This is a genomic window from Desulfosporosinus nitroreducens (assembly GCF_023897015.1).
Taxonomy (GTDB): domain Bacteria; phylum Bacillota; class Desulfitobacteriia; order Desulfitobacteriales; family Desulfitobacteriaceae; genus Desulfosporosinus; species Desulfosporosinus nitroreducens.
Genome location: NZ_JAMHFY010000011.1, coordinates 1 through 57,671, shown reverse-complemented (window position 1 = coordinate 57,671; position 57,671 = coordinate 1). Strand labels below are relative to the sequence as shown.

The following is a 57,671-nucleotide window of genomic DNA, read 5'->3' as shown; positions in this document are numbered from 1 at the left end:
CTGGCTGAAATAAACAAGGCTGTTTCTGGACTGCCGATAGAGAGACTGCCTGTACGCATATCACTGAGAGCGGAAGTCGAGCCATATACAACCGGTGTTCCAGGATTAATACTTTGGGCTAAAGCTATCCCTGCCAAGACTTCAGCATTTTGCAGTGCTAAAGTACCGACCAAGGCTGCCGGTCCAGTAGAACCAGCCATAACCAGAGAAGCTACAACAACAGCCTGTCCCGCTTCTGCATAGGCCATCAGGGCTCCTAGCATTCTCTCGTCAAATTTCAAGGGCGTCAGGGAGTTAATTAGAGAAATTAGCACTGGTTTTTCTTTAATGACATCTTTGCCTCCAAAAAGTAAGGCAGCCATTTCGATAGAGTCCTGTGCACGTTCCCGTCCCTCAGCACTTCCCATGAAACACTTATCCGAGTTTTTGATGGAGCTGTAAATCATTTTTAGGTGTCTAATTTCATCTGGAATATCTTGAGGCTCAGCCACCGTCCCGCCTGTCATATGCAAATTTTTGCTTGCTCCGGCTAGCTTAACAATATTTTCGTAGTCCTGCATCGTGCTTTTACGACGGGTCCCATCAGCTAATTGGATAAAGGGAGCTCCGTAACCAGGCATATAGATTATATTTTCACCGCCACAGACCAAGTTGTGCTCTGGATTGCGGGCATGCAGAGTAAATTCAGCAGGTGCCAGCTTTACTTTTCCTTCGATAAATTCTCTCGTGAAATGCACTCGGTTTCCTTCTACCTTTAGTCCTTGGTCCCTAAAGACTTTCAAAGCCGGTTCATATTCAAAATCCATACCGATTTCTTCAAGAATCTTAATTGATTCATTATGGATTATCAGCACCTGCTCTTCAGTCAACACATTATACTTTGGCAACATAGTTAAACACCCCTTTATAGTTTGAATAGTATCTTCTTTAAAAAACCTTAAGACCTTCTAAAAAATCTTCAATAGAGGATGCTCCTGGGTTCCTAACTTGACACCCGTAAGTTTATTATTATAGGCCATCATTGCATCAGTGGTTGCCATTGCCCTATATACCCAAGGCGCGTTAACCATAGGACCATAGAGAATAAAACTGGCACCTTGAGTTACAGGATAGGTAAAGACGGCAGCCCCAGCCACTTCGAAAAAGGGAGTTCCTTTCGATCGCATCTTCTTCCACAAATACACAGCGTTAGAAGGAGCACACCCTCCCGGATAACCAAATTCTTGATTGACTACATGGATGGCCTCACTTGTCCAACTGGCGCTAGGTACATCCAAGACACCAGGGTCAACAAGAAACTGCTCGATTCCCGCTCTTTTGGCGGCGTCAATCAGACCTTCTTTCTCCCCATCTCCCGTCAAGAGTTTGATTCTAGCTTTGGGCTTTAATGCTTTATTGCTAAACGCTAAAATGACGGCCGTTTTAATTCCACTTTCTTTAATAGCAGCTAACTCTTCCTCGGAATAATGCTCGTCGATGGAATTATAAATTAGTCTTTTGCGTATTTCAGGATCATATCCGAGTTCTTTCAAAGCACCCATTCGTACAGCTGGACTGATGCTGTCCAACAAAAAAGGAGCCTTAGAATTCTTCATCACAAATTCTACATATCGAGTTAAAGCCTCTACCGATTCACCTAAGACATCAAGAATAAAAGGATTACCTGTTTCTGCACTCAACTCGGCTTCTTGATCCAGGAGCGCTTTCGCAGCTTCTTCATCGAAAATTCCCTTCATTCCATCTTTGACAATTTTGTGGCCCCTATAAAAGATGCTGCCAATCAGCACAGTAGGGTATTGTCCTGGCTGCCCGCCCACCTTTACTCCGTTAATATCGTAGACATGTTGTTCTGATGTATAATTTAACATTATAACTCCCCCATATTTATATTGTTTGACACCTTCATCAACGCGAATGCGGCTTTTTCTTTACATTGGGAACTTTCCTCTTTTACTAGTGCGGTTCCGCAATCCTGAGAAATCACCCCCTATATGCTATATGACATGTTACATTTCTTGATTGATCTTCCCTGCATTCATCATAACACCATAGTTCTTCGATATTAACACTACAATTATGCTCGTTTTACTACATTTGAGGCTGAAAATGAAAATTCCGATTATTCATGTTTTTTGATATTATTTTCACATTTTCAATCAATATTGTTACACTAACACATATTATTAAAGTTAAAAAGCAAAAACCCCACACTGATTAGCATGGAGTCTTAAGCGATGGCCAGATACTTCTTGTTTAAATTTCACTTTTGAACGCCTTTACAATCGAAACAACCATAGCAAAAATAACAAACATAAAAGGAAATGCTGAAACGATGGAGGCCGTCTGCAATGCACCAAGTCCCCCGGCTATCATTAAAGCAATTGCTGCCGCACCTACAACTAAACCCCAGAAGATCTTCAGTCCAGCTTTGGGGTTTAATTCCCCTCCTGAAGTGAACATAGCCATGACATAGGTAGCAGAGTCCGCTGATGTAATAAAGAAGATCGCTATGATTAAGGTCGTTAGGTTTGTTAGAACACCCGCCAGCGGGTAATACTGAAACATGGCAAAAATGGCTGTACTCATGTCTTTTGCTACTTGTGTTGCAATACCGCCATGTTGAAAAATATCAATATAAAGCGCGCTGTTCCCCATGACTCCCATCCAGATAAAACTCATCAAAGCAGGGGCAATGACCACACCCAATATAAATTCTCTAACCGTCCGCCCCCTTGAAATTCGGGCAATAAATGCACCAACGAACGGACCCCAGGCAACCCACCATGCCCAGTAGAAAACAGTCCAGCCCTTTACCCAACCAGGATTAGTATTATAGGCATCAGCCCAAAGACTCATTTGAATAATGTTTTGAACGTAAGAGCCAATAGTTTCGACAAAGCCATTAAGAATAAATCGAGTCGGTCCGATGATTAGCATGAAAGTTAAAATAATAGAAAGCAACAGCATATTGATATTGCTAAGAAATTTAATTCCCCGTTCAATTCCAGTTACTGCAGATGTTATAAATAATGCTGTAACTACTGCGATGATAACGACAGTTGTCGTGGTACCCGTGGGAAGGCCATAGGCGTAATTTAACCCGGTACCGATCTGCATAGCACCTAAGCCTAAAGATGTAGCCATCCCAAATATTGTTGCAAATACGGCCAAGATATCAACTAACTTGCCAATCCATCCCTTAATTCCCTTTTCTCCAAGCAATGGATAAAGGGTGGAGCTCACTAAAGCTGGTAAGCCTTTGCGGAACTGGAAATAGGCCATTGACAAGCCTACAACAGCAAAAACGCTCCAAGGATGCAGACCCCAATGAAAAAAAGTATAACGCATTGCAATCTGAGCTGATTCAATAGTAGAAGGTTGACCAAAGGGAGGAGAAGCATAGTGCGTCATCGGTTCAGCTACACCCCAGAAGATAAGTCCAATTCCCATACCAGCCGCAAAGAGCATGGAAAACCAGCTCAAAGTACTGTATTCAGGCTTCTCACTATCTTTGCCCAAGATAATATTCCCATATTTACTTAAGGCAATAAACAGAGCAAAAAACAGAAAGAAAGTCACGCCAATTAAGTAACTCCAGCCAAAATTCTCCGTAATGAATTGCTGTACTGCGTTGAATGTGTCACCAGCCTCTTTAGGCTGACATAGGGTCCAGAAAACAAACAGAACCATAATGACCGCAGAAAATGAGAAGATGGCACGATCAGTTTTGCCAATAAAACTCTTTTTATTACTCATTCTTCCTCCTCCCAAAATGGGAAATATAAACCCCCTTACTTCTCATCTTAACATCTTTTTAATATTCTAGGTTGCCACAATAATGCTCGTTTTGCTACATTTATGCCATTTTTGAAAATTCTAACTACTCTAATTAATAGTTATTTAATGGTGTCATTTCAACCTTAATAATTAGACGAATATAACCCATTATTTAAATATGGTTAAAAAGTATTAAGTTCCAATTACAATTAACGGAATTCACTGGCAATTATCAATGAAAAGTCTATAATCATAAAAGGAACTTATTTCTAAGCTGTATATATTAGTTAATTGGGCGCCGATAATGGCACTTAACTCTGGAAAGAGAGTATCAACATAGTAAGGTGAGGAGAGGATTTTATGGACCATCCACCAAAGAGCCTATTTCAACTGATCGAAGAAGATAAGCTGGTTCGAATCATCGAAACTTTCACTAAGGCCACAGACATCACTATTGATATTAATGATGCTCTTGGTTTTCCTGTGGTAAAGCATGATTACTTTTATGGCTTTTGCCGCAGTATCCGCTCCAAAGATGCTGGTCTAAAGCGATGCATTAATTCCAATGCTACCCTGGGGTTCAATACCGTTGAGCAGGGCAATTCATGTATGGGCAAATGCCATGCTGGTGTCATGCTAATGTCGGTGCCGATCATCGTCGAGGATCAGTTCTACGGGTCCATTACATGCGGTCAGATGCACCTCGAAAAACCACAAGCTCCAGAGATTGAGGATATGCTTCATGTTACTGCGGACTTAGGCCTGGACCCTGAATCCTTGACCCAAACTTTTCAGGAAATCCAGGTTATAAGCATGGAAAAATGCCAAGCTGCAGGTGGACTTATACAATTTGTGGTAAGTTATATAGTCGAACTAATCTATCGAGCTAAGATGCAAGAAGGGTTAAGTAAAGAGAAATTAAAGGCAGCCGAAGATGCCCGAATTATTGTAGAGCTTGAACACACATTGCATAAAGCAGAATTAAAAAACCTGCAGGCCCAAATCAAACCTCACTTCTTATTCAACACTCTAAATACTATCATCAGTTTGGTAACTCTCGGTGAAAACACCAAAGGATTAAATACTCTTTTCGCCCTGTCCAATTTACTAAGACATAATATAGATCAACCTGAAGAACTGGTTTCCTTGCTGGAAGAACTTCATTATGTCGAAAGCTATCTTCTTATTCAAAAAAACAGGTTTGGAGAGCGGCTAGAAGTAACCATAGATATTCCAATCGACCTCCAAGATATCCAAATCCCTTTCTTAAGTTTGCAACCGTTGGTGGAGAATGCCTGCATCCACGGATTGGAACCTAAAGAGGGTATTGGTCACCTCTGGATTGTGGGTAAAAAGGTGAGTGACCATGTGGAAATCTCTGTGATAGATGATGGAGTGGGCATGCCTGAACATTATGCTCCTATCGACTTAAACCAAGATCATCAGTGTGTCGCAGGGATTGGTCTGCGCAATGTTCATAGGCGCTTGCAACTTCAATTTGGCAAAGAATTCGGTGTCAGGCTGTTTCCTAAACAAGCGCTTACTACCGTAATTCTCTTAATCCCAAATCATAAAGTGTAAACTCCGAAATGGGTTTCATCCCATCATCACAACACCTTGCCATCGATTACGATTATGTGTTCCTGACTCGAACATCCTCTTTCGAATCAGGCGGTTCCTCTAACCTCAAACGTCCTTTTAAGTCCTGGCCAACTTAAAGAGAGCATAAAAAGGACAGGCTTTGCCGCCTGTCCTTTACTGTCTGAAGAAAAGTTTGTTTGTTAAAAACTTGCAGGTACTTCAGTTACTTCCCCTAACGGTGTGTACTCCTGATTGAGAGCCTCTGCAACGGCTTTATAGGTGAGTTTACCATGGATAACGTTGACACCGCGGGCCAGTGCCAGATCGGTTCTGATTGCTTCAGCATAGCCCAATCCAGCTAGCTTCAGCGCGTATGGCAAAGTAGCATTGGTCAAGGCGAAGGTAGAAGTTCGAGCTACTGCTCCAGGCATGTTTGCTACACTATAGTGTATGACACCAAACTTTTCATAGGTTGGCTCTGCATGAGTGGTCACATGATCGATTGTTTCTACGCTGCCGCCTTGGTCAATTGCCACGTCCACAATCACTGAACCTGGTTTCATAGCTTTAACCATTTCCTCAGTAACAAGCTTAGGAGCTTTTGCACCTGGGATCAGAACTGCTCCAACCAATAAATCAGCCTTCTCGGTAGCCTGCATAATATTAAAACTGTTAGACATTAATGTTTTGATTCGTGAGCCAAAGATATCATCCAGATAGCGAAGACGAGCAGTACTTACATCCAGAATAGTAACCTCTGCTCCCATACCGATTGCCATTTTTGCCGCGTTAATACCAACAATGCCACCACCGACAATCGTAACTTTCGCAGGAGAAACTCCGGGAACCCCTCCTAAGAGAATCCCCTTTCCGCCATGTTGCTTTTCCAAGAACTGAGCACCAATCTGAACCGACATACGTCCGGCGACTTCACTCATGGGTATGAGCAAAGGCAGGCTGCCGTCAGCAGGCTGAACAGTTTCATAAGCAATACCTACAACATTTTTCTTGAGTAACGCTGCAGTCAATGCAGGTTCGGGAGCCAGGTGAAGGTAGGTAAATAAAAGTTGACCGTCTTTAAACAGATTATATTCTGATGGCAGAGGCTCTTTAACTTTAATAATCATCTCTGCGCTCGTATAAACATCCTCCGGAGCAGCCAAAATTTCGGCTCCTGCGGCAATGTATTCCTGATTACTGATTCCACTGCCTACACCAGCGTTATTTTCAATAACGACTTGGTGACCGGCTTTACAAAATGCCACAACGCCTGCGGGGGTAAGCGCAACTCGGTTTTCGTTATTCTTAATTTCTTTCGGTACTCCGATTATCATCTAAATTACTCTCCTCTCAGTTGGGGATTTTTAATAGCATTATTATCTCACACATACAAGTCTTTAAACCATACAAAATCTTGTGTAATAGACTCAATATATTGTCAGATAACTCGCTTTAGAATTATGTCTTTGAAATTAATATTTAGTTCATTTCTTTTCTTGTTCCTTAAGGGCGGCCAATTCTTGTGAAGATGATCTTAGCCAAACGGCCGATTTATTACACAAAACCAGCATAAACTAAAACATAAATTCAGATTGGCTTTTGCAATTTCATTTCATTCCTAGCTGGGTTACGTTATAATAAATAAAACACGCTCTAATTGACTTAATTATCTCATAATTCAGAAATTTTGCCATTCAAATCTATGCTCAGTCATCTGATAATATTGTCCTATAATCTAGTAAGCCTTATCAGAATATTGCACTTGGGTATAAATATTTTATACTAAACTCCATAAGTAAATGGGCATGAGTATCCTTCAACTCATATCGTTATTAACTGATTTTGAGGATGGTAATAGCATGTATAAAGTATTACTGGTTGATGATGAGGAATTAGAGCGCAAGATTTTATGGTTAACCTTACAAAACTCCGACCTTCCTATCACAATATTAGGAGAAGCTGGCAACGGACGAGAAGCCTTAGAAAAAGTCCATCTCACACGCCCTGATCTGATTATCATGGATATTAAAATGCCTGGAATTGATGGTATAGAAGCAACCCGACAAATTAAGGCACTTTACCCTGCCACAGAAGTCATTATTTTAACAGCCTATGGTAAATTCTCTTATTCTCAGCAGGCTATAAAAGCTCAAGCCACAGATTATTTACTCAAACCAATTCAACCACCCCAACTAATTGAGGCTGTAAAACTTGCTTTAGGGAGGCTTTCCCACAAAAAGTTCCAATCCTGCCCTGCCATGGATTTCACAATCCTAGAAGAGCAACTAAAGACAAGAAATCTTAAGGAGAGCAAACGTCAATTGACGTTACTTCTTGAACTTCTTGCAACTTCAAACCCTATTCCACTAGCCCCTCTTCTAAATTCGTTCGCCTTACGAATCATGGTCATCGTAACACAAGCAGTCCTTTCTGTGGGTGCTGATCCCGCCAAAGTAACTTCATTTGAAGATGACCTTGCTCAAGATTTGTGCCATGTCTCGTCCCTTGAAGACCTGAAATCTTGGGGAGAAACAATGTTGGAAAAATGTATCGGTTTATTAGGCTTAAATCAACAGTTTGATCAAGGCCAGCTCTTAGTGCGCAAAGCTATGGCCTATGTAGAATTAAACTATGCTAATAATATTTCACTAAATATGGTGGCAGCATATGTCCACGTCAGCCCAGCATATCTAAGTCGGATCTTCAATAAAAAAACAGGCGGAAGTTTAACAGACTATCTGGCCCAAGTACGGCTCAAAAAAGCCAAACAACAATTGCGCCTTTCAACTGCAACCATTGACCAAATTGCCGCCGCTAACGGTTTTAATTCCAGCAGTTATTTTTCTACTATTTTCAAGAAAAATGAAGGTATTACCCCATCCGAGTATCGAGCGAATCATACGATTTAACAATAGGGATCAGCTTAGCATAAATAAATAGGGACTTAACGTTAATTAAAGCGTTAAGTCCCTATTACTTTCATCAACTGCTTAAATATTTAGTCTGGCAACTTAGAAAGGGCTTTTTTGTTGCAGACAATTACCAAAATATCTCCTTCATCAACGACTGCATTCGCTCCCGGGGCAATAACAATCTGATCTGCACCTTTCTTAATAGCCATCACATTAATCTTATAAACTGCCCTTAAATTTAATTTTCCCAGTGTTTTATTGACAAATTGAGATGGAGCAATTATTTCGAAGATGCTGTAATCCAAGGACAATTCTATAAAATCCATGACATTGGTTCTAATTAGGTTGTTGGCCAGGCGAATCCCCATATCTTGTTCTGGATAAACAATTTTATCTGCGCCAATTTTCTCCAACACCTTTCCGTGCTGAATCGATTGAGCCTTAGCGACAACATAGGGTATTCCCATTTCTTTGAGCATCAGGGTGATTAGTATATTTGCTTCAAGATCATCCCCGATTGCGACAATCGCTACATCTAAATTCCGCACCCCTAATGTCCGGAGCGTCTCCTCTTCACGCGCATCGGCCTGCACCGCTTGAGTCACATCATTCATTATGAGCTGAACCGCATGTTCGTTCTTATCTAACGCAAGGACTTCGTGACCTAATGCGGTGAGGGTCTTAGCGACACTCGTTCCGAATCGCCCTAAGCCAATAACCACAAATTGTTTGCGCACTAATTTCTCCTCCTATCCAATCATGATTCGTTCATCCGGATATTTAATGTGGGCTGCTTGTTTATTTTTTTTCTGTGAAAGTACAAATGCCAAGGTTAACGGCCCCAACCGCCCTATAAACATCGTTAAAATAATCGCCATTTTACCAACCTCGGAAAGCGTGGGCGTGATTCCTAGAGAAAGGCCTACCGTCCCAAAGGCAGACGTTACTTCGAAAAATACGGTCATTAAATCTGAGTTTTCCGTGTGTGAGAGAATCGATAATATTATGAAGACCAAAAATAGGGCTGAAGTCGTAACTGCCCAAGCTTTCTGAATCACATCCCTGGGTAAAGTCCGCCCCTTGAAGACTACCTGAGGATCACTGCGATAGGTACTCAACACAGATAAAGCGATCGCTATAAACGTTGTTGTTTTAATTCCTCCGCCCGTTCCCCCGGGAGAAGCTCCAATAAACATGAGCACAATCATGGAGAGTAAGGTTGTGTCATACATACCCGCTATATTGATGGTATTAAATCCTGCAGTCCGAGTAGTAGCCGATTGGAATAACGCCGCCATAACCTTTGTCCCTAAGGGGAGTGGCCCTAAGGTATCTGGATTTGCAAATTCCATGATCAAAACAATCACTGTCCCTAATAGGATCAGGACTCCGGAAACCAGTAGGACTATTTTCGTATGAAGTCTAAACTTTTTCCGGTGTGCCAGTAGATCCGCCATAACAATAAAGCCCAATCCTCCGCAAATAAATAAAATCATGATGGTCATATTAACGACGGGATCTCCAACGAAAGCAGTAAGACTAGTAAAATTACCCATGATATCGAACCCCGCGTTATTAAACGCTGAAATAGAATGAAAGAAACCATAATAAAGCGCTTTACTAAAGCCAAAATCGGAATACCAGTGTATGGTTAGAATAAGGGTACCCATCGCTTCAAAAGCAAAGGAAATCAGCAGGACAGACTTAGTTAATCGAACGATCCCTTCGACTGAAACCTGATTTAGCGCCTCTTGCAACAACAATCGTTCTTTAAGGGTAATTTTTTTTCCTAAAATCATGGCGAACAAGGTGGCAAAGGTCATAAAACCAAGTCCACCCACTTGAATCAAGAAAAGAATGACCCATTGCCCAAAGAGCGTAAAGGTCGTCGCTGTATCCACAACTACTAACCCTGTAACACAAACTGCCGAGGTTGCTGTAAAGGCGGCATTCAATATAGATAAGCCCAATCCATCCTGAGTTGCTTGAGGTAAGGTCAGTAATATCGCCCCAAACAGAATAAGAAGAGCAAATCCCAAAACTAAAACTCGAGATGGTGACATGATTTTACCTAATGCGTTCAATCCCTTTTCCCTCCAACTAAGTCAGCATTACAACAAACGATATCCTACCCCTGGTTCGGTAATAATATGCCGTGGGCGGGATGGGTCACGTTCCAGTTTTCGCCTTATCTGACCAATATATACGCGTAAGTACTGTACTTCTTTCTCATAAGACGGTCCCCATACAGTACGAAGTAAATAACTATGGGTCATAACTTTTCCTGCGTTAATCGCCAGATTTTTTACGATCTCATATTCCGTTAAGGTAAGCTTAATCTCGTGATCATCCCTTGTGACCCGGCGATGTAATAAATCAAGGGTCAAGTCTTCAAAATGCAAAACCGGCTGTTCCTCTACCCTGACAGTGTGACGCATGGCCGCTCGAATTCGAGCTAACAATTCCCCCATACCAAAGGGTTTCGTCACATAGTCATCCGCACCCAAGTCTAAGGCCGTAATTTTATCACCCTCCTGTTCTTTGACCGAAAGAATGATAATTGGCACTTTAGTCCATTCTCGCAACTGACGCACAACGTCTAGTCCATCGATATCCGGCAGCCCTATATCAAGGACTACTAAGTCCGGGCTGAACATCGCGACTGTCTCAATACCTTCTCTCCCCGTCTTAGCGTCTTTTACAACGTATCCGTGACTGGTTAAGGCCACCCGTAAAAAACGCCGGATCTGTGTATCATCATCAACAATCAAAATTCGTTGACCTTTATTTTCCATCTTGCTCTCCTTTATTCATCTCAGGAACAACACCGAGAAATTGGTCGGTTATAGGTAAGGTGAATGTAATTGTCACACCACCCAGTTTATTGTTTTCGGCCCAAATCTCACCGCCATGAGCTTCAATAAGTCCTTTACAAATTGCCAAACCGAGCCCCGTTCCACTCACTTGCAGAGGGGAACTAAGTCGATAAAACTTATCAAAGACCTTGCTTAAATCCGCTTCAGGAATGCTATGGCCCCGATTAGCGACCACAATCTCTAACTGCTTTCCTTGTTGCCGAATCGCTATCATTATTTTGCTAGCGGCTTCGGAGTACTTAAGTGCATTATCCAGTAGGTTGATCAACACTTGCTCTATCAAAATCCCATCTGCTTGCACCAAAGGTAAGCCTTCCTGGATATCAATGTCTAAAGGCCGTCGAGTTAAGGCGTCTCCAAGCCTATTAATCGCCACTCCAATGATATCTTGAAGATCGCACCATTCTTTATTTAATCGAAGCATACCACTCTCCAGCCGTGCCATATCTAATAAGTTACTAATAAATCGATTCATTCGCTCTGCCCCATGCAGAATCGTTTTCAGCAACTCCTTGCGGACCTCAGGGCTATAGACGACATTTCGATCTTCTAGAAGTCCGGTGACGGCCCCAATAATGGAGGCGAGAGGTGTCCGTAAATCATGAGAAAGTGAATTAAATAGCGCTGTGCGTAAACGTTCAGACTCTACTAAGGAAAGGGACTCTCTGGCTTGTTCCGCTAATTTAACTCGATTGATGGCCATGGCAGCTAATCCCGTAAAGGCTTCTAATAAGCGGATTCGGTCAGGGTCAAAATGTTCTTTACGTTCATTGCTATAAATCCCAAGAACTCCTTGGGTTCCCTGTTCTGTACTCAGTGGCAAATACAGGGCCTTAGCAGTGCCTAAGGTCTCCGTTCCTATGCCCGCTTTTTGTCCCCTTTCATAGACCCAGGTGGCAACTGAAAGTTCACTGTTATCTAAGAAACTCTTAAGTCCAGAGTCTTTTCTCAGCACCAATTGAGCCTTTTCATTAGGTAAAAGCAACATAACTTGCCCCTCCAACGTTTTGGAGATATTACTAACAATACAATCTAACACAGCATCCAGGTTATCGACTGCTGCGATATCTCGACTTAGAGAATAAAGTGCTGAAATGCTGCTCTCGCGCTGCCGTGAATAATTCACTTGTTTTTTCAACCGATCTGATAGAGTTCCGGTAATAAAACCCACTAACATAAAAATAGCAAAGCTGATTAAATACCGGAGATCAGCAACCGTAAATTTAAAAATGGGAGGAACAAAAAAAAGATCAAAGGCAATCGTCCCCATTAACCCAGTTGCGATAGCGGGAAGAGTTCCCCAGCGGGCCGCACTAATTAGAATAGGGAGAATATAGGCCAAAGAAATATTAACCAATCCTAAAAACGGACTTACTAAGTTAAAGACTAACGTCATTACCATCACCATCAAGCTAGAGACCAGATAAGGAAAGATTTTTGGAGAAGCCCACCGTTGGGTATTAGTTCCTGCTTCTTCCCCATTTTTCACTGCCTGAACTTGAGCTGGTCCTGTTGTCTCTTGTTGGCGCCCAGGGATAACATGAATACTAATGCCCTGACTTTGCCGAATCACTTTGTCCACGACCGACCCATTAATTATCTCCCAAAAACGCGTATGTTCAGGTTTCCCAATAATTATCTGGGAAACATTGCGTTTTCTAGCTGCCTCTAAGATTGATTCTGCGACACTGTCTCCAGTCAGTCCAATAATCTCTGCTCCCAGTTCCTCTGCCAAGCGAAGATTTTTAGCCATTGAATCTTTCTCAGCCTCACTGCCTGGAAACCGTCGCAGAGTTTCGACATGCACGGCAAATAATTCTCCTTGTACCTTCTCTGTCATTCTTTTTGCAATCCGAATCACCTGAGCTGAGAAGGGGCTGGCACTTATACAAACCAAAATCTTTTCTCCCGTTGGCCATGGTCCATTGATTCCATGGACTCGTCTATAGGATTCTAGCTGGCGATCCACTCGTTGAGCTGTATAGCGAAGGGCTAACTCCCTCAGAGCGTTGATATTGCCGGGACGAAAGAAGTTTTTGAAACCCTCTGTTTCTCGGTCGGGAACATGCACCTTACCATCTTTTAATCTTTGAATTAACTCCTCGGGCGGGATGTCAATCAGCTGAATCTGGGACGCCGTTTCTAAAACTTGGTCGGGAACTGTCTCCCGTACGGTAACCCCTGTAATTTGGATTACTATATCATTGAGCGTCTCTAAGTCCTGAATATTCAAGGTAGTGTAAACGTTGATTCCCGCTGACAATAATTCTTTGACATCCATGTAACGTTTTTTGTGCCGAGATCCTTCTGCGTTAGAGTGGGCAAGTTCGTCAATCAAGACAAGTTGAGGACGTCGTTTCAAGACTGCATCCAAATCCATTTCTCGAAGAATCTTACCCCTATGGTCTTGAGATCTCCAGGGAATGACCGTTAAACCTTTGAGCATCCCCTCGGTATCCGCTCTGCCATGAGTTTCTACAAGACCCACAACCACATCTATACCTTCCGACAATCTGCCTAAGGCCGCTTCTAACATCGCATAAGTTTTCCCAACCCCTGACGCTGCCCCTAAAAAGATTGTAAGTTTTCCCTTTGCCATTAACATCACCCTCGTAAATTCCACCTACATCTCTATTGTCTAACAAACCCAACTTTTAATACAATTTAGCCTTATTATAAATCTATTCTCCATATAAAAGTATAAAGAATTAGGAAAAGGCTATAAAGAAAATATAAATATTTTATTTATAAGCTTAAGGCAAAAAATAGATTTCGCCGCCATTGAGACTTCCGCTTCGAATGCCAATCGGAGAAGGGAAGGGGGCAACCTTTACCAAGAGCCCACCCTACTTCAAAGAAGTAAAAAGCAACGGGGCTGTAACAAACTTAAAACAAGTTCTGTTATAGCCCCATTGCTTTTGTTAGTATCAGCTAATCTTAATACTCAATTCCCTCCCGCGCTATTATGCCCTTGGCCATGGGATGTTTGCGGGCAGTGATTTCCGAGACATAATCAGCTAACTCGATCAGCTTTACTGGGGCATCTCGCCCGGGCAACACCAGTTCGAGTTTTAGTGGTTTGTTCTTTACAATCTCGACTACTTCTTCAAGTGGTAGGTATCCATAATTCACAGCAGCCATAATCTCATCCATGATGATCATGTCCCATTCCTCGCTCATGATTGCTTCCACAATATAGTTCAGACCAATCCGCATTTCTCTTTCCAGCCCGCTTTTTTCTTCATCAGTCATATTCCAAACGAATTTGTCATTTTCCTTGTATCGAAAGAGTTGAAAGCACGGTTCTAAGGTGGCGATGACCTTCATTTCCCCGGTATCCCATCCTTTTAAAAATTGAACCATCAGGACCTTAAGTCCCTGTCCATAGGCCCTAATTCCCAACCCCACTGCGGCAGTTGTCTTTCCTTTCCCTGCACCAGTATAAATATGGATAAGTCCTTGTTGCATGCTTACATCTCCTTCCTCTTAACTTCAAACCGTATCTTTATCTATTTCATTCTTAGGATTCTCTATGGAACACAGGTATCCAATACAACAAAGGCTTTGATCTCCTCACCCTTATAGGGCACTGGCAAAATCTTTGCACTAATTCCGAAATACTCTTCAATTCTTTTTTCCGTAATAATTTCTCTAGTCCTTCCGAACAAATAAGATTTTTTACCCAAGAGCAGCGTAGTATCAGACAGACGCAGAGCATGTTCCGGGTAATGAGTATTGATAATACAAGCTAGGCAGCGTTCTTTGACCAATCTCCTAATAAGATTTAAGATCATAAATTGATTCCTAAAGTCCAAGTGTGATTCTGGTTCATCTAGAACCAGCACCTTAGGTTCACTGGCTAAAGCTCTGGCAATGAAGACAAGTTGCAATTGTCCGCCGCTTAAATGATTACACAACTTGTCTCGAATGGAACTGATGCCTACTTCATCAATTGCCTCATCTGCTATTTTTTTATCCTTTCCCGAGGGCACAGAGAAAAGCCCAATATGCCTAGCCCGACCCATGGTTACAAGTTCTCTGACCGTATAGGGAAAACATAACTAAAACAGAGAGCAGTAAAAATGAAAAAACAACCGATGCAATACAAGTTTTCTTATGGAAAAATGAATATATGATCAGACCACTCCTTCAACATATTTTGTAACCTCTTTAGATTTCAAAATGATCTCAATGCTGGAACGGCGCACAATATTACGATGAGTTGGCCCATTTCTGATTCATTATCAATTTGATACATCTCGCAAAAATAAGCCACTCCATGCAAAAAGCCTCTCAACCGATTGGTCAAGAGGCTTAAAATACTGATAAACATTTGCTCATCACTAATAATACCTCCTCTATCGCTCGTAGAGTTTCGGCTTGCATCATTTAGGCAGGTCTTCTGACTCTGGATCATCAATGGTTCATACCTTCCCGGACTCGTCCAGTGGCATCTAATGAGCCATTTCCCCATCACAGCGGCGGGACCATGCAGGAATTACACCTGTTTCCCTTTTAAACCGAGGTTCTCGAACTTCGGTACCTAAATTCCCTAAGTATTTAGTTTTATGATATCTAGTGATCATCGACACCTATAAAAAAATAAAGAGACAACCTCACATCACTAATCCTGAAGACAGCAATGTATCGGTTGTCTCGGACGGCGCGTTCTCCTCCGCTTTCAAGTTGCATTCGCATTTTTGTAAGCAGATCCCACTTGAACAAGACATTGACCCTGCAGGTCAGTTTCCCTCTGGAAACCTTTTATGTACATTTAATAATAGATAAAGCCCTTCAAAATGAAGGGCCAAATTAACAAGTCCCTCCACCCATCCATCGTGAGTAAAGCATCCAAGCAATCAGGTCTCCTGGCTCAGGATCCTCATTTACTGCCTCCTTCCCAAGTTTCCTCAGTGGATGTGTGGCAGAAACTCCCCGTTACAGTGGCGGGACCGCGCCGGATTTACACCGGCTTCCCTGTTATGATTTCTCTGCTATAGAAAATCACTTGCTCATTTATTTAATAAATTAAACTTAACACAAAACCACAACTCGGTCAAGCATACCCTTTCGGGTTATCAGGGTTTCTCGCATCTTGCCAAGACTCGCTAACAAACCAAGGTTTGTTCTACCGCGCCCATGACAACCCCCTTAGGCACTACCACTTGCATTCCCCGGGAAGTAAGATCAGTCTGAATGTTATTTCCGTATATTGCACTAAGGTTGATATCTGTCAAAACTTCAATCGTTGGCCCTTGGCAAACAAGACGCCCCTGTCGCATTAGAACAATTTCATCGCAGTAATAAAAAGCTAGATTAGGGTCATGTAAAGTGATAAGCATAGTGATGCCATGCTGTTTAGCTAATTGTCGCATTAAAGTCATCATATGATGTTGATTAGAAAAATCCAGATGTGAGTTGGGTTCATCTAAAAGCATATAAGGCGCATCCTGAAAAAGTGCTCTTGCCAATAGCACCAATTGCTGTTCGCCACCAGAAATCCCATTATAATCGTGATCCAGCAGATGCTCTATCCCAATTAGTTTAAAAACCCCTTTAGCCCGCTGCCTTGCGACTTCCCCAGGCGCAGACCAAGGATTCAAACGCGCCGCCTCTCCCATCAATACCACCTCTAGACAAGGATAATTAAAAGGAGCACTAGTGCTCTGAGGCACGACACTAACCATACGGGCAATCTCCACCCTTGACAAACTCGCAATATCCTGTCCCCGAAGATACACCTGCCCTTGAATAGGTTTGATTAACGCATTTAGGCAGCGCAGCAAAGTGGTTTTTCCCGATCCATTTCTACCCAATAGGGCGCAGATCTTGCCTTCCTCTACACGCATGCTGACATCTCGCAAAATAGGCTTCAAGCCATAACCAGCTTCTAAATTTCGGACTTCAATACTCATTTTCCAACCCATTCCTTTCTTTGGTGCAATACCAGATATCCCAAGAATGGTGCTCCCAAAAGTGATGTCACAATGCTGATGGGTATCTCCGAACTAAAAAGAGAGCGGGCTAGTGTATCCATCAAAAGCATCAGCGAAGCTCCTAGTAAAGCCGAAGTAAAGATCAGACGCCGATGTTCCGAACCGACCAAAGATCGGGCGATGTGAGGCACGACCAAACCGATCCACCCAACGACTCCACAGGCAGAGACGGAAATGCCTACCATTAAGGTGGTAATGGCCACGTAAATAATCCGCCATTTAACCACGTCCACACCTAAGGAAAGTGCCTGTTCATCGTCCTGGGACATGATATTCAAACGCCAACTAAATGCAACAATCAAAGCAGTGCCAATCATGGTGACTAGGAAAACGCTCCATACTGAGTCCCAGGTTGCTGTCTGAAAACTTCCCATGAGCCAAAAGACGATTTGCGCTAGCATATCGTAAGTATTTGTTAAATATTTCAAAACAGAAACCCCCGCTTGGAAAACTGCCGAGACGATGATACCGCCTAAGATCAACACTGCAGTAGACTGATCACGGCTTTTAACCGCTAGTACGTGTACGCATAATACCGCTGCCACCCCAAAAAGAAAGGACGAAAATTTTATGGCGAGGCTTAAAGGAGGAAAAAACATCAAAGCCAACACCGCCCCGAAACTTGCTCCAGCTGTAACTCCCAGAAGATCTGGCGAGGCCAAGGGATTGCGGAAAAGCGCCTGAAACACTGCCCCAGAAACTGCTAGGGCGCTTCCCACCGTGAAAGCTAGGACGATCCTTGGCAAGCGGATTTGCCAAAACACACTTTGCGCTTCGGGGGAGGGGGGAACCATCCCCCCTCCTAACCCTATCTTAGTCAATAGTATCTGCACCATCTCCAATGGAGAAATAGCATAACGCCCTGCACAAATTGCAATTAAGATGCATATTACCGGAAAAGTCAGTGTTAGGAGTAAAGCTTTTTTCTTCATAAATATTTGCTCCTTGTCAAGCGTTCCGGCACTACTCAGTATACCTGCCAAATCACAACTAGAGTTTCCCTCCCAAGTCCGTATAGGTATTGCCCATATAATTCTTATAATAGTCATCAGTGAACTTCTTAATATCAATGTCCGTAAATTTATCCCCATGCATTGTGTTAGCCAACCACTGGATTCCCAAGACGCTTTGAGGAGCGGGGAAATCCCACCAACCAAGGTTAGATGGAAATATAAAGACTTTTTTGTTTTTGATGGCGTTCAAGGAAGCCAAAGCAGGATTATTCAACACCTCGTTCACACCGTAAATTCCTTTGGATGATCCCAGAAAAATATAATCGGGATTCCATTTCACCAATTGTTCGGGAGATATTTCCGCCCAAAGCCCCACAGCATCTTTGGCTACATTAACGCCTCCCGCAATCTCCATCATGCTGTTGGCCGTCATATCTTTAGTAGCAGCCGTATAAATGCTCTTGGGTCCAGCCATCAACACCTTGGGTTTCTGGTCGGCTGGTAAATCTTTTAAACAATCCTTGATATTACTAACAGTATTTTGGCAATAGCTTACATACGCTTCAGCCTGTTGATCAGCACCCAGGACTTTACCCATTAGCTTAACCGCTTGATAGCTTTCATCCAGGGTTTCTCCTTTTAATGCTATTACTTTGATACCCACATCGTTAAACTGCTTGATTAAAGCTTGATCAAAATCAGCATAGACAAAAAGCAGTTGAGTCTTTAAAGCAAGTACTTCCTCCACCGAACCATTATTTCTAAACGCCGGCATCGCTGCATATTTGGGGTCAAGCTTAGATTTTCCTTTGCCAGCCTCACCCATCAGCCCCTGATGTACCATCTTATCTTGCTGCCCTAGGGCATACACCAAATGCCCCATGTACTTTGATGTAGCGATGCGCTGCAGATTTTCAGGTATTTCCACCTGACGCCCCAGCATATCGGTGATGACCAATTTTTCTTTCTGGGGCACCTGCGAATTTTCCACTACAGGCTTGGACCCTTGACTACATCCCGTTAACACTAACGACAATATTAGAATCGATAGCAAAACATATCTTTTCATCCAAATTCCTCCTTTTGTTATTCTATTTCTTCCATAGCTACCTCGAAAATCTGGTAGTCTGGCAACCCCCAAAACGCTTTTAGATCTAACTCTCGAACGCCTGAAATAGATAACCGCCGATTCCCTTTAATCCAGATACTATGTTTAATAAAAGATGAACAAAACTCGAATCTTGCAGGATTCGCAAGTCTTGCCCTACAAAGCCCTTGAATAGCATCGGCCAAGCAGGTAGAACCGTAGACTTGAACCTGCACATCTGGAGATTTTATATATCCCAGCAGTTTATCCGCAATTAGCGCCATCCGAACGGCAAGCAATAGATCCGGGCATGTTTCGCCGTGATGGGTTAGTGCTTGTTTGAGCAAAGTCTTCTGAAGAGCGTTTACACTAAGAGGGGATATTTGTGGTGTTCGCGGTGAAAATACTGTATCATGCTCGAAGTAAGGTTTAATATCAATAACAAGCGTCCCATCAATCGCATCCATATCAGCCACATATAGCGTATACTCCTGAATCCGATCCAACTTAACCAAGGTTAGAGCTACCGGATTAGGGCGAGACGGTGAGCGTAAAGCGAACACTCCGAATCTATGAGACAAAGGATTGACTTTAGATGGTACTGCGGTAGTGACGTCGCGAGGCGCTTGATGAAACCAAGTCAAAATCCATAAGTGAGAGTATTCTTCGATTCTCTCCAGTGCTCCGACATATGGTGGAAATACCCTTATCCCTGCCTGGATTCCATTTGTGGGCATGTCATCACGATTTGTTATCGATGATTCTACTATCCCGATGGGATTAAGTGTAATAGACTTTTCCACTAAGTACACTCTCCTCTTCAAGCCTTATTATTTAGTGGGCTTAATTTGAGCTAGTAAAGGTTTAGCTTCCTTCGTCTGAAAGAATGATCAGACCGTGACAGCAGTCCTTGAATTTGTAGTATCCTTCTCTTCCGAGCTTGATATTTTGACCATACTACAGCCATGCTGAAATATCGCCATTCCACCTCCACCCTGCCGAACAAAATTCCACACCTTGGAATCAGTAATCACAGAACCGGCTAAAGTGGAAATACCAAATGAGAAAAGCCGAGGAGTTAAAGGCGTGCTTGGCCCCACTAGAATCACAGTGCTATTTTTGGAAAGTTCCAAGAGGCGTGGAAGGGTCTTGTTAATCAGCGTAGTCCCAGTGATTAGGACATAATCTTGAAGTGGCAGTAGGTATTCGCAGGCTGGATCTGGAAAGTCTTTATGACCTGGTCGCCGTTCCAAGATAGACAATTCACATATCTCACTCAAGGACTCCAGATCGGGAAAGTGTCCGATCACTGCGACCTTCTTACTAAGGAATAGATGGCGGTAATATTCAAAGGCGTTGGATCGTGGATGGCTACTCACAGAACGACCTGTCAGCTGTTTGACCCTTTCTTCAGTATTCAGTGCAGAATTTATTGCGGCAAGAGCTAAGGCCGCCTCGAAGTTGTTCCACGATTTAATATACTGCGCCAGTTCTTGAACACCCATACCTACAATATTGCCTGCCATATTGATTGAGCCATGCCCTTCCAAAGGAGTCATAGCAATACCTGTGGCCTTTGATTTTACCAAAATCCAATTAAGCCCAATACAACAATCGCTCACTTTTCAAGTCTTTGGGAACTGCATCAATAAGTTCGTCATAAATCTCCCACATAAGTATTTATCTCCTTTCAGATATCTTGGTAATAAGGTTTATTTACACATGCTTTGCAAAACGTCTTGCTATCTACAGCTACTTCCCGACGATCTAAAACTATCTCACCACATTTTTCACATACCACATTATGTAAGGGCTTTCCGGGCAAATCTTCCGGGGGGATACTGATAAACACTTTCTTCCACAGAAATAATTCTTCATCCTTAAAACTCTGCATAAAAACTACAGGGTCCTCACCTGGTTGGGGATAAGCTACAATCTTTGGCGATACCCTTATAGCTTCATTAGTTGCCAAGTTAACGAAGGTTGCTGCCATTTTCCCATAGTCGACGACCTTTAATCTCCTTCGACCAAGAGTACATCCCGTTACAACACTCACGGCATCCGTCGCGCACCGATCCATTTCTACATACACAATTGAGTCACGAAAACTTAAGGGGTCATCTATACCCAAGATTTGCATGCCGTGGCGAGCCATCCTCACCCCCAGTACCATACCCATACAGAGGTGACCATGATAAGCAACAGCTGCTTGGAGATCCTCATCCAAAGAACGCATTCTTTTTCCTCCTTTCAGAATGTCCTTTTTTACGTATAATGAATCTCTTCATTAATATGTCGATGCCTATCCACATTTGAAATATTTCGCGCCCCTCTTAATTGGCATAAAAAACAGCTCCACCTATAGAAAGTGGAGCCATGCCAAACAAAAGCCTAGCTGGCTTGGCCACCTCCTTTTCAATAGTGAAGGCATATCCGTTTCCGGGTACACCCTGAGGGCTTAAAGCCCTAGCCGGTTACCATAGATTACTCATTAGGTTTATTCCGGCTCGGAGATAAGGTAATAAAGTTTTTTGTGAATCATGGTTCACGTTCCAAGGCTTAATATTTTTCCATCGTCACGCCAATGTCGGAAGGTTTTCCAAAATACATCGAAGTGGTCACAATTGCATCGATGCCTGTCCGAGCGTATTCTTCGATATTGTCTCCATTGATTCCACCCGCTCCAAGAAGGGTAATATTCGGGTTAAGTCGTCTTATTTGATCAACCATGATTCTTAAATCATTGGCAGGAATCTTATCAAATTGTAATCCGTCTACACCTGATTCGATTAAAAGCCGTGCATCTTCAAGCGTTTCCACCTCTACGATAACCTTCTTTTCACAAGCATTTCCTTTGATTTCTTTCATTACCAGGGCCAGCTTATGGATATCGCCAAGGAAATTAACATGTTGTTTGAAGATTAAGATAGTTTCAGATAAGCCTAATCGGTGAGGAAAAGCCCCTCCCGCAATAATAGACTTAATGGCAAGCTCCTTGGTTCCCGGAAAGGATTTCCTTGTAGCAACAACAGTAATCTGTGGATTAAGAAATTTAGCCTTATCCACCATCCTTTTTGTTCTTGTTGCAATACCTGAGCTGTATTCAATTATATTCATCGCCATTTTCCAAGCCATATGAAGACTTGATGCTAACCCTTCCGCTTCAATAAATATATCTCCTTTGTTAACAACCGAACCCGACGGCAACGATCGAATCGGCGTAATTCCAAACTTTGCAAAGATCCTTAAAACTTCCTCTACCCCTGATAAAACCGTATATTCTCTCGCAGCAAAACTTATCTTCCCTTTGAATCCACCTATGCCAAGGGTCAGGGTTGTTAAATCAATATACGGAACATCCTCTTTAATCCATCGATCAATTGTTTCATCACTGATATAAAACATAGTCTCAACCTCCATCTTTTTCATTAACTATTTTACCTTGATAAATCCATTCTTTCCGAATACTTTCATAGCCTCATCACTCTGTAAATACTCCAAGAACTTCGAAGCTTCATCACTATTTTTGGAGGCTGCTACTACTGCCGCTGGCAATACAACCGGTTTATGAGAATCAGCTGGTGCCGCAGCTACGATTTTAACTTTATTCGAAGTAATCGCAATAGTATCCCAAACAAAACCTGCTTCGGTATTGTCGGTCTCCACATAAGTCATCACTTGCATTAGATCCTTACCCATTACCATCTTGGGTTGTAAAGCATCCCATAATTTAAGGGTCTCTAGGGTTTCTTTCGTAGTCTTAGCTGCCGGAACTGATTCGGCTTCACCAATTCCAATTTTCTTAACCTCCGGCTTGGTTAGATCTTCAAAGCTATTGATAGAAGTGTTGCTTTTATTAACGATTAAGACAAGTTCATCACCCAGCAAATTTACCCTAGAGTCCTTCTTAATAAGCCCCTTTTGCTCTAGCGCATCCATTTGCGGCTTACCTTGAGAAATAAAAATATCAGTGGCAGCACCTTGCTCGATTTGATTTTGGAGCGAACCTGACGGCCCATAGTTAAATACCAAGTTCACTTGAGCATTCTTTGCTGTATACAGTCCTTTAATTTCTTCAAAGGAGCCTTTTAAACTAGGAGCAGTGGAAATCAAAAGTTCAATAGGTTTATTATAGGCAACTCCGTTGTCTTCCGGTTTTGAGGCTTGATTGACAACGCTGGAACATCCTGAGATAAACAGAACAAGAAACAAGATCGAACACGCAACAAATCTCAAGGCAACTTTAGCTTTACTTAACTTCCAGATTTTATAAAGTGGTTTCATGGATTTCCCCTCTTCCTCATTAGATTTAGCAGTGATTTAAAATTAGACAATTATTAGATCATCAGGATTAAATCGGAGGTTCCAAGGCTGTGGTTTATCCTTCAATTCAAACCACATTTGTTTGGTGATCTCCCATTGTATGTGATAACCGTCCTTTCCTAAAGCCGGGACTTGTATGGATAGATAGGTTGTTATCCTTGATGGAGTCTGACTTGTGAAATTAAGCCAACACCTAAACACATTGTCTTGTTTTTCATCTAAGGCCAGTTCGATCGCATGGGCACGAATACCCACAAATTCGATGTGTTTAACAATTTCGTTCTTGGTTTTTAAAGTTATTCCCCAATCCAATGCCTCTACCTCAAACGGTGATATGTATTTTGCCAAAGAAAAGTTCTTGCACCCTGTTAATTGCGCTGATACAAGTGTAGGCGGAGACCTGAATACTTCCTCTGTCCCTCCTTTTGCTTCAATTTTCCCCATTGAAAGAACTACCAATTTATTGCAAACGCTATAGACCTCATCCATATTATGGGTTACGAACAGGGTTACTCCAAGATAATCTGCTAAAGTCTCAGTCAGCTGTTTGACCATATGGCTTCTTAGATAGTTGTCAAGTGCGGAAAATGGTTCATCCAAGAGTAACGCCTCTGGCTCAATAGCCAAAGCTCTGGCCAGAGCAACCCGTTGCTGTTGTCCCCCGGAAAGTTGGTTGGGATACCTTTTTTCCAAGCCTTCCAGCTTAATCATCTTCACCTTTTCCTTGATGATTGCCATTCTTTCCTCTCTCTTTTTATCTCCAATTCCGAAACCAATGTTCTCTTCGACAGTCATATTAGGAAAAAGGGCGTAGTTTTGAAATAAATAGCCCAGCTTCCTTTTGCGGCAGGGGAGATTAATGCCTTTCTGAGAGTCGAACAAAGTCCGGCCGTTGAGAACAATTCTGCCCCTATCCGGGGTATCAATTCCTGCGATACAGCGCAAGGTCATACTCTTTCCAGAACCTGAAGCTCCTAGAAGTCCAAGAATGTCCATGCCTGCCTCAAAATTAACATCAAGTTCAAACCCTGGAAGTTTTTTTTGGATATCAACCAATATTTCCATACTATTTTCTGCCAGCGGTAGCGATCATCTTGCGCTGGTAATCCGTCCAATAATTCATTAACGTCATAACGATCAAGGAAACAATAAAAATAAGTATCACCCATATCAAAGCCTTTCTCATTTCTCCGCTTTCGGCTGCAAAGAAAATAGCAGCAGGGATTGTCAGCGTTTTCCCAGGTATATTACCACCAATCATGAGCGTTGCGCCAAAATCGCCCAAGGCCCTGGCAAAAGCTAATACCGTACCTGCAGCTACTCCCGGCCAAGCAAGCGGAATCGTTATCCTCCAAAATATTTTCCACTCTGAGACACCCAGCGTACGAGCAGCATTAATAATATTTTGATCAATTTGTTCAAAAGCACTTCTGACCGTTCGATACATTAAGGGGAAAGCGACAACTGAAGCCGCTATCACGGTTGCTGGCCAAGAAAATATCACGGTCTTTCCAATAGACATTAAGAGTTTCCCAAGAGGTCCGTTCTTGCCAAAAAGTATAAGAAGCAAGAATCCTATAACTGTCGGTGGCAAAACCAGAGGCAAGGTAAGCACGCCGTCAATCAATCCCTTGAATTTTCCCCTATATCCCGAAACAAAGCATGCAGCTGCAATACCCAAGAAAAAGGTCACAATAGTTGCTATTATTGCTGCTCTTAGTGAAATCAATAACGGGGTATAGTCCATTCCCAATAAATCACGATAAACACAATAACCCCCTCTCTATCGTCATGTACAATGGCATAATAAATAGGACTCCCAAAAAGAGAGCCCTAAATAAACTGGCGTCCAGTCTAATACTTGCTACTCCTTTTCAAAATGGAAGGCCTACCCGTTTCCGGGAACACCCTGAGGACCTAAGGCCCTGTCCAGTGACCATGGATTTGCTCTTTAGGTCATTCTGGCTCGGAGATTAACTATTCAATTTTCCTTGGTTTTAAATGCAGAGGGTCTGCTTCATTGAGCTACATCGAACTTTCTAATCTCCTCTTGCTTACCATGATCCAGCTTAATAATCTGATTTCCCAGCATTTCTGCTTCCTGAAGATCATGCGTTACTAAGATGAAAGGAATCTGCCATTGGACTTGAAGCTTAAGCAACTCTTGTTGAAGTGTACTCCGTGTATCCTGATCAAGGGCGGAGAGCGGTTCATCGAGCAACAAAAGTTCGGGCTCGGTCATTAAGGCACGGGCGAGAGCGACTCTTTGTTTTTCTCCACCCGAAATCTGATTGGGATAGCGATTTCGCAGATGTTCAATCTTTAGCATTTCTAATACATTGGAAACGGTAAGCGCCTTGTTGGGGATACTCCCTTTCTGGGGCTTTCCATACATCACATTTTTCTCCACAGTCATGTGCGGAAAAAGAGCATAGTCTTGGAAAACGTAGCCTATGCGTCGCTTTCTAATTGGAATGTTTACACCCTGCTCAGAAGAGAAGACGATCTTGTCATTGATATTAATCTCCCCCGACGAAGGGGTCTGGAGGCCTGCTACACATTGCAAGATCGTCGTCTTACCTGCACCAGAGGGACCAACAAGGGCAAGAATTCCATTGCTCAAGGAGAAATTGATTTCAAGCTCGAAGGTTGGTAACTTTTTCTGAAAAAACGCCTTTAGCATTATGCCCCACCTCCTCGCGAGTCTCGTCGTGATCCTTTTCCCCATCGGTTCAGTCCATAAATAACCAGAAAACTAAAAATAGTCATGATGATAACCAATATGCTCGCTTGCCCTGTGTCGCCCGCTTCATTAGCAAAGTAGATGGCAATCGGCATTGTTTGCGTCTTGCCCGGAATATTTCCTGCAATCATCAAGGTAGCTCCAAATTCCCCCAGAGACCGAGCGAAGGCTAAGACTAAGCCTGCGACAATACCATTCAAAGCTAACGGAAGGGTTATGGTGAAGAACACCCTAAGTTCTCCAGCCCCTAATGTACGCGCTGCCTTCTCAAGATTTTGATCAACATTCTCAATGGCCACCTTTACAGATTGGTACATCAAAGGAAAGGCTACGACAGCGGCTGCGATTACTGCTCCCGCTAGGGTAAAGACGATTCGAGTATGAAACCATTGTTCGAACAACTTCCCTAAGGGACCGTTTTTCCCAAAAACATAAAGCAACATGAAGCCGATAACCGAGGGGGGAAGCACCAACGGCAACGTAATGATTGACTCTACAACATCTTTACCGAAGAACTCACGCTTGGCCATAAGGGCTGCTATTGGTATAGAAGAACAAGTGACAATAATAACAGCGGCAAAGGCAACTTTCAGAGACAAAACTATCGGAACATAACTAAATTCCATCGGACTCCCCCGGAAATTTATTTTTTATTTTGCTAATGTCTTAAAACCGTATTTTACAAATATTTGCTGGGCTTCAGAACTCTCTAAGTATTTTAGAAAATCCTCAGTAACTTGCTTGTTTTTAGTAGCCGAAATAACCGCTACAGGATAGACAATGGCTTTATGACTGCTCTCCGGGACCACTGATACAACCTTAACCTTTGCTGACCCTTGAGCATCGGATTTGTACACAAGCCCTGCCTCTACATTACCTGTTTCTACGTAATTCAGGACCTGGGTCACATCCTTAGCCAAAACAAACTTCGGCTTTAAGGCATCCCAAAGTTTGAGATTCGTCAATGATTCTTGTGCGTACTTTCCAGCGGGCACGGACTCAGGTGTACCAATGCTGATCTTATCAATATCTGGTTTAGTCAAATCTTCGAGGGACGTAACCTTGTTGTTATCCTTCCCCGTGACAAGCACTAATTCATTTCCTACTAAATCGACTTTACTCTCTTTAAGTAACAAATTCTTTTGTTCGAGGGCATCCATCTGGGTTTTTCCAGCAGAAATGAAAAGGTCAACCGGAGCACCTTGTTCGATTTGTTGTTGGAGTGTACCTGAAGCTCCAAAGACGAAGGTAAGCTTTACTCCGGTTGTTTTCTCAGCATACGCTTTCTGGATTTCCGTCAACGAATCTTTCATACTCGCTGCGGCAGATACCATGATTTCTGCAGGTTCAACTTTTGGGACGTTTGTTGCTGAGGGATTATTACTTCCTGTATTACAACCGACAGAAGATAGAATTAGCAGAAATCCAAAACTTAATACTAATAACCATGAGACTTTCTTCACTTATACTCCTCCTCAATCTTTCTTAGTGATCTCTAATCATGTTAGTTTATATTTGTTAGTGTTAGGAAAATAAGTATCTTTCATCGAACACGAGCAAACGTAAACTAACAACACTGAACTACACTGCCATTATACGATATGTTATAATACAATAGCAAGACATAAGTGAGAAATTACTAATTGCATTCATTATGGAAAATACTCATGAGAGACAGGTGCGTTAGATATGTCCACTGATATTTCGTATACGCCCGAAGAAGTTGCCAAAATCCTTAGGATTTCCAAGTTCACGGTTTATGAGCTGATCAAGCGGGGCGAGCTGGCAGCTTACCATATTGGCCGCAAGGTCCGCGTTGAAGGCGCTGATATCGAGAGCTATAAGCAAAAATCTAAAGGGATGAGTTCCCTTCCCTCCCTATTAGACCCCCCAGCATCGAGCGAACGTTTAAATCAAAGTATCTCTCGTGACGAAGACCTAGTCATCTGCGGTCAAGATATTGTCTTGGACATCTTAACCCGCTATTTAGAAAAACAGTTTCCCCAGATTCACTTCTTACGTCGCTATATCGGAAGCATTGACGGACTCATGGCCTTGTACCGTGGCCTTGCCAACGTTGTTACTGCCCACTTATGGGATAGCGATACCAACGAATATAATATTCCCTACGTTCGCAGATTGTTACCAGGTCACCAGACTTGCATCATAAACTTGGTTTATCGAATGGAAGGTTTTTATGTTGCCAAAGGAAACCCCAAGAATATTACCACTTGGAGTGACTTAACTAAACCCGATATTCGTTTTATAAACCGTGAAAGAGGGTCCGGTGCTAGAGTGTTGTTAGATGAACAACTGAGAATTTCAGGAATTAATCGCAAAGATATTCTTGGCTATACAGATGAAGAAATGACTCACCTGGCCATAGCCAGTAAAGTTGCACGTGGGGAAGCGGACGTTGGGTTAGGGATTGAAAAAGTGGCCATGCAATTCATTAATCTTGATTTCATCCCACTGCATAAAGAACGCTATGATTTAGTAATACGCCTAGAAGATCTGGAACGCCCTCATTTTCAAGCCTTAATTAGCATCTTAAAATCCCCCTCCTTTCGCAATGAAGTGATGGGAATTGGCGGGTATGATATATCCCTTATGGGAGAGATCATCGCAAAAACCTAGTTATTATCTCTCGATTGTCTACCATTAAGAACTGTTTTACGGTTCCAGCGACTCAAACTTAACATCAACGAGAAGTCCATTCTTATGTCCCGTATCTCTATGGCAATTGTTGCATCCTACTCCATTTTTAATAAGTTTGGCATGCCCTTTAGGCATAGTCGGAGCCTCTAACTCTGGTTTGAAATCACCAACATGACAATTAATACAATTAGAATCGTAGACGACAGACTTCATTGGGAAAGAGTAAGTTCCCTTAAAGTGGATCCCAATGTCTCTTATACCGCGAACCGTGAAGTCAAGTCTATGAAAAGGCCCTCTACCTTCATGACATGCCCGACAGTCTACAGTGCTATGAGGAGATTCATCCCAGGATACAACATACGGTTCTACTTCATGGCATTTCACACATGAGGACGGATTACAAAACCAAGCGTAGGAAAATCTATAAACAATATATATTACAAGAAAAACTAAACCCATTAAAATTATACTCTTTTTAAAAGACTGCATACTTTAAATCACCTTTTTTCTAAACACACCTTTAAATATAGGATTCTCAGTTCTCAATTTAATAATTCCTCATTATTGTATTCTTAGTAAAATAACTTTTGTAAAAATTAGAGCAGTACCAGTGTTGTTTAATTACAACTCTAGTACTGCTCCCTCTTATTTCCGAAAATCATAGGATTTATGGAACCGGAATAAAACCTTTATTCTTATATCCTAATTACTTCTAGACTCTGAATCTTGATACCATTTCAATAAGATTATCTGAGCTTGCCTTTGATAAATCAGCCTGTTTCATTACCTCATCTGACTTTTCGACTACTGTTATGCTTTTCTGCGCAATATTCGTTGTCCCTTCAGCCCCTTGATTTGCGGCTACAGCAATTTCTTCGATTACTTTCGCCATCTCCTGTATTGAAGCGGTAAGTTCCTCCGAGGTTGCACTGAAGTCAGTTACAAGATTATCAACAAACTCCGCATCCTTGTTATATTGCTCACTAATTTTAAGCATATTTTCATAGTCTCTAAGAACCTGCTTGTCTATGAACTCTAAAACACTCGAAGAGCTTTCTGACAGGTTTCCAACTGATGAAACGACTATCTTTGTCACGTTCTGTATCTCATTAACAGTATTCTTAGAGTTCTCTGCCAATTTCCTTATCTCATCTGCAACGACTGCAAAACCTTTACCTGCTTCCCCAGCCCTTGCAGCCTCAATGGCCGCATTTAAGGCAAGAAGATTGGTTTGGGATGTAATTTGCAATATCGCATCCGATAAGATATTGATCTGATCTACCGCTTTAGATTCTTCAATCGCTTTAATCATTTTTTCTTGCGTATTTAGATAGATTATCTGTGCATTGTTTTGGGAGGAGACTGCACCTTGGTTTAGTGTGCTTGCTCTTTTGCTTATTTCGCCCGCAGAGATAGCCCCCTGCTGGGCTTTAAGTGAGATTGAGCTCACTGCCCTCTCGATTTCAGTAACTGATGCACTCATTTCCTCACCTGATGCTGCAGTTTCCTCCATTCCAGCGGACAGTTCCTCTGTTGTTGCTGACACTTCATTGATCTGCGAGGTCAACTCAGTCATAGCTTGACCCGTCGCTATTACAGCGTTTTCAACATTTCGAGATTCGTTGATAACTCCTTTAACCACTTCTTTAACAGATTGTTGCATTGTCTCAATAGCTTTGCTGAGTACCCCTATCTCATCCTTTCTGTCCATAAGTTCCTTGGGAGCAGAGTGAGTGAAATCCCCTGTAGCTATGACCTTTATATGCTCAGTAGCCGACATAATAGGATTAGCAATTAACCTGGCTACAAAGTACCCCACTCCTAAGCTAATCAATAAAAATATCGTTGAGGCAATGAAAATCGACCTGCCCATAGTATGTATCCCGGACATAACTTCATCTTTAGGGGCCGCCACAGCTAATGACCAGCTTGTTCCTTCAACAGGTGCATATCCAAGATATTTTACTATCCCAGTATACTCATACTCACCAACGCCAGTTTTGCCCTCGGTCATTAGTTTTTCCAGCTTTACTAAAGACTCAAGTGAGGAATCCTGTTTAACATTTTCAAAGTCATTGTCCATGTTCATAACTAGTTCTACGTTACTATGAGCAATCTTAGTACCCTTTTCATTGATCATGAAAGCTTTTCCTGATTGGCCGAACGTAATATCATTAGTAATTTTGCTCAGATTAGCTCCATCCCTCAATGCAGCCAAAACACCGACTATAACACCTTCTTGCTTTATCGGCACTGCATAAACAATAATTATGGAGCCGTCATCTTTGCTGACTAATGGTTCTGATATAGCTCTGTTACCTGCTATTGCCTTCTGAAAATAGTCCCTGTCTTTGACATTAACCTCTTTCCCGGTTGTCAATTCTGCCGATCCATCCAGTCCAGCAATAAGCATAGATATGTGTCCGCTTCTTTTAGTCTCATCTTGAAGAATTTTGCTTTTGTCCTCCCAAGCATTGTTCAAATCCTTTATCCGATCTTGGTTGGCCACAGCTTCAAGTGTTCCTAACACAGCCTTCATTCTTTCGGATACAACCCTTGCCCCTTCACCTGCTAACTCAGGCAGGGTTTGTTCAATCTGAGCCGTCATCGCTTTAGCACCATCGATGTAGGATATCAGACCCAGGCCTCCACAAACGAAAAGTAAGAGACCCCCTATATATACAACCATCTTAATCTTTATACTTTTCATAGTACATTACTCCCATCAACTTCATTGGATTTTATAGTGATTTGTTCAAGACTTATTAGGTACAAGATTGTTATCACCTTCATTCATTTTGTCGTACTAACACCACATCAGTTGACTCTCGAACAAAACCCTTTCATAGAGAAATACTTAGTTCTTGTTGGGTATATTTTAGTTGTATTTTAGGCACTAACCGAGTGACTTAGGTCATTATATTGAATGCCAAAGGCATTACTACGTTGATCTTTATATTAAAGCCAAAGGGACAGACCCTTAATCCACTGTGAATTAAGGGTCTGTCTCTTTGGCTTTTCCTACTTCTTAAGTTAACGACAATTTAAAGGTGCAAAATCACACAGCCCTCTGGTTAGCCTTAATAGTAATAACCTCCTTCAAAGAGCAATATCCTAGTTAACAGGATTAGAAGTCTAAGAAGGAGGTTATTACATGACCGCTGAATTCAATACCTGTGCTTTATATGAGCACCGTTTCTGGTTGCAGATTCTTGGTGATCATTCTCGCTTTTTCTTCAAATCTCTAAGTCCCTCCGAAAAAGACGAAATAGGTCGCGCTCACTACTTCATTAAAGAGTTTGATAATTTACTTGCGCGAACTCGCCATGATTTAAGCAGGGAGGAGTTAAATAGCATCCATAAACTCATTTGGCAACGGGTTCAACAATTAAAGGAGTTCAAATTTCGCCTGATCCGTCGACATCTCGAAGGTCAAATTGGTTTAAATTTACCCCCTTCATTGGTAAGCCATATGGTTAACGAGTTAGAGGAGTATCAGTTGATCCTGGAATATTTGATAAAAGGGGAAGAAGTCCCTCTGCTTCATCCTACCCATTACCATCTGATTTGGTTACTTGATGCAGTGGGACATGCGGATTCAATCGCAATCTCACTGGACGCTGTAGAAAAGGCATTACGAGCGCAAGGTCAGCGTTTTAATAGGGACTTTGAACTTTCTTATCAAAAGGCTATTGAAATGGCTGGCTTCTCTAGGGCAGTTCAACATTTCCCTGAGTTAGCACAGTTTAATCACCAGGCATCCGGGCTAATTCTACAATTCAACCAATTTCTAATGCAACTGCAAGAAATGCTCCTCAACAAAACTGCCTTAGGAATTATTGATCCCTTAATACCCGATCATATGTTGCGGGAAGAGTGCTATTATTTGACAAAACTCTCCTCGGTTTCCGACGTCCAAAGCCCCTCCTGTGACCCAGGAAAACCAAGGATTATGGAGAAACTATAGCTTCTCAAGCTCTTTCATCGCCGGTCCTTCTACGATCTTCCCATCTACTGTAAAGCGTGACCCATGGCAGGGGCAATCCCAGGAGTTTTCTGCATCATTCCACTGCACTTCACACCCCATATGTGTACATGTAGTATCTACAATATGAAATTCATTATGATAATCCTTATAAACTCCCGCTCTATGCCCTTTGACATCTGTAACTTTGGCCTCACCACGTTCGACAGAGGGGGTATCCTCAATTGACTTAAGTTTTCCAGATATAAAATTAATCCCAACATCCGCATTCTGAACAATAAAATTAACGGCTGAAGAGGATGTAAAACGTGACGGGTGATAAACTTCTTGCCAAGGAGATTCCCCTTTGACGATTAAATCTCTCAAAATCATCCCTGAGACTGTGCTATTAGTCATCCCCCATTTTCTGAATCCACTTGCAATATATAGATTGGGCCGATCAGACGTCATCTGCCCTATATACGGAATATCGTCCATCGACGTACAATCTTGAGTTGACCAGCGATAAGAAAATTCCTCTACTGTAAAAAGCTCCTCAGCAAAATCTATTAAATTTTGATAGTGCTGAGTTAAATTCTGTCCATGACCAGTTTTATGCTTTTCTCCAACAATCAAGATCCTCTCTCCATCCTCTGTAGGCAAAGAACGAAGTGATCGGGTAGGAGTTTCAGCATTAATATACATTCCGCCAGGGAAAGATTCCTTGGCTTTAGCCACTACGGCATAAGCCCTTTCCGTATACAATCTAGTGAAATAGAGCCCGGGAAAGTTATGACAGGGATAATGTGATGCCATGATGACAAATCGGGCGGTAACCTTCTTGCCATTATGCGTAAATACAGAATAAGGACCTTCTCCTTGGAGATCTACAACTCTGGATTGCTCGAAAATCTTGTTGCCTTTTTCTTCAATCATCTTGGCAAGGGTTAGTAAATATTTACGGGGATGGAACTGGGCTTGATCATCAAACCTAAGAGCCCCTTTAATCGGAATCGGGATCGCTAGTTCCGTCTGATAAAATGCTTTGATCCCTAATTCTGCAGCCACAGCCTGTTCGTCTTGAAGTTTTTGAATATAGTCATCCGACTGGGTATATACATAGGCTGACTGCCAACTAAAGTCACACTCAATCTTTTTTTCTTCTATAAGATGAGCAACAAACTTGATCGCAGTCTCATTAGCTTCTGCATACTGTCTCGCTTTTTCCGGGCCCATTTGACGTTTTATCTGATCATAAATCAGCCCATGTTGGGATGTGAGTTTGGCCGTTGTATGAGCAGTCGTGCCCAGAAGGATACGGTCGGCTTCTAAAACGGCTACCTTCAAGCCCTCTTCACTAAGCAAATAAGCTGAAGAAATCCCAACCATTCCTCCACCAATTATAGCGACATCTACCTGCATGTCTTCATTCAGAGTTGGATAATCAGTCTTTGGTGTAGAAGCGATCCAAAAGGACTTGGGAGAAGTTTCGAAAGGAAATTTAGCAAAGCCATGTTGATTCATTTACTTATTCACCCTCTTGATATTATTTCCATATAATGTACCCGTCTTTGTTCTTTATATGAAAAAATTATGAGATTTCGGCAAATTAATCATCTATATAACCAATCTTGATTAGGGAAAACATCTGTTCAAAATTTAACAGATTAGCAAGTTTCCTGCTAATCGATAAACCTAAGCCAGTACCCCCGTATTTCCTGGCAGTTGTCCCATTTGCCTGTTGAAAGGCCTCAATTAAAAGTATATCTATGCTTTGAGTAATACAAAGAAGAGCAAGTAGCTTATCCCTTTTAAAGGGAGCTTCTTGCTCTGCCAGACTCATCCTTCTTATTTCCCCTTAGGCTTTCCCCAAGGACAGACCTTAATACAAACCCCGCATATGGGCTTTCCGATTTCAGGCCGCTTTGCAAAATCTTCATTAACCTTTTCCACACATCGTGAAAAGTGAAGAGCTTCCTCTCTCGTTTGAGGATGATCTTCCCATGAGCCCCCTTTTATAGCGGAAGCGGGACAGGCCTCTTGGCAATTTTTACATTTGCCGCATCGATTAGTTAGAATAGGATCTGGCTCAAATGGTGCATCGGTCAGTAACGTGGCTAACCGCACGCGTGGACCATATCCTGGAGTTACAAGCAAGAGGCTTTTCCCCTGCCATCCAAGGCCTGCAGCCTTAGCCATAGCTTTATGTGATATATGGCCCATCCAGTTAACCTTATCGACAACTTGTGAAGCAGGAATGGCAAGAGCGCGGAAGCCATTGCCGATAATCTCTCTTTGCAGACGCAGGCTAATATCATCTAATAATATATTCGCAGCCAAATAATGATGCAGGTACAAGGGGGTTGGTTCATTCACGATTTGTTCAAAAATATCCGGAGAAATGGCAACAGCAATCACGACAGCATGAGTGTAGGGCTCTAAAAGTCCCTGGGGTACGGTAGGAAGCCCTTCAACACGTGTCAAATCTGCTATCCCGACCAGGTCTGCCCCTAGCTCAATGGCCTTTCGTTTAATCATTAGAGCATTAATCGTCACAGTATCGCTCCCCTTCATTTTTTCCAAACCCTGATCGCACTACCATTTAACACCCATCTAGCATTCCACATACTTTCTAAATTTCCTGCAACACTATTCACCGCTGTATTAAAACTCTTACTTAAATGAAACGAAAAAATTGTATTATAGAAAAAATTTCAGTTTATAAGTTCGGCTTAAACCGTACAAAAAATGTCGTTCCCGATAATCCCGTATCAATATCTATTTTAGCGTTGTGCCTGGCACTAATGCTGAAACAGGTAGCCAGTCCTAAACCTGTACCATTCTCTTTAGTGGTAAAAAAAGGAGTCCCGACCTTCTCAAGGTTCTGACCCTTAATGCCAGTCCCTTCATCCTGCACCGCCAGAACGACCACATCCCCTTCCATGAACGTTCTTATCGTCAGTGTCCCGCCATCCGGCATCGCTTCCATTCCATTTCGGACAAGGTTCAAAACTAGCTGGCGAATCTCCTTCTCGTCCAGGGACAAGACTTCAATATCCTGAAGTTCTATTATAATGTTCTTGTCGCTAACCATCGCGTCCGCCTGAATCAACGGGAACAGGTTCTCTAAAAGACTGTTGAGATTCAAGACCTTCAAATCTATGGTCTTAGTCTTAGCCAGGCTTAGGAATTCTGTGATAATGTTGTTTGCCCTGTCAAGCTCTTCGATCATCAGATCAAAATAACCCTTTGACTGTTTAAATTCTTCTTTGTCCCCTAATAACTGAAGGAACCCCCGAACGGTAGTCATCGGGTTTCTAACTTCGTGACCGATCCCCGCCGCCATTTGCCCCACAAGGTTTAAGCGGTCTAAACGAGCCATTTCCTTTTCAAACATCCTGCGTTCGGAAATATCATGGTAATATACGGACAAGCCTTCCTCAGATGGATAAACATGCACTTCATACGGTGTATCGGAATTGCGTCCCTTAATCTCAAAATGTTCGGTTTCCCTCGTGTTCATGGCCCTTTTAAAAAAAGGGTGGAACTCAGCAAGCGACTCAGGGAAAACTTCCCAAATATTTCGACCGATTAACTCTTCCCGCCCCTTTAACCAATATTTCTCTGCCTCTTTATTGACATAGATGAACTGCCCTTGGTGATCTAGAGTAAAGAAGACATCCGTTATGCTTTCAAGAATATTGTTAAGCATAAGGCCTGTCTCTCTCAACTCTTTGGCAATTTTGTTACGTTCGAATATTTCTTCTTTGAGCTTTTTATTCGTATGGAAGAGTTCGCTTGTTCGCTCAAGAACGAGCCTTTCCAGAGTTTTATAGCGATCTTTCCGCTCTTTCTCTAACTGTTTCCGCTCAGTAATATCCCTCACAGACCAGACGACAACCTGCTGCTCTCCAATACTGGCCACTCCGATCTGAATCTCTACTGGGAAAGTTGTCCCATTTTTATGCATGGCCGTAGCGTCTAGTATCTTGATTTTACTTTTATCAAGGTAATTCATAATATTCAGGAAAGAAAAGCTTTCTCCATGAAAAAGCTTTGATACATTCTTTCCCTGTAACTCCTCATGCTCATAACCGAACATCCCCGTTATCGCAGGATTTGAATTAATAACTTGACCCAAAGTATCCATAGTGATCAAAGTATCTATGGAAGTTTCTCCAATCACGCGAGACAGCGCTTCAGCCTTGCGCAAATCCAAAGTAGTTCGTTCCAAGTTTTCATTCATGGTTTGAAGCTCAAGGGCATGTTGCTTCAGCAATTCGTTTTGAAGCTTAATTTCCTTCTTATGAAAATGTATCTTTACAAATGCCTCTATCTTAGATTTGAGCATTTCTGGGTTAAATGGTTTAAACAAATAGTCAATCGCACCCAAAGAATATCCTTGCGCAATGTTTTCCGTGGAATGATAGATTGCTGTAATGAAAATAATGGGTGTATCTTCGTTCCTTTTTCTTGCCCTAACGAGCTTGGCAGTTTCAAATCCATCCATTCCAGGCATCTGTACGTCTAACAGAATCACTGCAAAATCATCTTTCAGTAAGCATTTTAAGGCCTCTTCTCCGGAGCTGGCAAAAACCAACTGATAGTCTGGTGATTTGAGCACAGCCTCCAAAGCCAATAAATTTTCTCGACGGTCATCAACAATTAAGATTTTCATTTTTTGCTCATCCTCGGTACCCCTCAGATTATTTTTATCTCTCTTAATGGATTCGTAACCGATTTTATTTTATTTGCTTTGCTTTGCTTTGCTATTTTACCTTACGATAGATTTTTTGCTCCGCATTAAATGCTTCATAACAATGAGAGTAATTGTTAAAAGCTATGTCCTCCTTACCGCCTAACCCCAAGATACCTGACATACTCAGGCTCTCATGAAACAGTCTATGCACACGGTTTTGCAGGACTTTATCAAAATAAATCATGACATTCCTGCAGATAATTACATGAAATTCATTAAAGGAATGATCTGTAGCCAGGTTATGTTGGGCGAATACCACGTTTCGGGTTAGAAAGGAATAGAAAATAGCTTTGTCCTGGCAGACCTTATAATACTCCTCAAAATCGTTTATTCCTCCTGCTAGCAGGTAATTGTCTTTGTACGCCCGCATTTTATCTAACGAGTAAACCCCTTCCTTAGCCTTTCTTAGCAAATCTTCATTCATATCCGTGGCGTAAATCTTTGTTTTATGGTAAAGACCTTCCTCGTATAGTATGATAGCCATCGAATAAACTTCTTCCCCTGTGGAACAACCCGCATGCCAAATACGGACAAAGGGGAGCTCTTTAAGAAGCGGAATTACGTTCTTCCTGAAAGACTTAAAAAAATATGGGTCCCTGAACATTTCTGATACGTGAATCGAGAAATCCGAGAGCAACCGCGCCATTGCACAGGGGTCATGAAGAACCTTTTCCTGTAAGCTGGACACATTTTTTAACCTTTCAGCCCGAATGCGGTTCCAAATTCTTCGTCTTATAGAAGCTGACACATAATTTCTAAAGTCGAAACCACAGTAAAGGAATATCCCCTCTAAAAGCAACTGTATTTCAATTTTTTCTAATTCATCTGGGCTTTCTGTCTCAACAGTTTTCTCGTTTTTCTTTGAACTCACCCTATTCATCCTATCTATACAACCAAATCTTGATTAATGAAAATAACTGTTCAAGGTTAACTGGCTTACTAATATAATCTGACGCACCCGCTTCGATGCATTTTTCTCTATCGTTTTTCATAGCCTTGGCCGTCAGGGCAATAATCGGTAAGTTGGCATACTCAGGAATTTGACGAATACGGCGCAACGCTTCATATCCATCCATCTCAGGCATCATAATGTCCATAAGTACTAAGTCAATATCCGGATTTTTCTGTAAAACCTCTATACCCTCTCTGCCGTTCTCCGCAAAAAATGCCTTAATTTTTTTATTTTCTAGGGCTGTAGTAAGGGCAAATACATTTCGCATATCATCGTCCACAACTAAGATCTTCTTACCTTCCAAGCGCGCATTTCCGTTCTCCACTTTTTGAGATTCATCCACCTTACGTACAGCTTCCGATACTGTTCTAACCGATTCTGCCCCTTGAACCGGAAAATTATCTAAACAGGCAGCAGCCGCTTCGGCACAAGGTTTATCGAAAACCTCTTTTCTAAAGTCATTGCCGGGCAGATAGAGTGTAAACGTACTCCCCTTTCCCTCAACACTGTCAATATCAATATACCCGCCTAACAACCTGGCGATCTTCTGACTAATGGTTAAGCCCAAACCCGTGCCCCCGTATTTCCTGGCCGTTGTCCCGTTCGCCTGCTGGAATGCCTCAAAAATCATGGTCTGCTTGTACTTCGGAATTCCAATGCCCGTATCTGTTACGGAAAAGGCCAGTAACCACTCAGCATCCTTCAATATATTGTTCTTAGCAATCACTTGATCTTCGGCTCTTCTAATTTGGAGTGAGACACTTCCGCTGTCTGTAAATTTAAACGCATTGGATAATAAATTCTTTAAGATTTGTAAGAGTCTTTGTTCGTCCATAAAAGTAGTGTCGGGCAGGTCTTCACTCATTTCGACTATAAAGTCCAGATTCTTTTGGCTTGCCACAGGCAGAAAATATTGTTCGACATAGCGCATCATATCAGCCAATTCCAAAACCTCAGGCTCAATAGTTATCTTGCCTGCTTCTATTTTAGAGAGGTCTAAAATGTCATTAATTAGGGTCAACAGTTCATTTCCGGAAGAAAAGATAGTTTTCACATATTCAACTTGACTGGGCGTCAAGTTGCCTTCCTTGTTCTCGGTCAGCATTTGAGAAAGGATCAGCAAGCTATTCAGCGGCGTCCTCAACTCATGCGACATATTTGAGAGAAACTCTGATTTATAATTTGAACTTTCTTCAAGCTGTCGAGCTTTTTCTTCAAGGGCCGCTTTCAAGGCTTCCAGTTCCGTTGCCCTCTTTTCAGACTGTTTATACTGCTCCTCTAGATTCTCGTTAAAGGATTTGAGTTCCTCCTGCTGCAACTGAAGTTCTTCTGATTGGGACTGAAGTTCTTCAGTCAAGACCTGTGATTCCTTCAAGAGGCTTCCAATTTTCATGTGAGCTTGAATACGGTTGATAGTAATCCCAATATTCTTTGAGATAAGTTCCAGCAACTCCTGTTGCAGGGGGCTGTACGGTTGAAGAGATGCCAGTTCCATGACAGCTACTACCTGCCCCTCAAACGCCACCGGAAGTATAATAATGCCTTTGGGTAAAGTGTGTCCCAGACCTGAGGAAATCTTAATATAATCTCCTGGGACCCCGCCCATAATAATCGTTCTGTTTTCTAAAGCACTCTGCCCCACCAGACCTTCCCCAAGGAGAAAAAGCTCCCCTACAAATCCTAGCGGACTAGGCGCATAGACTGCATACTTTATGAGGCACTGCTTTTCCCCGTATTCCTCCATGATATAAAAGACGCCATAACTTGCTTCGACCATGGGGATTATCTTTGTGATCAAAAGATTGGCTAGAGTTTTTAGGTCCTCTACCCCCTGGCATAAGGCGTTAATTTCTGACGTTCCAGACTTCAACCAGTTTTGCGCCTCAATTTCTTTAATAAATTCTTTTTCATGCATAGCGTGCTCTTCTAAAGAACGGGCCATCTCATTAAAGGATGCCGCAATTTCTCCGATCTCATCATTTGAATGGATGCCAATGCGCGGCAAATCAATGTGCTCCTGAATTGACGAAAAACTGCTCATAACTTCAGTGACATTATGTATCTCTTCTGTAACCCTGCGGGTGATCCAAAGCGTAATCCCTACCCCGGCAAGCAATGTTGCCAGTAGAGAAATGAAAAAAAACATAATTGCCCGGTTATAGGCAGCAGCTGACGATTGCATCAAGTCATTCATGGCCTCATCTTCAAGATTATTCAATTCTTCTACGTATTTGAATATCAGACGCCGTTCTTCCGCCCCTTCATTGATCAGCTTATCGAACTCCTCCTTCTGGTCAGAAGAAGCTAAAGTTATGCAATCCTCTTGCAGTTCAATGTAATTAAGGTTTTCGGTTCTTATCTGGCTAAGCAAGTTCTTTGTAACATCACGGATAGCCGAAGCCTCAAGGGCATTCAGGGCCGTCTTGACCTTCTCCCTGGAATCCCGGATCGATTGAACAGTCTCTGCGAAACTATGACTATCGATCTCCAACAAAGCTAGATCTCTTAAATACCTACTAATATTGTTGAGTTCGGTTTCAGCCATTTTTGAGTGCTTGATTTTTTGGTAACGCTCCTTTTGATTGCTTTCCACACTCTTATTTGCTCGATCTAAGGAATAAATCGAGATCCCAAAGAATACAGCCATTATGGCCAAAATGGAGGCGAATCCCAGGAATAACTTCGTCTTGAGCCTCATCCTGCAACTTCCTTTCTGATTAGTCCGTACACTTGTTCACTTTAAATAATTAATCTAGACATTCAACATTAGACAACTGATCTCCTTTGGTAAACGTGTCGATACCTGTCAAATAATTCTGGATTTTAACGGCATTCAACGTCAGCCCTCGATTTTAGCAGTAAAAGAATGCAGAAGAGCAAGCAGCCACCCCTTTACCCAAGGGAGCTCCTTGCTCTACACACAGTTATATAAGTATATCATTAATCGTTAAGATTAAAGTTGAAGACACGACACCCTGTAATGTATCGATCAATTCGCCAAACTCCATCCTTAACTTTGAAAGTCATTAAAAAATGTTCATGGTGAAAATTTTAAGCCACTTTATTAGATTCAGACATTCCTGTCAATATATCTTGAAGTAAATTTAAATTCTCTCCCAGTATAAAAAGGTCACCGTAGTTCTCTGCAAATGAAGCCCTGGGGAACGTAAAGCTGGTATCATATTTAGAGGTGTCTAGTTCACCGTTAGATTCGGATGTTCGATAGGCAAAGGTTAGCTCATCAAGATTATCAATCATACAAAATACCACTAAAGCATTAGTTCTCGAATTTGTTTCTATATCAGAATCTGGTGTTACGATCGGCCACTGACCTTCATATTTGATTTCCGGCGAAGCAACTTCGTAATATATCGTTAGACTATAAGGCTTTTGACTAGTTTCCATGGAGATATACTGTTGCCTGAAGTGGTTATCAGGAACAGGGAGATGTTGCGCAATTGAACCAACTTTACTAGGATCTCCTACATATCGGGTTCTATAGTTTGAAATCTCCGCTAAATTGTACATTGGCACACCAACGAGACGAGCTTCTTTTGATCCATTCACTTCAGTGCTATTAGCTATATTAGGTGGGCTGTCTGTTCCACTTCCTACTCCCGTACCTATATATAGTGCGCCAATCGTAACAAATCCCAGTAGTAATAGCCTAACTGTCTTCTTCATTTAATCACCAACCTTAAATAGAGTACGCATCTCTTCAATCTCAGTTCATCTAGCTTCTTACTTCCTAAAATGCGACCTAATTCTAGGTTACATTCGTAATTTATTGCTGTCAACCAATTTTAATGATTGCTAAAAATAGAACCGCATATTAAGATACAATAGTACATCCTAATATGCGGTCATCTTCATCTTATTATTTGATATCAACCTTTGTTCCATTTGAGTCAATAATTCAACATCAATAATTCAAAGTCCCCCTTGACTTAAAGTACACTCTAAGGTTTATGCTGTTTTAAAAGAGCAACGACACTTTGCTGTATATCACGAAAAATAAATTTATTCTTAGGGCCATTATAATCTCGGCATAACCAAGGCTTTGAAAATATGCCGTTTGAATGGAAACTCAGTTTATTAAAGTTTAAATCTTGGAGGTTATTGAGTTGGAAAAATCAAAGGTTTATTTTACGGACATGCACACGACAATGAACGAGAATTTGCAGCAGAAGTTAACCCGCCTGATCAGAACAGCAGAAATTAGCCAAATTGATTTTGAAAAAAAATATGCGTCTATTAAGATTCATTTTGGTGAACCGGGTAATTTATCCTATCTCCGCCCTAATTTTGCCAAAACAGTTGTGGATATTGTGAAGGAGCTAGGCGGGAAACCGTTTCTCACAGATTGCAATACTCTCTATGTAGGTGGCAGAAAAAATGCCCTTGACCATCTTGATTCTGCATATGTCAATGGCTTTTCTCCCTTTTCCACCGGTTGTCATGTGCTGATTGCGGATGGCTTGAAAGGTACTGATGAGGTGTTAGTGCCTGTTGAGGGTGGAGAATATGTGAAAGAAGCAAAAATCGGTCAAGCTATTATGGATGCTGATGTGTTTATTTCTTTGAATCATTTCAAGGGGCATGAGTTAACTGGTTTTGGAGGAGCGTTAAAAAATATAGGGATGGGTTGCGGTTCCCGTGCTGGTAAGATGGAAATGCACAGTAGCGGAAAGCCCCAAGTTTCCCACGAACAATGTGTAGGCTGTGGCATGTGCACAAAAATTTGTGCACACAGTGCGATTAGCCTCACAGAACGTAAAGCTTCCATTAATCACATAAACTGTGTTGGCTGTGGCCGCTGTATTGGCGTTTGCCCAACAGACGCTGTTCAACCTGCTTGGGGCGAGTCAAATGAAATCCTGAATAAAAAGATAGCTGAATATACCTGGGCCGTACTGCAGGGACGCCCTCACTTCCACATCAGTCTGGTAATTGATGTTTCTCCTTTCTGCGACTGTCATTCAGAGAACGATATACCGATTGTTCCGAATGTTGGTATGTTTGCGTCCTTTGACCCGGTTGCACTGGATGTTGCATGCGTGGATGCGGTAAACAGCCAACCTGTCATGGCAGGCAGTCTTCTTGAGAAAAGTACCCGTGAACACCATGACCATTTTACCGACGTCAGCCCAAACACTGACTGGAAAGTTGCAATCGACTATGCAGTAAAAATGGGTCTGGGCAGCAAGGACTATGAATTGATTACAATTTAATGAAATAGATCTATTAAGTATGAACATCGAGGCAGGAATCTATACACTGTCTTGAACCCTATTCTTATCGGCATAAAAAAATGAATATTGCAGGATCGTTAAAGATAGGCCCGGCGGAGTTTATACCGCCTGAGGCCTATCTTTGTTCATATTCATTTTGACTTTAGACACAGATACAGAAATTCCAGTTTGATATTTCGCCGACGCACGAAGCGTCTTAGATACCTTTGGGCCCAAGGGATAAGGCGCTTCGCATAAATAAAAGTGCAGTGTGTCAGCGCAAATTAATGCGCTGTTTATTGTTACATAGTTGTGCTGTTACTGCTACATAGTTGCAATATATCCCTTTGTTTTATATTTTATATAAATGACAACGGCTATCAGTTGGGTTAAGAGTCCCAAAACGCAAACTCCATACCATCCAAAATGGGCGTAGCTGTATGAACCGAGATAAGAGCCAAGAGCTCCTCCGGTAAAATACGAAACCATATAGACCGTATTTAATCTGTTGCGCGCTTCATCGTTTAGGGCGTGCACTCTGGCCTGATTAGAAATCTGACATGACTGAACCCCTAAATCAAGTAAAACAACACCGATAATCAATCCCCATATTTTAAATCCAAAGGCAAGGAAACAGAGATAAGCAAATATCACCGCGATCATGCCTATTCCAAGTGTAAATTTTGGACTTCGTTTGTCTGCTATCCTGCCAACTATCGGGGCGGCCATGGCCCCTGTCACCCCAACCAACCCAAAAAGCCCTGCAACATCAGCTCCCATATGATAGGGCGAACCCTCAAGTAAGAAAACAAGCGATGTCCAAAAAGAACTGAATGCTGCGAACATCATCGCTCCGTTCAGGGATGCCTCTCTTAATACAGGAAGGCTTTTTGTCAGGCTCATCATAGATGTGAATAATTCTTTGTATTTCATACTTGAAGTGGGAAGACATAAAGGCAACAATTTGCTTAAGGAAATTGCGAGGATAATCATCAAAGCCGATGCAATGAAATAGACCATTCTCCATCCCCAATATTCTCCCACAAGACCACTGAAGGTACGAGATACCAATATGCCAATAAACAAACCGCTCATTACTGTTCCAATGATCTTCCCCCTCTCTTTTGGATCAGCTAGCTGCGCTGCGAAGGGAACGATCAGTTGAGGCACGACAGAAGTAAAACCTACAGCAAAAGATGCGATTGAAATCACAGTTATATTAAAAGAAAAAAACATGAACATCAATGAACCAGCTGAACAAAGTAACATCGTGACAATTAGAGACCTTTTTTCTTTAATATCCGCCAAAGGCAAAATGCACAGCATTCCGAGGGCATATCCAATTTGCGTTAGCATAGCCACAAAGCCAACGCTAACTTGAGTGACTTGAAAGTCATTAGCTATTTCTACCAGTAATGGTTGTATATAATACAAATTGGCCACGGTAATACCGCTGGCTACAGCCATTACCAGCACCAAAAAATTACTTAATTTAGAATCGCTTTGTTGAACGATGTTATCTTTCAAGAAATCTCAAACCCCTTTACTATTAATTGATTAATGATGTTCACTGCTTGAAATTCAATCTGACCTAGTCTATACTGATGTTAGCACTTTGAGTTAGCTCTAAGTCAAGTTTCCATAAAACTAATTATCCTTTATAAAGGTGACAAACAGTTAAAAAATAACTAAATAAAGGAGAAGTTACATTTGGGATACTCGATTAGCCAAGTTGCTGAAAAGTTTGACCTAACTGCTCACACGATAAGATATTATGATAAAGAAGGTCTCTTGCCATTTATAGATCGCAGTAAAGCTGGAAACAGGGAATTCTCAGACAGTGATCTTGAGTGGCTGAAACTCATTTGTTGTTTGAAAAATACGGGAATGCCGATTAAACAAATCAAGCAGTATATCGAATGGTGTTTGCAAGGAGATGATACCTTGGAAATCCGAAGACAAATGTTTATTGATCATCGTAAAGAGGTTTTAAAACAAATGGATGATTTAAAGGAAAACCTTAAAACAATCGATTATAAGCTTGAATTATACGATTCCGGTTGTAGTATACCTCTAAACGGAAACAAATCATAGAATTTCTCAGGGAATGACTTCATTCACATTCTTGTAGGAATGAAAATTAGGGAATGTAAATTATTTGTGTAAATGGAGATTTTACATTTAACCTAAATTCGATTTCCGATTTAAAACCGAAATAATACTAAAAAGCTGCCGTAAATAATTACGGCAGCTTTTAGCACATTCTCTCCCAATCTTAGGCCTTTTGGCAGCATTTATTTCTCTTCCGAAGACAGACGACTAGTCCTTGTTTACTATTCCCTAATCTAATTCTGCTTTGGTCATTTGTATTACGGCCTTAAATAAGTCTCCATCAATTTCAATATTAAAACTTCCTTTTTGAACTTCTATCAGACTTTTGGCAATCGATAATCCTAACCCGCTTCCTTGACTGCTTCTGGATTCATCCCCTCGTTTAAACCGCTCCATTAGCTCGTCAGAAGAAATATTCAATTCATAGGCCGAGATATTTTTAATGATCAGTGTTACCCCAGTGCCTGTATCAATAATATCGATATAGACTCTTGACCCTTCCAGCGCATATTTAAATATATTGGATAACAAATTCTCGATAGCTCTCCACAAAAGTTTTCCATCGGCTTTGATATATACTTTATCGTTAGGGTGACTAAGCTTGAATTCTAACTTACTCTCTTGTATTTTATCATCAAGTTCCCCTAACCCCTGGGTTATTAACGATAAAAGATCGATTTTTTCGAAGTTTACCAGGATAGTCCCACTTGAGGCCTTGGCTGCTTCAAACAAATCCTCTGTTAACACTTTTAACCGTTGCGACTTCTGATCAATTATTTCGAGATATTCTTTGACCTTTGTCTGATCCTTCTCTTGCTTCAATAAATCGACATACGTGATAATAGAGGTTAAGGGAGTTCTAATATCGTGAGATACATTAGTGATTAATTCTGCTTTTAACCGTTCACTTTTGGTCTCACTTTCAACTGCTTTGTATAAGCCGTCAGTGATGCTGTTTATATCCGCAGCAAGTTTAGCAAGCTCTCCCTCTCCAGCTACATTGATAGTGTAGTGAATATCTCCATCTTTTACCCGCTTTACCCCATCTTTTATGGCATTAAATTCCTTTACCTTCTTAAAGGCTAACCAAGTTGCTACTCCAAGCGTTATTGGAAACATAAAGAATGTTATGGCTACTATTACAGGATAGCCTATTACTATTAAGACGACTTTAACTGCCATACTTCCACTATTGTAGATATCGTTGATGAATCTAAATAGTTTATGAAACATGCTATAGGTTAAGGTGTACTTAATAAATGTCCTGTTTTTAAGATGTTTTACTAAGGACAGAACCAATACGCAAACAAGCGCAGCTATTAGTAAAGTGATTGGAAATATTAATTTATAGCTCTTGAGATTATCCAATTGATCCATTGCCCCAACCCATAATGCAATCAACACAATACACATGCCTATGTTGAAATCATTATAGATTCTGTTGATAGAGTTTAGTTGAATCTCTTGGTCTTGGTCTGGTCTTCTACCTGTAACTAATATTAGATATATAAAACTTGCTGCAAACCCTAGTAAAAAACCCGCTATTTGATAGAGACCATTAGTAATTAATAGTTTATTTTCTTTCCATTCTAAAATTTTGGAATTTAAATAATCCTCCGTAAAAGCAATATACATAATGTCTTGTAACCCTATTTGATCGATACTCGCACTAAACCAGTAATAATCCCTACTATCGTTGATTTCCCGCGGAAATATCTCTCGTTCAGAGCCGTCAAAAATCATATAGGCCGGATGGGATTTGAAATAGTTCTTAGCTTTATCTGGGCTATTAGTAAATTCATTTCCACTACTGTTTACATAATAGAGAAGACCTTGATAATTAGCTAATCTTTGCATCGCTAAATTATAATCATTAAGGTCATCTTTGATTAAATTATCTTTTGCTTGTAAAATTTTATCGGCATAGACTTCTTTGAATGTGCTAAAATTCTCCTCAATCGTTAAATTAGGGTTATAACTCCTTGAGTTGTATTCAAACTCTCTAAACAAATTGCTTTCTTCATTTTGAATCTCTTGTTCAGCAAGAGTTCCGCCAGTTAAAATAAATTGCTCACTCTTATATCTCTGTACTTTCCTCAAACTTTCAACGATATCTGAGCTGTCTCTTCGATAATCGTTGCCCTGATAATAGCTGTTTTCAAAAATGATATCAAAGTCGGCCCTATGCAAGAATGCAATATTCGTAAATATTGTTATGGCACTAGTGAAACACAGTACTGTAATTATAAAAACAATAACCTTTGTTACAAGTGAATGGCTATATTTTCTCCACTTTATATCCAATTCCCCACACCACCTTCAAATATTTTGGTTCTTTAGGATTTATTTCTATACCTTCTCTTATCTTTCTTATATGAACTGCAACAGTGTTTTCCGGACAAAAGGCAACTTCCTTCCATACCTTCTCATATATTTCGTCGATGGAAAACACCCTTCCCGCATTGGCCGTCAAAAGCTTTAATATCTTATACTGGACGGGAGTCAGCTTTACTTCGTCACCATCAACCGATACAACCTTACACTCATCATCTATTACGAGTCCGCCAGTCTTATAGACATTACTTTTTGTCTCCATGCTTCCCAGTGTCATATATCTTCTTAGCTGAGACCTCACTCGTGCAATTAATTCCAAAGGATTAAAGGGCTTGGTAATATAATCATCAGCCCCCATATTTAGGCCCATTATTTTGTCAGTATCCTCAGACTTTGCAGAAAGCATAATAACCGGAATATTTTTATCTTCTCTGATCTTCATCGTTGCCCTTAGTCCATCCATTTGAGGCATCATAATATCCATAATAACCAGATGGATTTCATGTTCTTCAACGACTTCCAGAGCTGCCAGTCCGTTAGAAGCTCTAAATACTTTATAGCCTTCGTTTTCTAAATAGATTTTTATAGCATCTAATATTTCTTTATCGTCATCGCAAACTAGTATATTCATGATGTATCACTCCTACGTATTGGTTTATTCAATCATATCACACCCTCTATTATTTCCTTGAGGTAATGATATCAGCTAAATCTTGCGAAAATCTTAATCTAATTCTTAAGAACTTCTTAACAATTAACTATGTACCCAGCATTTGAGAAGCTAACGCCAATCCTCCAAGGCGCAAGCGATCATCATGGTTGCACTTATCGCTGTCCTTAAATGGCCGAGCGCCTTTGATTTAAAACAAAGAAACCCTCTTTTGCTAGAATTCTAACAAGAGAGGGCTTCAAGAAAACAAGTCAGGCCTGTGAACTCCCTAGGATTCCGGAAGAGAAAATCTGGCGAATCGGTCCGGTTGAAATGAATTAAGATCGATCCGCTCAGTTCTGCCCTTCAAAATTAGATCTGCTGCGATGAGTCCAGCGGCAGGAGCATGCATAAAGCCATGTCCGCTGAACCCATTAGCTAAAATAAACCCGTTTAATCCTGGTGCTTCGCCAATAATCGGAAGAAAATCAGGCGTTTGTTCGCAAATCCCCGTATAGGTGCGCAGCCATTTTATATCGATCGCCGAAGGGATTGCCTCCATGGCTGCCGTAAAGAAATCTTCAGCCACAGACTTATCAACCCCTTCTTCAAACCCAGGCCAAGTGTATTGATCGGTTCCCCCTAATAATACCGTCTTAGCGCTGACTTCCTGATGTAAATAGAAACCAGTAGCCAGATCCGTAATTAGGGGAGTCTTCGGAGGCACATCTATCGGGTTAGTGCAGACGTAAACCTGACGGCGAAAGGGTTGCACAGGAAGCATAATCCCTGCCGTTGCCGCTAACTGGGCTGCATGGGGACCGACGGCATTCACTATAAGCGGGCTCCAAATAGTCCCTTGCTTGGTTTCGACGCCTTTAATCCGCTCTCCATCGAGGATTATTTTCGTTGCTTCCCGTCCAAAATGAACATTAGCGCCTTTTTGACGTACTGCCGCGTAAACTGCTGCCAAAACCGCATACGGGTCTGCATAGGCATCCCATGGGCAAAATGTACCGCCCTGAAAGCGGTCTCTGTTAAGGTATGAGAAATTCCTTAGCAATTCTTCCTGTTCCAGCAACTTCATAGGAATGCCATCAGTCTCAGCTGCTTCAACTGTTAATTGCAATTGATTCCACAACACCTCATTATCAGCCAGCATTAATCCTCCTTTTTCCAGATACTCAATTGGGGTATCAAAAGTTGACTGAAAATTAAGGAAGAAATCCCTACTGAGAAGGCTCAAGCGTCGGAGCAGAGGACTGCTGAATTGGTGACGTATGCTTCCGGTTCCTATGCCAGTGGACCCCATTCCGAGCATTTTTTGCTTTTCCAATATGGTTATTGACCGTTTGGGATCCGCCTCCAGAATATGATAGGCAATGCTTAATCCAATAATACCGGCACCAATAATTATTATATCTGGTTTCAACTCTTTACTGCTTATATGCATTAATTATCCACCCGCCAATTTTGCATCATTAATACTTTATAACAAGGGATAAATCCAGCTGGGCTTCCGGCAGTTGGAAAGTTAAACGCTGTAAGTTGCTCGGCAACATTATGCTTCCTCTTTTCTAAAGAACCTTCAATTTCGCCTCAGTATGAACTTTATAACAACTTATTATAATTATCAATTGTTTTTTTAATGATCATTTTTATCAGCAATAAACCATAGTCCTTTTCTCATCTCTGAAAAAAGACTATGCTTTTAAGAACTGTGATTATTTTGTTTTAATTAATTTAGTTGGTTCTAGCAGATTAAATCTCTAAGGCTTCTTTTGCCATTTGCTCATATTCATCGAGACCAGATATTATTGCAAATTCAGCAATTCCAACTGGGTAGGCAGACACTAATTCAATGATGTGCGATTTCATCTTCGGCCAAAAATATCCCCCCGCTTCTTTGTAGGCCTTAATAAGCGAATCAAGCCCTTCTTCACCAAACATCTTATAATAGATAACAAAGTCATTCGACATATCAGTCACTCTAGCTTCAGTCCAATCAATCAAGCCAGTCACATTTGCATTTTCATCCACCAAAATATGCCCTGCATGTACATCCCCATGAATAAGCCCGGTTTCTTTAGGCCACATTTCTTCATCACTCAGCCATGCCTGCCATCGATTCCATAGTGACTCGCCCACTCCAAACTTTGCCTTCACTGACTTCATACGCTCTTTCATCGACTGTTTTGCCTCTTCTGGAGTATGAACAACCAATCCAGCTTCAATTGCCTTTTTATTTGGAATGTTGTGCAGCGATGCCAGTGCTTTTCCAAGCGTCTGATGTTTCGAATCTTCGTGTTGATATCATCATTTATCACGCGGAAATTTTTATTTTAGGTTACATACTGTTGATATCTTTCATAATCTGCTTCCTTACATTCTAAAGATATTAATACTCCGCTACCTTCATAAAGAGTTGATTTTATCGTTGCATTATCATTCAGATAGGATACAATATTTCCTTTGTCATACGGAATTAACATCTTACAGTGGACATAGTCTGTGAAAGCTTTTTGCCCAATTAGGTTCACTAAATCAACAATTCCTTCTTTCCTCTTGGCAGAAATATATACGCAATCCTCTGCTGCCTTTGGAATTTCAACATTGACCAAATCTGTTTTGTTGTAAGCATAGATAACAGGAATATTATCTGCTCCAAGCTCCTTTAATGTCTCCCTCGTAACCTTAATTTGTTGATTATACTGATGATTCGAGTAGTCAACGACGTGAATCAGAAGATCGGCTTCTGCAACTTCTTCTAACGTTGATCGAAATGCTTTAATTAAATGGTGAGGCAATTTACTTATAAAGCCTACTGTGTCCGTTAATAAGAAGGATTTGTTGTCCGGTAACTTAATGCTTCTAACGGAGGTTTCTAAAGTGGCAAACAACATATCCTTTTCAAACACCTGCTTCTCAGTTGATGGATTGAATAAATCTATCATGGCATTCATAAGAGTTGACTTGCCTGTATTTGTATACCCCACTAAAGCAATCACAGGAATCTCTTTCTTTTTACGCTTTTTCCGTTGGTTTTGACGTTGGGCTACAAGTGTCTCTAATTCTTTGTTTAATCCACTGATTCTATCTTCAATCTTTCTACGGTCCAGCTCTAGTTTTGTCTCCCCTGAACCTCTGTTTTTAAGGCCAGAACTTCCCCCCTGACGACCTAATGATTCTCCCTGACCAATTAATCTGGGCAACATATATTGCAGTTTCGCTACTTCTACCTGTAGTTGGGCTTCCCTTGTTTTAGCCCTCTGAGCAAAAATGTCCAAAATCAGAACCGTCCGGTCTATGACCCTGCATTCTAAAATTCCCTCTAGATTGCGAATTTGAGAAGGAGATAACTCATCATTAAAAATCACCACATTAGCATTCTTCTCAGCAAGCAATGCTAATACTTCTTGAATTTTCCCCGTACCTAAATAATAGGATATATTCAAGCCATTCAATTTTTGGATCTTTTCACCAACTACCTCTAGATCACAAGCATTAGCTAAGTTAAACAATTCCTCCATCGAATCAGTAAAGTCCTGCTGATTGTTAAGTTTAACCCCTACTAGTATTGCTTTCTGTTTTTGTTTTTGTTCCATATATATTCCTCCCATTTAAATGTAAAGAAAACTTGGCTGGCGCCCGAAGACACTGACTTCGCACGTATTAGTCATTCTGTCAGTCGCAGGCGTCGACCATGGATGGCCAAGTGTCCCTGTAGCCATGGATGGCGAGAAGGGACCGAAGGCGGCAGCCCTAGTTGCACTTATGCTTAGAAAGTATATAACGCAAGTTTATACTTCTGATAGCACAAAAAAAACACAGGCTGGTTACCTGTGTTATGAGTAAACGGGAAGATGCCTACTAAAAAGTTTGAAAACCTGGCTAGCGCAAGCAACACTTTTCCATTCATGTGTGGTGCGGCCTAGCGGTATGAGGGTCTGACAAGTACAAAGAAATCCCTTGTTCTTAAAATACCAAAAACAAGCGTCTTACTGACTAACGCAAGGTCTCTCAAAGAATGGCACCAGAAAATGATTCATTTCTTAAGAAGATTTAATTGATATAAAAATCAACAAAAAAAGGGTAGATTATCCCTCTTTAACGAATTTCCTTATACATATACGTTAATAAGGTTCTCTTAAAAATAGGCATATCAAATCCCGACTACTCTACACAGCGGTAGAGCCTTTAAGCACTATTAAATTAGTTACATAAAGTATTTAAATCGGAGTCTAATATAACAAATACCCATTTTAAGACAACCCTCCATCCATCCAAATTCAGTCATATTATATCATATATATGTAGCACTTGGTATTTAAAACTTCAATCCCAAAAGTCCATAAGATTTAAATTAGTCCTAATTGATCCACCCCTTTCTCCGAAGTTAACAGTTCAAGATTGTCAAATATCTTACTGTCGTCCCAGTTCCACCATTGGAGTTCTAGCAATAATTCAATATTTCTATCGCTAAAACGTTTCTTGATAAATTTGGCTGGATTGCCTCCATATATTGTATAAGGCTCAATGCTTTTTACCACAGTTGAGTTAGCAGCAATAATCGCGCCATCACCAACTTTAGTTCCCGGCATGATAGTCACATTCTGTCCAATCCATACATCGTTACCTACCACAGTGTCTCCCTTGAAGGGTAACTGTTCTACAGTTGGAGTTACCTTTTCCCAACCACCAGCAAAGATATTAAAAGGATATGTTGTCATGCTATCCATTTTGTGGTTTGCACCATTCATAATAAATCTGATGCCTTCTGCAATTGCACAGAATTTCCCTATTATCAACTTATCGCCCAGAAACTCATAATGATGTTCAATGTTACTATAAAAATCCTCGGGAGAGCTTTTGTTATCGCTATAATACGTGTAGTCTCCATTCTCAACATTTACCCTTTTGGGTAGATTCTTTATATAGCAAACCGTCTTTATTCTATCATTCGGATATAGCTTGTTCTTATCTGGTCCATTCATAATAACACCGCTCCCTTTTTGCCTCCAATACTTATCATTCAGGTTATCCGCCCTAAAATCTGTCTAGCCTTATAACTTTTGGACATAAGGAATTGCCCATCCTGCATGTATTGTGTTAAGCTATCCTTAGAGGATGAGATACTCCTTTCCAACTTTTAGTATAGTAAATAAATGAATTAGCAGACCCGTCTCATCTTACTTCTTTACTATAAAGGAGCGCTTAATTTGGAGATGACAGCATTAATTCTATCGATCATCTTTTTTATCGCTGGTCTGCTGGGGACAATACTGCCTATTTTACCTGGTGCCATCCTGATTTACGGAGGCATGCTTCTTTACGGCTTCATGACAAAGTTTTCAACACTAGATGCAAATTTCTTTCTCTTACAAGCATTAGTGTTGGTTTTAGTCTTTTCCGTGGATTTTGTTGCTTCTGCTGCCGGCACACGTCGCTTCAATGGCAGTAAACAGGCAGCTTGGGGTGCAATCATTGGCACAATTCTTGGTTTGATTTTCTTCGGACCATTGGGAATCATCATTGGTCCCTTCCTTGGTGCTGTTGTGGCTGAATTATTGCGTGGTATACAAATAAATCAAGCAATCCGTGTTGGGTTTGGAACTCTGGTCGGCATCCTCGGTGGGACAGTATTAAAATTATGTGCTGAAATTTTAATGATTGTTTATTTCTTTATACGTATTTAATGGGCTAAAGCAAAGCTCAATGAATAATTCTCTACTAATTCTTACTGCAAAGAACCATGTTCAAATGCCTTATAATCACCTTTTACATAGGTTTCCTCGCTAGATAGTCGCTAATCTTCTAAAGAATTCCATAGAAATATTGACTCCTGTCGCAGATACGAATGCATCTGCGACAGGAGGATTCTTATCCACGTTTATCAAACAATAGAAGATAGGATGTTTAGTTAGCAGGTTGCCATTTACATCTTACAGGAGAAACAATTGCGTCTTCCTTTTTTAATTCCTTAAATGCTTTATCAATTTCTTTACGGTCCAGACCTGTTAATTTCTCAACTTCTCCCGCACTCATGGGCTCCCCTGCATCTCTCATTGCTTTCAGTACATCTTCTTTAATACTCATTTTACTCAGCCCTTTCAAAAAGTCTTGATTATATTTGCCTTTTGATTTCCAGTTTAAGTTCCTAACCCAAAAATGTAAACATTCATCTTCTATTATCTACTTTTTGAGATGCCTATATCCTAGGGCAAGTCAAGAAACAATAACAGGTGCCGTACGAAGAATATTAGTTTTAGTACGGCACCTATTATTGTTTCAGTAACATTGTTCCTCCAGCCGCTACTCTGAAAACCCCTCCATACTCTCTCGCGATAGTGTCCATCTCAGTTTAATTGCTTGCAAAGCTACACTGTAACTGATTTGATCCCAGCTTTCCAAAGCATGATCTAAGTCAAAGCTAGTACTTCCCATGAACAGATGTTGAGCAAGTAAAATAAGGGCTTTATGATTACTCGCAAAACCTTGTTCCAAGATTTTGCCAAAGTCGATTTCTTCTAAAGTGGTATGTCTTTTTGTTGCTGACCAAATCTCCTTAGTTGAAGTAAGTATGTAATAGGCTGAGTAATAGCCAGACTCATTTGATTTTTTCTGCGTTATAAGAGCTAAGAAATGTCCCTTATGTTGGCTATTGGCGTAGTAAATTTGTTCAAAATTCATTTTCAGTCTCCCTATAATTTTAATATCATTGTCTAAGGTATTCGCTTCAACCTCCACGACATTGAGTCTAGTATATACTTATTGGCGATTGACTACTACTATTTTCCCTACAGGCCCGAATTTAATAATCCTCTCGAAATATTATTGCGGTTCACATCTAAGATGGCAATGCTAAAGATGAAGTTGCTCGCCGTATTAATTGACTCGCCAAATACATGCCGAGGCCGATAACGCTCTCGATGTGCAATAGATGTTCAACGGACGGCTCGTAAAGGATGGTGGCATTAGCTTGAACTTCTTCGTCCCCTTCCCAAACAATCACACACAAGGGGACTTCGGGGAAAGCTTGGAAAACAGCTGACGCATCCCCAAAAGATGCAGGTTTTCCACCTAAAGCAGTCGCACCTGCCAATAATAGTTTGGGCTGATCTCCGAACACCTTGACAAGACCTTGGATCGAATTTTTGTGAAAGGCAGGATAAAATAGCATTCCACCGTTCGGTATTTCCTTTAAACTTACCCATCCTTTAGCGGTTTCTTGAGCTGTTTTGGCATAGGCCAGGTAATTCAAAATTATTATTGCCGCATTAATATCTGGAACATGTCCATCTATTTTCCTGTAGATCGTCTCAGTTTTGCAATCTAAAATATACTCTGAGTTAAAGAACGTCACAACGAATTGTTGGGTTTCTCCAGAGTAGGTCACAGCAAGCTGTGTGGGGATTTCCTCCGGTACCTTTCTTTTTAGGTCCTGCCAGTATTTATCATAAGCAACTCGGTAATTTGTTTCCATTTTAATCAACTACCCTTTCTTTTTTGCACAAAGGCGCTTGAAACAAAAATACACATCTTTAGCTCCAAGGACCCGGTGAATCATACTAAGTTCCATATATTATTTGCATCAATGAAGTTCATCGGTCGCTAGACTTAGCTTAAAGGAATAAGAAGAGATTATAGTCCTAATACTATTCTAGGATGGAAACTACAATTAATAACCTAATAATAAGTACTTATAATAATTTGAGAAAGAAGTGTTTTCTATGGAATTACTAGATGCCATGAAAGCCAGACGAAGCATTCGGAAATTTAAATCCGAACCCATTCCAGAATCCTTGATTATTCAACTTATCGAATCTGGGCGATTAGCTCCTTCTGGCAGTAATATTCAACCTGTACGCTTTGTTGTAATAAAAAGTGATGAAGCTCGCAGACAATTAAGCCAAGCTACTCCTTTACCATTTGTCAGTCAAGCGCCCGTTGTCATCGCATGCTGTGTATCCACAGAGTCCTTTGGAGTCTTAGGAACTCGAATGCGAGAACTCATGGAAGCGGGTGCCTTCACAGATACCTCCCTCGAGACGATGGATACAGAAAGTTATGCAAAGTGTAACCCAATGGATCAAGCCACCGCCGAAGCCTATCTTCGCTTAAACGCAGCCATTGCTATCGATCACATTACATTACGTGCTGTTGACCTCGGTTTAGGCACCTGTTGGGTTATGATGTTCGACCAAGAGAAAGTAAAGCAGATTCTAGGATTAGGCGAGAATTATAATGTTGTGGCCTTACTACCCGTAGGTTATCCTGACCAAAACCCCAACTCTCGTCCTAGAATTGAGTTAAGTGAGATCTTGCTTAAAGAAGTTTAATCCATATTCATTATGGCCTGGAATTTATCATTAATTAGAAAAATGATGAAAGAATGATCGCTCCTACTACCTTCCACGTTCTTTCCTAAATTCCTCCCAAGATTATCAACAATAAATCCAACGGCGTCCCATGACGAATTCTCCTGCCGTGTGGATTCTACTTTCCCAGGAACTATGCTCCAAGTAACCTTGGCCCTGGAACGAAAGGCGAATGAGCTTTCGCCACACTGCGACATATAACGCATTCTCTTGCAGTGTGGATCCCGAACTGGTGGACCCCGTACTCTGATGCCTCATTATGCAGTATCACTAAACACAGAAAGAACTACCTCGTTAGAGATAGTTCTTTCGCTTGTTACCTGGCGATGACCTACTTTCCCAGGAGCTATGCTCCAAGTATCCTTGGCCCTGGAGGTCTTAACTTC

At 41.3% G+C, this 57,671-nt stretch carries 49 protein-coding genes, 1 pseudogene and 4 riboswitches (1 of these 54 running past the window's edge); of the genes and pseudogenes, 8 read left to right on the top strand and 42 right to left on the bottom strand.

Annotated elements, in window-relative coordinates; translation table 11 throughout:
- The 3 genes from mtgB to M8E35_RS13375 all read right to left on the bottom strand — a co-directional run.
- Positions 1-908: the 5' portion of a glycine betaine--corrinoid protein methyltransferase gene (gene mtgB / locus M8E35_RS13385; protein WP_309446472.1), read on the bottom strand. The gene continues 523 nt to the left of window position 1, outside the view; only the first 908 of its 1,431 coding nucleotides appear in the window; its start codon is at positions 906-908; its stop codon lies off the left edge, out of view.
- Between the two features lie 39 nt (positions 909-947).
- A complete protein-coding gene (gene mtgA, locus M8E35_RS13380) occupies positions 948-1,868 on the bottom strand; it encodes a [methyl-Co(III) glycine betaine-specific corrinoid protein]--tetrahydrofolate methyltransferase MtgA (RefSeq protein ID WP_252469648.1) in 921 nt (306 codons plus the stop codon).
- A gap of 385 nt (positions 1,869-2,253) precedes the next feature.
- Positions 2,254-3,756, bottom strand: a complete 1,503-nt coding sequence (locus M8E35_RS13375) for a glycine betaine uptake BCCT transporter (RefSeq protein ID WP_252469646.1) — start codon at positions 3,754-3,756, stop codon at positions 2,254-2,256.
- 381 nt (positions 3,757-4,137) lie between these two features.
- Here M8E35_RS13375 and M8E35_RS13370 point away from each other — a divergent pair, with 381 nt between their 5' ends.
- Complete coding sequence (locus tag M8E35_RS13370; protein WP_252469645.1) at positions 4,138-5,358, top strand: sensor histidine kinase; 1,221 nt, start codon at positions 4,138-4,140, stop codon at positions 5,356-5,358.
- A 200-nt stretch (positions 5,359-5,558) separates the two neighbouring features.
- On the opposite strand, the gene ald is transcribed toward M8E35_RS13370, so the two are convergent.
- Entirely contained in the window at positions 5,559-6,692 is a 1,134-nt protein-coding gene (gene ald / locus M8E35_RS13365; RefSeq protein ID WP_252469644.1) for an alanine dehydrogenase, read from the bottom strand.
- A gap of 525 nt (positions 6,693-7,217) precedes the next feature.
- Between ald and M8E35_RS13360 the strand changes: the two genes are divergently transcribed.
- Positions 7,218-8,267 carry a response regulator transcription factor gene (locus M8E35_RS13360; protein WP_252469643.1) on the top strand — a complete coding sequence of 350 codons (1,050 nt, stop codon included), beginning with the start codon at positions 7,218-7,220 and terminating at the stop codon, positions 8,265-8,267.
- An 89-nt stretch (positions 8,268-8,356) separates the two neighbouring features.
- Here the strand turns inward: M8E35_RS13360 and M8E35_RS13355 are convergent, their stop codons facing one another.
- From M8E35_RS13355 to modA (M8E35_RS13265), 19 genes are all read right to left on the bottom strand, one after another.
- Positions 8,357-9,007 carry a potassium channel family protein gene (locus M8E35_RS13355; protein WP_252469642.1) on the bottom strand — a complete coding sequence of 217 codons (651 nt, stop codon included), beginning with the start codon at positions 9,005-9,007 and terminating at the stop codon, positions 8,357-8,359.
- 12 nt (positions 9,008-9,019) lie between these two features.
- Positions 9,020-10,354, bottom strand: a complete 1,335-nt coding sequence (locus M8E35_RS13350) for a TrkH family potassium uptake protein (protein ID WP_252469641.1) — start codon at positions 10,352-10,354, stop codon at positions 9,020-9,022.
- 27 nt (positions 10,355-10,381) lie between these two features.
- Positions 10,382-11,065, bottom strand: coding sequence for a response regulator (locus M8E35_RS13345; RefSeq protein WP_252469640.1), 684 nt, complete (start codon positions 11,063-11,065; stop codon positions 10,382-10,384).
- A complete protein-coding gene (locus tag M8E35_RS13340; protein WP_252469639.1) occupies positions 11,055-13,745 on the bottom strand; it encodes an ATP-binding protein in 2,691 nt (896 codons plus the stop codon). Before M8E35_RS13340 ends, M8E35_RS13345 begins: the two co-directional genes overlap by 11 nt.
- A 338-nt stretch (positions 13,746-14,083) precedes the next feature.
- On the bottom strand, positions 14,084-14,614 hold the full coding sequence (locus M8E35_RS13335; RefSeq protein WP_252469638.1) for a cob(I)yrinic acid a,c-diamide adenosyltransferase: 531 nt from the start codon (positions 14,612-14,614) through the stop codon (positions 14,084-14,086).
- A gap of 62 nt (positions 14,615-14,676) precedes the next feature.
- Positions 14,677-15,171, bottom strand: coding sequence for an ABC transporter ATP-binding protein (locus tag M8E35_RS13330; RefSeq protein WP_289710825.1), 495 nt, complete (start codon positions 15,169-15,171; stop codon positions 14,677-14,679).
- 350 nt (positions 15,172-15,521) lie between these two features.
- Positions 15,522-15,708, bottom strand: a riboswitch (cobalamin riboswitch).
- A 279-nt stretch (positions 15,709-15,987) separates the two neighbouring features.
- Positions 15,988-16,173: riboswitch (cobalamin riboswitch) on the bottom strand.
- Positions 16,174-16,254: 81 nt separating this feature from the next.
- Positions 16,255-17,061 (bottom strand): ABC transporter ATP-binding protein, encoded by an 807-nt coding sequence (locus M8E35_RS13325; protein WP_252469636.1) that lies wholly within the window; start codon positions 17,059-17,061, stop codon positions 16,255-16,257.
- Entirely contained in the window at positions 17,058-18,074 is a 1,017-nt protein-coding gene (locus M8E35_RS13320) for a FecCD family ABC transporter permease (protein WP_252469635.1), read from the bottom strand. The genes M8E35_RS13325 and M8E35_RS13320 overlap by 4 nt, the downstream gene beginning before the upstream one ends.
- Positions 18,075-18,132: 58 nt before the next feature.
- Positions 18,133-19,164, bottom strand: a complete 1,032-nt coding sequence (locus tag M8E35_RS13315; protein WP_252469634.1) for an ABC transporter substrate-binding protein — start codon at positions 19,162-19,164, stop codon at positions 18,133-18,135.
- A gap of 17 nt (positions 19,165-19,181) precedes the next feature.
- Entirely contained in the window at positions 19,182-19,985 is an 804-nt protein-coding gene (gene tsaA / locus M8E35_RS13310; RefSeq protein ID WP_252469633.1) for a tRNA (N6-threonylcarbamoyladenosine(37)-N6)-methyltransferase TrmO, read from the bottom strand.
- An 87-nt stretch (positions 19,986-20,072) separates the two neighbouring features.
- Complete coding sequence (locus M8E35_RS13305; protein ID WP_252469632.1) at positions 20,073-20,804, bottom strand: Rossmann-like domain-containing protein; 732 nt, start codon at positions 20,802-20,804, stop codon at positions 20,073-20,075.
- 68 nt (positions 20,805-20,872) lie between these two features.
- Positions 20,873-21,418, bottom strand: a complete 546-nt coding sequence (locus M8E35_RS13300) for an FmdE family protein (RefSeq protein ID WP_252469631.1) — start codon at positions 21,416-21,418, stop codon at positions 20,873-20,875.
- A gap of 156 nt (positions 21,419-21,574) precedes the next feature.
- Positions 21,575-21,707, bottom strand: a riboswitch (molybdenum cofactor riboswitch).
- Positions 21,708-21,741: 34 nt separating this feature from the next.
- A complete protein-coding gene (gene modD, locus M8E35_RS13295; protein ID WP_252469630.1) occupies positions 21,742-22,587 on the bottom strand; it encodes a ModD protein in 846 nt (281 codons plus the stop codon).
- A gap of 27 nt (positions 22,588-22,614) precedes the next feature.
- The gene (modA, locus tag M8E35_RS13290; protein ID WP_252469629.1) at positions 22,615-23,466 is read right to left on the bottom strand and encodes a molybdate ABC transporter substrate-binding protein; all 852 of its coding nucleotides are present in this window, start codon (positions 23,464-23,466) and stop codon (positions 22,615-22,617) included.
- A 42-nt stretch (positions 23,467-23,508) separates the two neighbouring features.
- Entirely contained in the window at positions 23,509-24,570 is a 1,062-nt protein-coding gene (locus M8E35_RS13285) for a sulfate/molybdate ABC transporter ATP-binding protein (protein ID WP_252469628.1), read from the bottom strand.
- 1 nt (position 24,571) lies between these two features.
- Positions 24,572-25,258, bottom strand: coding sequence for a molybdate ABC transporter permease subunit (gene modB, locus M8E35_RS13280; RefSeq protein ID WP_252469627.1), 687 nt, complete (start codon positions 25,256-25,258; stop codon positions 24,572-24,574).
- Between the two features lie 97 nt (positions 25,259-25,355).
- A riboswitch (molybdenum cofactor riboswitch) is annotated at positions 25,356-25,489 on the bottom strand.
- Positions 25,490-25,522: 33 nt separating this feature from the next.
- Complete coding sequence (locus tag M8E35_RS13275; RefSeq protein ID WP_252469625.1) at positions 25,523-26,188, bottom strand: ATP-binding cassette domain-containing protein; 666 nt, start codon at positions 26,186-26,188, stop codon at positions 25,523-25,525.
- On the bottom strand, positions 26,188-26,874 hold the full coding sequence (gene modB / locus M8E35_RS13270) for a molybdate ABC transporter permease subunit (protein ID WP_252469623.1): 687 nt from the start codon (positions 26,872-26,874) through the stop codon (positions 26,188-26,190). Before modB (M8E35_RS13270) ends, M8E35_RS13275 begins: the two co-directional genes overlap by 1 nt.
- 24 nt (positions 26,875-26,898) lie before the next feature.
- A complete protein-coding gene (modA, locus tag M8E35_RS13265; RefSeq protein ID WP_252469621.1) occupies positions 26,899-27,711 on the bottom strand; it encodes a molybdate ABC transporter substrate-binding protein in 813 nt (270 codons plus the stop codon).
- A gap of 226 nt (positions 27,712-27,937) precedes the next feature.
- Between modA (M8E35_RS13265) and M8E35_RS13260 the strand changes: the two genes are divergently transcribed.
- Complete coding sequence (locus M8E35_RS13260; RefSeq protein ID WP_252469619.1) at positions 27,938-28,885, top strand: substrate-binding domain-containing protein; 948 nt, start codon at positions 27,938-27,940, stop codon at positions 28,883-28,885.
- A gap of 36 nt (positions 28,886-28,921) precedes the next feature.
- Here the strand turns inward: M8E35_RS13260 and M8E35_RS13255 are convergent, their stop codons facing one another.
- Entirely contained in the window at positions 28,922-29,365 is a 444-nt protein-coding gene (locus M8E35_RS13255; protein ID WP_252469617.1) for a multiheme c-type cytochrome, read from the bottom strand.
- A 253-nt stretch (positions 29,366-29,618) separates the two neighbouring features.
- Entirely contained in the window at positions 29,619-31,616 is a 1,998-nt protein-coding gene (locus tag M8E35_RS13250) for a methyl-accepting chemotaxis protein (RefSeq protein ID WP_252469615.1), read from the bottom strand.
- A 444-nt stretch (positions 31,617-32,060) separates the two neighbouring features.
- Here M8E35_RS13250 and M8E35_RS13245 point away from each other — a divergent pair, with 444 nt between their 5' ends.
- Entirely contained in the window at positions 32,061-32,873 is an 813-nt protein-coding gene (locus tag M8E35_RS13245; RefSeq protein ID WP_252469614.1) for a DUF2935 domain-containing protein, read from the top strand.
- On the opposite strand, the gene M8E35_RS13240 is transcribed toward M8E35_RS13245, so the two are convergent.
- The 7 genes from M8E35_RS13240 to M8E35_RS13210 form a co-directional block, all read right to left on the bottom strand.
- Entirely contained in the window at positions 32,868-34,394 is a 1,527-nt protein-coding gene (locus tag M8E35_RS13240) for an FAD-dependent oxidoreductase (protein WP_252469613.1), read from the bottom strand. The genes M8E35_RS13245 and M8E35_RS13240 overlap by 6 nt on opposite strands.
- Positions 34,395-34,479: 85 nt before the next feature.
- Positions 34,480-34,713, bottom strand: a complete 234-nt coding sequence (locus M8E35_RS13235) for an ATP-binding protein (protein ID WP_252469612.1) — start codon at positions 34,711-34,713, stop codon at positions 34,480-34,482.
- 5 nt (positions 34,714-34,718) lie between these two features.
- Positions 34,719-35,426, bottom strand: coding sequence for a 4Fe-4S double cluster binding domain-containing protein (locus M8E35_RS13230; RefSeq protein WP_252469611.1), 708 nt, complete (start codon positions 35,424-35,426; stop codon positions 34,719-34,721).
- A gap of 163 nt (positions 35,427-35,589) precedes the next feature.
- Positions 35,590-37,548, bottom strand: coding sequence for a PAS domain S-box protein (locus M8E35_RS13225; RefSeq protein ID WP_252469610.1), 1,959 nt, complete (start codon positions 37,546-37,548; stop codon positions 35,590-35,592).
- Positions 37,549-37,639: 91 nt separating this feature from the next.
- A complete protein-coding gene (locus M8E35_RS13220) occupies positions 37,640-38,500 on the bottom strand; it encodes a CheR family methyltransferase (protein WP_373887450.1) in 861 nt (286 codons plus the stop codon).
- 10 nt (positions 38,501-38,510) lie between these two features.
- Positions 38,511-41,279, bottom strand: coding sequence for a response regulator (locus M8E35_RS13215; protein WP_252469608.1), 2,769 nt, complete (start codon positions 41,277-41,279; stop codon positions 38,511-38,513).
- A 353-nt stretch (positions 41,280-41,632) separates the two neighbouring features.
- Positions 41,633-42,265: a DUF4825 domain-containing protein gene (locus M8E35_RS13210; protein WP_252469607.1), complete on the bottom strand. Its 633-nt coding sequence runs from the start codon at positions 42,263-42,265 to the stop codon at positions 41,633-41,635.
- A 440-nt stretch (positions 42,266-42,705) separates the two neighbouring features.
- On the opposite strand from M8E35_RS13210, the gene M8E35_RS13205 reads away from it, so the two are divergent.
- Positions 42,706-43,812 carry a DUF362 domain-containing protein gene (locus M8E35_RS13205; protein WP_252469606.1) on the top strand — a complete coding sequence of 369 codons (1,107 nt, stop codon included), beginning with the start codon at positions 42,706-42,708 and terminating at the stop codon, positions 43,810-43,812.
- A 324-nt stretch (positions 43,813-44,136) separates the two neighbouring features.
- On the opposite strand, the gene M8E35_RS13200 is transcribed toward M8E35_RS13205, so the two are convergent.
- Positions 44,137-45,279 carry an MFS transporter gene (locus M8E35_RS13200; protein WP_252469774.1) on the bottom strand — a complete coding sequence of 381 codons (1,143 nt, stop codon included), beginning with the start codon at positions 45,277-45,279 and terminating at the stop codon, positions 44,137-44,139.
- 243 nt (positions 45,280-45,522) lie between these two features.
- Between M8E35_RS13200 and M8E35_RS13195 the strand changes: the two genes are divergently transcribed.
- On the top strand, positions 45,523-45,906 hold the full coding sequence (locus M8E35_RS13195; RefSeq protein WP_252469604.1) for a MerR family transcriptional regulator: 384 nt from the start codon (positions 45,523-45,525) through the stop codon (positions 45,904-45,906).
- A gap of 246 nt (positions 45,907-46,152) precedes the next feature.
- Here M8E35_RS13195 and M8E35_RS13190 read toward each other — a convergent pair whose 3' ends face one another.
- From M8E35_RS13190 to M8E35_RS13165, 6 genes and pseudogenes are all read right to left on the bottom strand, one after another.
- Complete coding sequence (locus M8E35_RS13190; RefSeq protein WP_252469603.1) at positions 46,153-48,228, bottom strand: sensor histidine kinase; 2,076 nt, start codon at positions 48,226-48,228, stop codon at positions 46,153-46,155.
- Complete coding sequence (locus M8E35_RS13185; protein ID WP_252469602.1) at positions 48,203-48,889, bottom strand: response regulator transcription factor; 687 nt, start codon at positions 48,887-48,889, stop codon at positions 48,203-48,205. The genes M8E35_RS13190 and M8E35_RS13185 overlap by 26 nt, the downstream gene beginning before the upstream one ends.
- Positions 48,890-49,196: 307 nt before the next feature.
- On the bottom strand, positions 49,197-50,360 hold the full coding sequence (locus M8E35_RS13180) for an NAD(P)/FAD-dependent oxidoreductase (RefSeq protein WP_252469601.1): 1,164 nt from the start codon (positions 50,358-50,360) through the stop codon (positions 49,197-49,199).
- 308 nt (positions 50,361-50,668) lie between these two features.
- A pseudogene (locus M8E35_RS13175) lies at positions 50,669-51,199 on the bottom strand (macrolide 2'-phosphotransferase); the annotation flags it as partial.
- Between the two features lie 50 nt (positions 51,200-51,249).
- Positions 51,250-52,512 carry a GTPase HflX gene (gene hflX / locus M8E35_RS13170; protein WP_252469600.1) on the bottom strand — a complete coding sequence of 421 codons (1,263 nt, stop codon included), beginning with the start codon at positions 52,510-52,512 and terminating at the stop codon, positions 51,250-51,252.
- A 753-nt stretch (positions 52,513-53,265) separates the two neighbouring features.
- A complete protein-coding gene (locus M8E35_RS13165) occupies positions 53,266-53,901 on the bottom strand; it encodes a Vat family streptogramin A O-acetyltransferase (RefSeq protein ID WP_252469599.1) in 636 nt (211 codons plus the stop codon).
- A 225-nt stretch (positions 53,902-54,126) separates the two neighbouring features.
- Between M8E35_RS13165 and M8E35_RS13160 the strand changes: the two genes are divergently transcribed.
- On the top strand, positions 54,127-54,603 hold the full coding sequence (locus M8E35_RS13160; RefSeq protein ID WP_252469598.1) for a DUF456 domain-containing protein: 477 nt from the start codon (positions 54,127-54,129) through the stop codon (positions 54,601-54,603).
- Between the two features lie 220 nt (positions 54,604-54,823).
- On the opposite strand, the gene M8E35_RS13155 is transcribed toward M8E35_RS13160, so the two are convergent.
- From M8E35_RS13155 to M8E35_RS13145, 3 genes are all read right to left on the bottom strand, one after another.
- A complete protein-coding gene (locus M8E35_RS13155; protein WP_252469597.1) occupies positions 54,824-55,003 on the bottom strand; it encodes a transcriptional regulator in 180 nt (59 codons plus the stop codon).
- A gap of 216 nt (positions 55,004-55,219) precedes the next feature.
- A complete protein-coding gene (locus tag M8E35_RS13150; RefSeq protein ID WP_252469596.1) occupies positions 55,220-55,597 on the bottom strand; it encodes a hypothetical protein in 378 nt (125 codons plus the stop codon).
- 157 nt (positions 55,598-55,754) lie between these two features.
- A complete protein-coding gene (locus M8E35_RS13145) occupies positions 55,755-56,390 on the bottom strand; it encodes a DUF3786 domain-containing protein (protein WP_252469595.1) in 636 nt (211 codons plus the stop codon).
- A 247-nt stretch (positions 56,391-56,637) separates the two neighbouring features.
- Between M8E35_RS13145 and M8E35_RS13140 the strand changes: the two genes are divergently transcribed.
- Entirely contained in the window at positions 56,638-57,246 is a 609-nt protein-coding gene (locus M8E35_RS13140) for a nitroreductase family protein (protein WP_252469594.1), read from the top strand.
- Positions 57,247-57,671 lie beyond the last annotated feature (425 nt).

What these genes read in the sequence shown, in the direction of transcription:
- hflX (WP_252469600.1), bottom strand. Translation starts at nt 52,512, where the DNA reads ATGGAACAAAAACAAAAACAGAAAGCAATACTAGTAGGGGTTAAACTT.
- modB (WP_252469623.1), bottom strand. Translation starts at nt 26,874, where the DNA reads ATGGAATTTAGTTATGTTCCGATAGTTTTGTCTCTGAAAGTTGCCTTT.
- M8E35_RS13250 (WP_252469615.1), bottom strand. Translation starts at nt 31,616, where the DNA reads ATGAAAAGTATAAAGATTAAGATGGTTGTATATATAGGGGGTCTCTTA.
- M8E35_RS13360 (WP_252469643.1), top strand. Translation starts at nt 7,218, where the DNA reads ATGTATAAAGTATTACTGGTTGATGATGAGGAATTAGAGCGCAAGATT.
- M8E35_RS13150 (WP_252469596.1), bottom strand. Translation starts at nt 55,597, where the DNA reads ATGAATTTTGAACAAATTTACTACGCCAATAGCCAACATAAGGGACAT.
- M8E35_RS13200 (WP_252469774.1), bottom strand. Translation starts at nt 45,279, where the DNA reads ATGGCTGTAGCCAGCGGTATTACCGTGGCCAATTTGTATTATATACAA.
- modD (WP_252469630.1), bottom strand. Translation starts at nt 22,587, where the DNA reads ATGTTTTATATCAGTGATGAAACAATTGATCGATGGATTAAAGAGGAT.
- mtgA (WP_252469648.1), bottom strand. Translation starts at nt 1,868, where the DNA reads ATGTTAAATTATACATCAGAACAACATGTCTACGATATTAACGGAGTA.
- M8E35_RS13335 (WP_252469638.1), bottom strand. Translation starts at nt 14,614, where the DNA reads ATGCAACAAGGACTTATCCATATTTATACTGGTGCAGGGAAAGGAAAG.
- M8E35_RS13300 (WP_252469631.1), bottom strand. Translation starts at nt 21,418, where the DNA reads ATGCGTTCTTTGGATGAGGATCTCCAAGCAGCTGTTGCTTATCATGGT.
- M8E35_RS13180 (WP_252469601.1), bottom strand. Translation starts at nt 50,360, where the DNA reads ATGCATATAAGCAGTAAAGAGTTGAAACCAGATATAATAATTATTGGT.
- M8E35_RS13245 (WP_252469614.1), top strand. Translation starts at nt 32,061, where the DNA reads ATGACCGCTGAATTCAATACCTGTGCTTTATATGAGCACCGTTTCTGG.
- M8E35_RS13240 (WP_252469613.1), bottom strand. Translation starts at nt 34,394, where the DNA reads ATGAATCAACATGGCTTTGCTAAATTTCCTTTCGAAACTTCTCCCAAG.
- M8E35_RS13215 (WP_252469608.1), bottom strand. Translation starts at nt 41,279, where the DNA reads ATGAGGCTCAAGACGAAGTTATTCCTGGGATTCGCCTCCATTTTGGCC.
- M8E35_RS13155 (WP_252469597.1), bottom strand. Translation starts at nt 55,003, where the DNA reads ATGAGTATTAAAGAAGATGTACTGAAAGCAATGAGAGATGCAGGGGAG.
- M8E35_RS13320 (WP_252469635.1), bottom strand. Translation starts at nt 18,074, where the DNA reads ATGAAGAAAAAAGCTTTACTCCTAACACTGACTTTTCCGGTAATATGC.
- ald (WP_252469644.1), bottom strand. Translation starts at nt 6,692, where the DNA reads ATGATAATCGGAGTACCGAAAGAAATTAAGAATAACGAAAACCGAGTT.
- M8E35_RS13185 (WP_252469602.1), bottom strand. Translation starts at nt 48,889, where the DNA reads ATGAATATACTAGTTTGCGATGACGATAAAGAAATATTAGATGCTATA.
- M8E35_RS13225 (WP_252469610.1), bottom strand. Translation starts at nt 37,548, where the DNA reads ATGAAAATCTTAATTGTTGATGACCGTCGAGAAAATTTATTGGCTTTG.
- M8E35_RS13255 (WP_252469617.1), bottom strand. Translation starts at nt 29,365, where the DNA reads ATGGGTTTAGTTTTTCTTGTAATATATATTGTTTATAGATTTTCCTAC.
- M8E35_RS13235 (WP_252469612.1), bottom strand. Translation starts at nt 34,713, where the DNA reads ATGAGTCTGGCAGAGCAAGAAGCTCCCTTTAAAAGGGATAAGCTACTT.
- M8E35_RS13165 (WP_252469599.1), bottom strand. Translation starts at nt 53,901, where the DNA reads ATGAATGGACCAGATAAGAACAAGCTATATCCGAATGATAGAATAAAG.
- M8E35_RS13345 (WP_252469640.1), bottom strand. Translation starts at nt 11,065, where the DNA reads ATGGAAAATAAAGGTCAACGAATTTTGATTGTTGATGATGATACACAG.
- M8E35_RS13285 (WP_252469628.1), bottom strand. Translation starts at nt 24,570, where the DNA reads ATGGAAATATTGGTTGATATCCAAAAAAAACTTCCAGGGTTTGAACTT.
- M8E35_RS13210 (WP_252469607.1), bottom strand. Translation starts at nt 42,265, where the DNA reads ATGAAGAAGACAGTTAGGCTATTACTACTGGGATTTGTTACGATTGGC.
- M8E35_RS13145 (WP_252469595.1), bottom strand. Translation starts at nt 56,390, where the DNA reads ATGGAAACAAATTACCGAGTTGCTTATGATAAATACTGGCAGGACCTA.
- modA (WP_252469629.1), bottom strand. Translation starts at nt 23,466, where the DNA reads ATGAAACCACTTTATAAAATCTGGAAGTTAAGTAAAGCTAAAGTTGCC.
- M8E35_RS13140 (WP_252469594.1), top strand. Translation starts at nt 56,638, where the DNA reads ATGGAATTACTAGATGCCATGAAAGCCAGACGAAGCATTCGGAAATTT.
- M8E35_RS13325 (WP_252469636.1), bottom strand. Translation starts at nt 17,061, where the DNA reads ATGAGTATTGAAGTCCGAAATTTAGAAGCTGGTTATGGCTTGAAGCCT.
- M8E35_RS13315 (WP_252469634.1), bottom strand. Translation starts at nt 19,164, where the DNA reads ATGAAAAGATATGTTTTGCTATCGATTCTAATATTGTCGTTAGTGTTA.
- M8E35_RS13370 (WP_252469645.1), top strand. Translation starts at nt 4,138, where the DNA reads ATGGACCATCCACCAAAGAGCCTATTTCAACTGATCGAAGAAGATAAG.
- M8E35_RS13260 (WP_252469619.1), top strand. Translation starts at nt 27,938, where the DNA reads ATGTCCACTGATATTTCGTATACGCCCGAAGAAGTTGCCAAAATCCTT.
- M8E35_RS13340 (WP_252469639.1), bottom strand. Translation starts at nt 13,745, where the DNA reads ATGGCAAAGGGAAAACTTACAATCTTTTTAGGGGCAGCGTCAGGGGTT.
- M8E35_RS13275 (WP_252469625.1), bottom strand. Translation starts at nt 26,188, where the DNA reads ATGCTAAAGGCGTTTTTTCAGAAAAAGTTACCAACCTTCGAGCTTGAA.
- M8E35_RS13375 (WP_252469646.1), bottom strand. Translation starts at nt 3,756, where the DNA reads ATGAGTAATAAAAAGAGTTTTATTGGCAAAACTGATCGTGCCATCTTC.
- M8E35_RS13330 (WP_289710825.1), bottom strand. Translation starts at nt 15,171, where the DNA reads ATGGGTCGGGCTAGGCATATTGGGCTTTTCTCTGTGCCCTCGGGAAAG.